This window comes from Devosia sp. LjRoot16 (assembly GCF_964252795.1).
GTDB lineage: Bacteria > Pseudomonadota > Alphaproteobacteria > Rhizobiales > Devosiaceae > Devosia_A.
This window is the reverse complement of sequence record NZ_CAXUPH020000004.1, coordinates 336,048-390,692: the sequence shown is the minus strand read 5'-3', so window position 1 is coordinate 390,692 and position 54,645 is coordinate 336,048. Positions and strand designations below refer to the sequence as shown.

At 65.6% G+C, this 54,645-nt stretch carries 55 protein-coding genes (2 of these 55 running past the window's edge); 18 read left to right on the top strand and 37 right to left on the bottom strand.

The genetic code is table 11. The annotated features are described in order from the left end of the window. Positions 1–1,198 carry the 3' portion of an aminomethyl-transferring glycine dehydrogenase subunit GcvPA gene (gene gcvPA, locus ACSQ23_RS19860; protein WP_436091625.1) on the top strand. 158 nt of this gene lie to the left of the window's left edge, so 1,198 of the gene's 1,356 nt are visible here — the last part of the coding sequence; its start codon lies beyond the left edge, outside the window; its stop codon occupies positions 1,196–1,198. Next, positions 1,195–2,760, top strand: a complete 1,566-nt coding sequence (gene gcvPB, locus ACSQ23_RS19855; RefSeq protein ID WP_055885015.1) for an aminomethyl-transferring glycine dehydrogenase subunit GcvPB — start codon at positions 1,195–1,197, stop codon at positions 2,758–2,760. Before gcvPA ends, gcvPB begins: the two co-directional genes overlap by 4 nt. Here the strand turns inward: gcvPB and ACSQ23_RS19850 are convergent. After that, positions 2,648–3,610: an alpha/beta fold hydrolase gene (locus tag ACSQ23_RS19850; RefSeq protein WP_082528425.1), complete on the bottom strand. Its 963-nt coding sequence runs from the start codon at positions 3,608–3,610 to the stop codon at positions 2,648–2,650. The two genes, gcvPB and ACSQ23_RS19850, sit on opposite strands and share 113 nt — an antisense overlap. Before the next feature lie 203 nt (positions 3,611–3,813). On the opposite strand from ACSQ23_RS19850, the gene ACSQ23_RS19845 reads away from it, so the two are divergent. Further along, positions 3,814–4,377: a methyltransferase family protein gene (locus ACSQ23_RS19845; protein ID WP_055885018.1), complete on the top strand. Its 564-nt coding sequence runs from the start codon at positions 3,814–3,816 to the stop codon at positions 4,375–4,377. A gap of 54 nt (positions 4,378–4,431) precedes the next feature. Here the strand turns inward: ACSQ23_RS19845 and ACSQ23_RS19840 are convergent, their stop codons facing one another. From ACSQ23_RS19840 to ACSQ23_RS19800, 9 genes are all read right to left on the bottom strand, one after another. Continuing rightward, positions 4,432–5,145 carry a TIGR02117 family protein gene (locus tag ACSQ23_RS19840; protein WP_082528426.1) on the bottom strand — a complete coding sequence of 238 codons (714 nt, stop codon included), beginning with the start codon at positions 5,143–5,145 and terminating at the stop codon, positions 4,432–4,434. A gap of 376 nt (positions 5,146–5,521) precedes the next feature. Beyond that, a complete protein-coding gene (locus tag ACSQ23_RS19835; protein ID WP_069910547.1) occupies positions 5,522–6,025 on the bottom strand; it encodes a F0F1 ATP synthase subunit B family protein in 504 nt (167 codons plus the stop codon). A 6-nt stretch (positions 6,026–6,031) separates the two neighbouring features. Further along, a complete protein-coding gene (locus ACSQ23_RS19830) occupies positions 6,032–6,694 on the bottom strand; it encodes a F0F1 ATP synthase subunit B (RefSeq protein WP_436091624.1) in 663 nt (220 codons plus the stop codon). 85 nt (positions 6,695–6,779) lie between these two features. After that, positions 6,780–7,007 carry a F0F1 ATP synthase subunit C gene (locus ACSQ23_RS19825; protein WP_055885023.1) on the bottom strand — a complete coding sequence of 76 codons (228 nt, stop codon included), beginning with the start codon at positions 7,005–7,007 and terminating at the stop codon, positions 6,780–6,782. 68 nt (positions 7,008–7,075) lie between these two features. Next, a complete protein-coding gene (locus ACSQ23_RS19820) occupies positions 7,076–7,831 on the bottom strand; it encodes a F0F1 ATP synthase subunit A (RefSeq protein WP_055885026.1) in 756 nt (251 codons plus the stop codon). Between the two features lie 27 nt (positions 7,832–7,858). Next, the gene (locus tag ACSQ23_RS19815; RefSeq protein ID WP_055885030.1) at positions 7,859–8,248 is read right to left on the bottom strand and encodes an AtpZ/AtpI family protein; all 390 of its coding nucleotides are present in this window, start codon (positions 8,246–8,248) and stop codon (positions 7,859–7,861) included. Between the two features lie 203 nt (positions 8,249–8,451). Next, positions 8,452–11,910 carry a chromosome segregation SMC family protein gene (locus tag ACSQ23_RS19810; RefSeq protein WP_436091623.1) on the bottom strand — a complete coding sequence of 1,153 codons (3,459 nt, stop codon included), beginning with the start codon at positions 11,908–11,910 and terminating at the stop codon, positions 8,452–8,454. Positions 11,911–11,934: 24 nt separating this feature from the next. Next, complete coding sequence (locus ACSQ23_RS19805) at positions 11,935–12,603, bottom strand: DsbA family protein (protein ID WP_055885036.1); 669 nt, start codon at positions 12,601–12,603, stop codon at positions 11,935–11,937. 167 nt (positions 12,604–12,770) lie between these two features. Next, positions 12,771–13,292 carry a DUF721 domain-containing protein gene (locus tag ACSQ23_RS19800; RefSeq protein ID WP_436091622.1) on the bottom strand — a complete coding sequence of 174 codons (522 nt, stop codon included), beginning with the start codon at positions 13,290–13,292 and terminating at the stop codon, positions 12,771–12,773. 63 nt (positions 13,293–13,355) lie between these two features. On the opposite strand from ACSQ23_RS19800, the gene ACSQ23_RS19795 reads away from it, so the two are divergent. Then, a complete protein-coding gene (locus ACSQ23_RS19795) occupies positions 13,356–14,420 on the top strand; it encodes an A/G-specific adenine glycosylase (protein WP_436091621.1) in 1,065 nt (354 codons plus the stop codon). Between the two features lie 216 nt (positions 14,421–14,636). Here the strand turns inward: ACSQ23_RS19795 and ACSQ23_RS19790 are convergent, their stop codons facing one another. The 3 genes from ACSQ23_RS19790 to ACSQ23_RS19780 form a co-directional block, all read right to left on the bottom strand. Next, a complete protein-coding gene (locus tag ACSQ23_RS19790) occupies positions 14,637–15,767 on the bottom strand; it encodes a site-specific DNA-methyltransferase (RefSeq protein WP_055885046.1) in 1,131 nt (376 codons plus the stop codon). 112 nt (positions 15,768–15,879) lie between these two features. Further along, positions 15,880–16,551 (bottom strand): ribonuclease HII, encoded by a 672-nt coding sequence (locus ACSQ23_RS19785; protein WP_436091620.1) that lies wholly within the window; start codon positions 16,549–16,551, stop codon positions 15,880–15,882. 341 nt (positions 16,552–16,892) lie between these two features. After that, complete coding sequence (locus ACSQ23_RS19780) at positions 16,893–18,038, bottom strand: PA0069 family radical SAM protein (RefSeq protein WP_436091619.1); 1,146 nt, start codon at positions 18,036–18,038, stop codon at positions 16,893–16,895. A gap of 276 nt (positions 18,039–18,314) precedes the next feature. Here ACSQ23_RS19780 and ACSQ23_RS19775 point away from each other — a divergent pair, with 276 nt between their 5' ends. Beyond that, entirely contained in the window at positions 18,315–18,737 is a 423-nt protein-coding gene (locus tag ACSQ23_RS19775; protein ID WP_436091618.1) for a VOC family protein, read from the top strand. Positions 18,738–18,803: 66 nt separating this feature from the next. On the opposite strand, the gene ACSQ23_RS19770 is transcribed toward ACSQ23_RS19775, so the two are convergent. Beyond that, positions 18,804–19,193 carry a DoxX family protein gene (locus ACSQ23_RS19770; RefSeq protein ID WP_055885055.1) on the bottom strand — a complete coding sequence of 130 codons (390 nt, stop codon included), beginning with the start codon at positions 19,191–19,193 and terminating at the stop codon, positions 18,804–18,806. Between the two features lie 125 nt (positions 19,194–19,318). On the opposite strand from ACSQ23_RS19770, the gene ACSQ23_RS19765 reads away from it, so the two are divergent. After that, positions 19,319–20,176, top strand: coding sequence for a LysR family transcriptional regulator (locus ACSQ23_RS19765; RefSeq protein WP_436091617.1), 858 nt, complete (start codon positions 19,319–19,321; stop codon positions 20,174–20,176). Between the two features lie 2 nt (positions 20,177–20,178). Here ACSQ23_RS19765 and glyS read toward each other — a convergent pair whose 3' ends face one another. The 8 genes from glyS to ACSQ23_RS19725 all read right to left on the bottom strand — a co-directional run bounded on the left by glyS (position 20,179) and on the right by ACSQ23_RS19725 (position 28,453). Continuing rightward, positions 20,179–22,203, bottom strand: a complete 2,025-nt coding sequence (glyS, locus tag ACSQ23_RS19760; RefSeq protein ID WP_055885060.1) for a glycine--tRNA ligase subunit beta — start codon at positions 22,201–22,203, stop codon at positions 20,179–20,181. Positions 22,204–22,473: 270 nt separating this feature from the next. Beyond that, a complete protein-coding gene (locus ACSQ23_RS19755) occupies positions 22,474–24,438 on the bottom strand; it encodes a DUF2207 domain-containing protein (RefSeq protein WP_055885064.1) in 1,965 nt (654 codons plus the stop codon). Positions 24,439–24,550: 112 nt separating this feature from the next. Next, entirely contained in the window at positions 24,551–25,099 is a 549-nt protein-coding gene (locus tag ACSQ23_RS19750; RefSeq protein ID WP_436091791.1) for a LemA family protein, read from the bottom strand. A gap of 231 nt (positions 25,100–25,330) precedes the next feature. Next, positions 25,331–25,525 (bottom strand): DUF7230 family protein, encoded by a 195-nt coding sequence (locus ACSQ23_RS19745; RefSeq protein WP_436091616.1) that lies wholly within the window; start codon positions 25,523–25,525, stop codon positions 25,331–25,333. Positions 25,526–25,555: 30 nt separating this feature from the next. Further along, positions 25,556–25,705 carry a hypothetical protein gene (locus tag ACSQ23_RS19740; protein WP_156384559.1) on the bottom strand — a complete coding sequence of 50 codons (150 nt, stop codon included), beginning with the start codon at positions 25,703–25,705 and terminating at the stop codon, positions 25,556–25,558. Positions 25,706–25,761: 56 nt separating this feature from the next. Continuing rightward, positions 25,762–26,298, bottom strand: a complete 537-nt coding sequence (gene moaB, locus ACSQ23_RS19735; RefSeq protein WP_055885075.1) for a molybdenum cofactor biosynthesis protein B — start codon at positions 26,296–26,298, stop codon at positions 25,762–25,764. A 5-nt stretch (positions 26,299–26,303) separates the two neighbouring features. Continuing rightward, positions 26,304–27,695 (bottom strand): MFS transporter, encoded by a 1,392-nt coding sequence (locus ACSQ23_RS19730; protein WP_055885078.1) that lies wholly within the window; start codon positions 27,693–27,695, stop codon positions 26,304–26,306. A 164-nt stretch (positions 27,696–27,859) separates the two neighbouring features. Beyond that, positions 27,860–28,453 (bottom strand): hypothetical protein, encoded by a 594-nt coding sequence (locus ACSQ23_RS19725; protein WP_436091615.1) that lies wholly within the window; start codon positions 28,451–28,453, stop codon positions 27,860–27,862. A 90-nt stretch (positions 28,454–28,543) separates the two neighbouring features. On the opposite strand from ACSQ23_RS19725, the gene ACSQ23_RS19720 reads away from it, so the two are divergent. Both ACSQ23_RS19720 and ACSQ23_RS19715 read left to right on the top strand, forming a co-directional pair. Then, positions 28,544–29,125: a YybH family protein gene (locus tag ACSQ23_RS19720; protein ID WP_436091614.1), complete on the top strand. Its 582-nt coding sequence runs from the start codon at positions 28,544–28,546 to the stop codon at positions 29,123–29,125. After that, positions 29,125–29,520, top strand: a complete 396-nt coding sequence (locus tag ACSQ23_RS19715; RefSeq protein ID WP_055885083.1) for a hypothetical protein — start codon at positions 29,125–29,127, stop codon at positions 29,518–29,520. Before ACSQ23_RS19720 ends, ACSQ23_RS19715 begins: the two co-directional genes overlap by 1 nt. A gap of 49 nt (positions 29,521–29,569) precedes the next feature. Here the strand turns inward: ACSQ23_RS19715 and ACSQ23_RS19710 are convergent, their stop codons facing one another. Both ACSQ23_RS19710 and ACSQ23_RS19705 read right to left on the bottom strand, forming a co-directional pair. Then, a complete protein-coding gene (locus ACSQ23_RS19710) occupies positions 29,570–29,836 on the bottom strand; it encodes a hypothetical protein (RefSeq protein WP_055885086.1) in 267 nt (88 codons plus the stop codon). A gap of 159 nt (positions 29,837–29,995) precedes the next feature. Beyond that, complete coding sequence (locus tag ACSQ23_RS19705; protein WP_436091613.1) at positions 29,996–30,805, bottom strand: uracil-DNA glycosylase; 810 nt, start codon at positions 30,803–30,805, stop codon at positions 29,996–29,998. Positions 30,806–30,846: 41 nt separating this feature from the next. Between ACSQ23_RS19705 and ACSQ23_RS19700 the strand changes: the two genes are divergently transcribed. From ACSQ23_RS19700 to ACSQ23_RS19690, 3 genes are all read left to right on the top strand, one after another. Then, entirely contained in the window at positions 30,847–32,511 is a 1,665-nt protein-coding gene (locus ACSQ23_RS19700; protein WP_436091612.1) for a 4Fe-4S dicluster domain-containing protein, read from the top strand. 168 nt (positions 32,512–32,679) lie between these two features. Further along, positions 32,680–34,419: a tetratricopeptide repeat protein gene (locus ACSQ23_RS19695; protein ID WP_055885094.1), complete on the top strand. Its 1,740-nt coding sequence runs from the start codon at positions 32,680–32,682 to the stop codon at positions 34,417–34,419. A gap of 1 nt (position 34,420) precedes the next feature. After that, positions 34,421–35,296 carry a 4-(cytidine 5'-diphospho)-2-C-methyl-D-erythritol kinase gene (locus ACSQ23_RS19690; protein WP_436091611.1) on the top strand — a complete coding sequence of 292 codons (876 nt, stop codon included), beginning with the start codon at positions 34,421–34,423 and terminating at the stop codon, positions 35,294–35,296. Positions 35,297–35,348: 52 nt separating this feature from the next. Here ACSQ23_RS19690 and ACSQ23_RS19685 read toward each other — a convergent pair whose 3' ends face one another. After that, the gene (locus tag ACSQ23_RS19685) at positions 35,349–36,014 is read right to left on the bottom strand and encodes an outer membrane protein (protein ID WP_055997039.1); all 666 of its coding nucleotides are present in this window, start codon (positions 36,012–36,014) and stop codon (positions 35,349–35,351) included. A gap of 146 nt (positions 36,015–36,160) precedes the next feature. After that, the gene (locus ACSQ23_RS19680) at positions 36,161–37,180 is read right to left on the bottom strand and encodes a polyprenyl synthetase family protein (protein WP_436091610.1); all 1,020 of its coding nucleotides are present in this window, start codon (positions 37,178–37,180) and stop codon (positions 36,161–36,163) included. Between the two features lie 70 nt (positions 37,181–37,250). Between ACSQ23_RS19680 and ACSQ23_RS19675 the strand changes: the two genes are divergently transcribed. The 5 genes from ACSQ23_RS19675 to ACSQ23_RS19655 all read left to right on the top strand — a co-directional run bounded on the left by ACSQ23_RS19675 (position 37,251) and on the right by ACSQ23_RS19655 (position 41,380). Next, a complete protein-coding gene (locus ACSQ23_RS19675; RefSeq protein WP_436091609.1) occupies positions 37,251–38,033 on the top strand; it encodes a tRNA1(Val) (adenine(37)-N6)-methyltransferase in 783 nt (260 codons plus the stop codon). Positions 38,034–38,081: 48 nt separating this feature from the next. Next, complete coding sequence (locus ACSQ23_RS19670; RefSeq protein ID WP_436091608.1) at positions 38,082–38,906, top strand: S49 family peptidase; 825 nt, start codon at positions 38,082–38,084, stop codon at positions 38,904–38,906. Positions 38,907–38,909: 3 nt separating this feature from the next. Continuing rightward, a complete protein-coding gene (locus ACSQ23_RS19665; RefSeq protein ID WP_436091607.1) occupies positions 38,910–39,128 on the top strand; it encodes a hypothetical protein in 219 nt (72 codons plus the stop codon). Positions 39,129–39,189: 61 nt separating this feature from the next. Then, the gene (locus ACSQ23_RS19660) at positions 39,190–40,383 is read left to right on the top strand and encodes a low temperature requirement protein A (protein ID WP_436091606.1); all 1,194 of its coding nucleotides are present in this window, start codon (positions 39,190–39,192) and stop codon (positions 40,381–40,383) included. Between the two features lie 70 nt (positions 40,384–40,453). After that, positions 40,454–41,380 carry a glycine--tRNA ligase subunit alpha gene (locus ACSQ23_RS19655; protein WP_055885117.1) on the top strand — a complete coding sequence of 309 codons (927 nt, stop codon included), beginning with the start codon at positions 40,454–40,456 and terminating at the stop codon, positions 41,378–41,380. Positions 41,381–41,619: 239 nt separating this feature from the next. Here the strand turns inward: ACSQ23_RS19655 and ACSQ23_RS19650 are convergent, their stop codons facing one another. From ACSQ23_RS19650 to ispH, 5 genes are all read right to left on the bottom strand, one after another. Further along, positions 41,620–42,396 carry a hypothetical protein gene (locus ACSQ23_RS19650; protein WP_436091605.1) on the bottom strand — a complete coding sequence of 259 codons (777 nt, stop codon included), beginning with the start codon at positions 42,394–42,396 and terminating at the stop codon, positions 41,620–41,622. Between the two features lie 111 nt (positions 42,397–42,507). Next, entirely contained in the window at positions 42,508–42,834 is a 327-nt protein-coding gene (locus tag ACSQ23_RS19645) for a hypothetical protein (RefSeq protein WP_436091604.1), read from the bottom strand. A gap of 149 nt (positions 42,835–42,983) precedes the next feature. After that, the gene (rnhA, locus tag ACSQ23_RS19640) at positions 42,984–43,457 is read right to left on the bottom strand and encodes a ribonuclease HI (protein ID WP_055885123.1); all 474 of its coding nucleotides are present in this window, start codon (positions 43,455–43,457) and stop codon (positions 42,984–42,986) included. Beyond that, on the bottom strand, positions 43,454–43,978 hold the full coding sequence (locus tag ACSQ23_RS19635) for a GNAT family N-acetyltransferase (protein ID WP_436091603.1): 525 nt from the start codon (positions 43,976–43,978) through the stop codon (positions 43,454–43,456). The genes rnhA and ACSQ23_RS19635 overlap by 4 nt, the downstream gene beginning before the upstream one ends. Next, complete coding sequence (gene ispH / locus ACSQ23_RS19630) at positions 43,975–44,937, bottom strand: 4-hydroxy-3-methylbut-2-enyl diphosphate reductase (RefSeq protein WP_436091602.1); 963 nt, start codon at positions 44,935–44,937, stop codon at positions 43,975–43,977. The genes ACSQ23_RS19635 and ispH overlap by 4 nt, the downstream gene beginning before the upstream one ends. A gap of 170 nt (positions 44,938–45,107) precedes the next feature. On the opposite strand from ispH, the gene ACSQ23_RS19625 reads away from it, so the two are divergent. Together ACSQ23_RS19625 and ACSQ23_RS19620 are read left to right on the top strand one after the other, a co-directional pair. Beyond that, complete coding sequence (locus ACSQ23_RS19625; protein WP_055885133.1) at positions 45,108–47,348, top strand: putative PEP-binding protein; 2,241 nt, start codon at positions 45,108–45,110, stop codon at positions 47,346–47,348. Positions 47,349–47,661: 313 nt separating this feature from the next. Beyond that, the gene (locus tag ACSQ23_RS19620; RefSeq protein WP_436091601.1) at positions 47,662–48,606 is read left to right on the top strand and encodes a cell wall hydrolase; all 945 of its coding nucleotides are present in this window, start codon (positions 47,662–47,664) and stop codon (positions 48,604–48,606) included. 211 nt (positions 48,607–48,817) lie between these two features. On the opposite strand, the gene ACSQ23_RS19615 is transcribed toward ACSQ23_RS19620, so the two are convergent. From ACSQ23_RS19615 to ACSQ23_RS19590, 6 genes are all read right to left on the bottom strand, one after another. Then, on the bottom strand, positions 48,818–49,420 hold the full coding sequence (locus tag ACSQ23_RS19615) for an NAD(P)H-dependent oxidoreductase (RefSeq protein ID WP_436091600.1): 603 nt from the start codon (positions 49,418–49,420) through the stop codon (positions 48,818–48,820). Next, positions 49,417–50,829 (bottom strand): FAD-binding oxidoreductase, encoded by a 1,413-nt coding sequence (locus ACSQ23_RS19610; RefSeq protein WP_436091790.1) that lies wholly within the window; start codon positions 50,827–50,829, stop codon positions 49,417–49,419. The genes ACSQ23_RS19615 and ACSQ23_RS19610 overlap by 4 nt, the downstream gene beginning before the upstream one ends. Next, positions 50,830–52,146 (bottom strand): cytosine deaminase, encoded by a 1,317-nt coding sequence (locus ACSQ23_RS19605; protein ID WP_436091599.1) that lies wholly within the window; start codon positions 52,144–52,146, stop codon positions 50,830–50,832. A 2-nt stretch (positions 52,147–52,148) separates the two neighbouring features. Beyond that, complete coding sequence (locus tag ACSQ23_RS19600; protein ID WP_407065063.1) at positions 52,149–53,015, bottom strand: ABC transporter permease; 867 nt, start codon at positions 53,013–53,015, stop codon at positions 52,149–52,151. After that, positions 53,012–53,776: an ABC transporter ATP-binding protein gene (locus ACSQ23_RS19595; protein WP_436091789.1), complete on the bottom strand. Its 765-nt coding sequence runs from the start codon at positions 53,774–53,776 to the stop codon at positions 53,012–53,014. The genes ACSQ23_RS19600 and ACSQ23_RS19595 overlap by 4 nt, the downstream gene beginning before the upstream one ends. Positions 53,777–53,914: 138 nt before the next feature. Beyond that, positions 53,915–54,645 carry the 3' portion of an ABC transporter substrate-binding protein gene (locus ACSQ23_RS19590; RefSeq protein ID WP_055885147.1) on the bottom strand. Its footprint extends 271 nt past the window's final position, so 731 of the gene's 1,002 nt are visible here — the last part of the coding sequence; its start codon lies beyond the right edge, outside the window; its stop codon occupies positions 53,915–53,917.

The window sequence follows — 54,645 nt, the reverse complement described above, 5'->3', positions numbered from 1 at the left end:
CAAGATGAAGGCACTGGCCAGCCGCAACCACGCCGCCGGTGACGGCCCGTTCTTCATCGGCGCCGGCGCCTATCGCCACCACGTACCGGCAAGCGTCGATCACCTGATCCAGCGCTCGGAGTGGCTCACCGCCTATACCCCGTACCAGCCGGAGGTCTCGCAGGGGACGCTCCAGATGCTGTTCGAGTTCCAGACCCAGGTGGCGCACCTCACCGGCATGGAGGTCGCCAACGCCTCGATGTATGACGGCTCGACCGCCACTGCCGAAGCCGTGCTGATGGCGCGTCGCCTCACCCGCCGTAACCGCATCATCCTCTCGGGCGGTCTTCACCCGCACTATCGCGACGTGGTGCGCACCTATCTCGGTGACGGCCCCGATCTGGTCTGCCTGCCGGCCTCGCCGGAAGGGCAGGGCGACATTCTCAACCGCATCGACGGCGACACCGCCGCGATCGTCGTGCAGACCCCCGATTTCTACGGCCACCTGCGCGACCTGCGCGCCGCGGCTGATGCCGCCCACGCTGCCGGCGCCTTGCTGATCGTCGTGGTAACGGAGGTCGTGTCGCTCGGCCTGATCGAAGCTCCGGGCGCCCTTGGCGCCGATATCGTCGTCGCCGAGGGCCAGTCGATCGGCAACAGCCTCAACTTCGGCGGCCCCTATGTCGGCCTGATGGCCACCAGGAAGGAGTTCATCCGCCAGATGCCGGGTCGGCTCTGCGGTGAAACCGTCGACGCCGACGGCAATCGCGGCTTCGTGCTGACCCTCTCCACCCGCGAGCAGCACATCCGCCGCGAGAAGGCGACGAGCAACATCTGCACCAATTCGGGCCTCTGTGCGCTCGCCTTCTCCATCCACATGTCGCTGCTCGGCGAGGCTGGCTTGAAGAAGCTGGCCCGCCTCAACCACCACAATGCGGTGAAGCTCGCGAAGATGCTCGGCACCGTCCCCGGTGTCGAATTACTCAACAAGAGCTTCTTCAACGAGATGACCATCCGCCTGGCCGTACCGGCTGCGCCAGTGGTCGAGATGCTGGCCAGGGCCGACGTGCTCGCCGGTCTACCCGTGAGCCGCCTCGAGCCCGACAACCCGGCCCGCGAGAACCTCATCGTTCTGGCCGCCACCGAGCTCACCACCGACGACGATATCGCGATGCTGGCCGAGTGCCTCCACGCCGCCCTTTCGGAGGACGCCCAATGAGCATGAACAACCAGGGCCGCCCGACTGGCATCGGCACTTCCGTGCCCGTCGGCACGTCCGACTTCACTTCCGTCTCGGGGTCCTCGCTGCTCCCCAACGAGCCGCTGCTGTTCGAGATCGGTGACCGCGAGCATTCCGGCGTCGATCTGCCTGATGTGACGATCGATGGCAGCTTCCTCGGTGGCTTCGAGCGGAAGTCGGAGATCGACCTCGCCGGCCTTACCGAGCCCGAGACGCTGCGCCACTATGTGCGCCTCAGCCGCCTCAACTATTCGATCGACAGTGGGATGTACCCGCTCGGCTCGTGCACCATGAAGCACAACCCGCGCTTGAACGAGAAGATGGCGCGGCTGCCCGGCTTCGCCGACATCCACCCGCTGCAGCCGGTCTCGACCGTGCAGGGCGCCCTCGCCCTGATGGAGGAGCTTGCGCACTGGCTGATGACGCTGACCAATACCGCGGCCGTCTGCCTCACCCCCAAGGCCGGCGCGCATGGCGAGATGGCCGGCATGATGGCGATCAAGGCGGCACAGGAAGCCGCGGGGCAGGGGCACCGCAAGGTTGTGCTGGTCCCCGAGAGCGCCCACGGCACCAACCCCGCCACCGCCGCCTTCCTCGGCTATTCAGTGAGGGCCGTGCCGGCTCGCGATGATGGGACGGTCGATGTCGAGGCGGTGAAGGCAGCCTTGTCGCCCGATGTCGCTGCGATCATGCTCACCAACCCTAATACCTGCGGGCTGTTCGAGCCCGAAGTGATCGAGATCGCCGCGGCGGTGCACGAGGCAGGGGCCTACTTCTACTGCGATGGCGCCAATTTCAACGCCATCATGGGCGTGGTCCGGCCGGGCGATCTCGGCATCGACGCCATGCACATCAACCTGCACAAGACCTTCTCCACCCCACATGGCGGTGGCGGCCCGGGCGCCGGTCCGGTGGTCCTGTCGGCCGCGCTGGCGCCATTCGCACCGGTACCGTTTGTGAAAAAGGGTGAGGGCCCACTGGCCCTCGTTGAGCATGCCGAAGGCCAGCACCTGGGGCGCATCACCGCCTTCAACGGCCAGATGGGCATGTATGTCCGCGCGCTCACCTACATGCTGAGCCATGGTGGCGACGGTCTGGCCCAGGCGGCCAAGGATGCCGTGCTCAACGCCAACTACATCAAGGCGCGGCTCGAGCGGGTCTTCTCGGTGCCGTTCCCAGGGCAGCCTTGCATGCACGAGGCGCTGTTCGATGACAGCTTCCTCGAGGGCACGGGCGTGTCGACGCTCGATTTCGCCAAGGCGCTGATCGATGAGGGCTTCCACCCCATGACCATGTACTTTCCGCTGGTCGTGCATGGCGCCATGCTGGTCGAGCCCACCGAGTCCGAGAGCAAGCAGACGCTGGACCGCTTCTGCGATGTGATGCTGGAACTGGCCAATGACGCCAGGGCCGGCAATGCGGCCCGCTTTACCAGCGCGCCGCTGAACGCACCGCGCCGGCGCCTGGATGAGACCCGCGCCGCGCGCTCGCCGGTGCTGAAGTGGGAGCGGCAGGAGCTGCTGCCGCAGGCGGCGGAGTAACCTCGGAGACCGTAGGTGTGGTGGCGAGAGGCTTTGCCACCACATCGGCCGCGAAAGCGCCGAGCAGCTCGTTGAATTGCGCCGGCTGATCCCAGAACGGTGCATGCCCCGCATCGGGAATGATGTGGCAGACATTGCCCCAGAGGTTCCGGTAGTGCAGCCCCGCCACATAGCTCAGCCGCGCTACCGGCTCGGCGGCGCCATTGACCACGGCCACCGGCACGCTCGATTGCTCGACCGCCAGCTTCTGGTCGGCGACATCGCCGCGCAGCAGGCTCTTCGATACCGCCACGCGAACGCGCCCATCTGCCCGGCGGATCGACTGCAGGAAGGTCGGGTCGCCCGCGCCGTGGTAGCACATCTCGTAGAAGCGCTGCGCGTCGCGTTCGCTGAATTGCTCCTTGGCTGCCAGCAGCAGGTCGAGGTTGGTCTGGAAGCCGCGCAGCATGGCGATCGGGCCGCGGCCGATCGGCGGCGCGCCGACGATCATCAGCCCGCGCACCCCCGGATGCCGCGCCATCAGCTCGATGCCGACATGCCCACCCAGCGACCAGCCCATCACCACCAGGTGCTCGATGCCCTTGTGCTCCAGCACCTCGGCCACCGTGCGCGCCAGCCCGTCGACGCCATAGTCGGCGCCCGACTCTGCGTCGCCCGAGGCGCCGTGCCCCGGCAGGTCGAGCGCGATCAGCCGGTGCCGGTCGGCCAGCTCGCTGTCGAACTGCTTGCCGAACACCTTGCGCGAGGCGCCCGAGCCGTGCAGCAGCAATAGCGGTTCGCCGCGCCCGTCGCTTTCGCTGAGGCGGATAGAGGCGGAGTGGGTCTGCACCGTGCTGTGGTAGATGGTCATTGCGAGGCCGTCATGCTGAGTGCCCCGGACTCTGCCAGACACTCACTACGCCCCGGTCAACCAGCACGGTGAAGCAACGACGAAGCGAAAACCTTGCATTTTATCGAAACGCAGGCCGTCGTTGCGCAACTGCAGCTTGTTTCGTCGGCGATCCCTACGTAGCGTGATCAGGCAGCCCAAGTAGCGCCGCAGGGGGATTACGTATGGACCTTGTTCTCGATCTGCTCGTCAGTGCGGTCAGCATTGCGGTGATCGCCCAGTACAGCTGGTCACTGAAGGCCCATTTCAACTCGCCGAAAATGCCAACGGGCACGGTGGTGATCTCTGTGGTCGTCCTCGCAACTGCGGCGATCTACCTGACCCTGCTTTGGATCGAGACCCAGCCCGTGCTGGCATTGTCCATCGGCCTGGTGATCGAGTGCCTGGCGCTATGGCTGTTCTGGGCGGCGATCAAGGCATCCCGCGCCGCGCGCCTGAAGATGGCCTTCGACGTGCAGAATCCGCACGGCCTTGTCATGACCGGTCCCTACCGCTACCTGCGCCACCCGTTCTACACCTCCTACCTGATTTTCTGGATCGGCTGGGCCATCGCCACCTGGTCGCCCTGGTCGGTCATTCCGCTGGCGGTCATTACGGTGATTTACGTGCTGGCCGCACTCGGCGAGGAAAAGAAGTTCTCCCGCACCCCGATGGCTGCCGATTATGCCAGCTATCGCCAGAAGACCGGCTTCTTCTGGCCACGCCTGCCGGGCGTCGCAAAGGGCTAAGCGGAGCGCTTTCAGGAAAGGTTGCAGACTTTTCCGGTTCGAAAGCGTGACAAGCTAAGAGCCCTGGGGCGCTGCCGTTTCGGGCAGGCGGTTGAACAGCCGCAGTGACCCGGCAAGCGTCGTCGGCAGCGGCACCCACAAGCCAGTCCGCACGCCGGCGCTGCGCAGTATCCGCGCCGTCCAGGCATTGCACCCGACGAAGATGGCGTTGAAGCTCCCTTCCGCCTCGTAGAACCGGTCGCTGCCGGTCAGCGCGTAGCCGTCGATTGGCTGCACCTGGCCATCGATGCGCGAGAAGCTGCCGGCAATCTCCGACAGCATCCGGGCATAGCCGGCCTCCGACAGGTCCAGCGGGGTCACGATCGGGTTCGCCTGGTCGACCTCGCCAAGCACATCGATATGCATCACTGAGCGATCGAGTGTCAGCGCCTTGAACGTCGGTCCCGGCTTCATGTCGGCAAAGCTCGGCGTCTCCAGATAGAAGGCCCGGCCACCCCATCCGATCAGCAGCCACCGGGCGTCCGGCAGATCTACCGGCAGCTCGGTTTCGGCGAGGAACGGCAACGCCGCCCGGCTCTGGGCGTCCAGCGGGATGGCAATGTCGGTGTGGATAGGGTTCGAGACGACCAGGATGCGTCGTGGAAGGGGCGTGCCGTCCGGCTGCTCGAACACTGCAGGATGTGGGATCACCGCGCCCAGCAGCACCGCCAGGACCGGCACCCCGACAAGCAGCAACAACACCAGCGCGATGCGCCTCAGGATCCGCATGCTCCCCCCGAAAGGACTCACGTGGCTGGCTGCGAGCTACGAAGGCTAAGCACAATGGTGGTGCAAAGGCACGCTCCGTACCCTGTTTCCCGGGCGGGTGGGTGGCGAGGAGTGCGGTGTGCTCCAAAAACTCGATGTCATTCCCAGCGAAAGCTGGGACCCAACTCGCCGCCCGCGCCAGCTGACAAATGGGTCCCAGCTTTCGCTGGGATGACAGCCGGAGTGCCCCCGGCAAGACCCTTGCCACGCCCCAGGTTTGGCTAAGGAGCTAGCCCCAGAGTTCCCTTCTCCTCCGCAAGGGAGAAGGAAGTGCATCGCTCCAAAAGAAAATGCCCGCTGGCGCGGGCATTTCGATCTTCAGCTCTGCAACCGAACCTTAGTTCAGGCGGGCTGCGACGTCCTTGATGGCCTGGTCAACCAACACGTCACCCTTGGCAGCAACCTGCTTTTCCAGCAGCACGCGGGCGGCTTCGACGGCGAGGTCGGCCGAGCGGGCGCGGACTTCGGCGACGGCCTGGGCTTCCGCCTGGGCGATCTTGTCGGCCACGGCCTTCTCGCGACGGGCCACCATGGCCTCCAGCGACGACTTGGCCTCGGCGGTCAGCCGGAACGCTTCTTCGCGCGCCGCGGTGACGATGTCCTCGGCTTCCTTCTCGGCTTCCTCGCGACGGCGCGCGTAGTCCTCGAGCAGGGCCTTCGCTTCGGCGCGCAGCGCCTCGGCTTCGGCGAGGTCGGTCTCGATCTTCTTGATGCGCTCATCGAGCATCTTGGTGATCATCTTGGGCACGCCGAAATAGACGACGATACCGATGAAGATCACCAGCGCGATGGTTGCCCAGATGGTGGCGCCGGTGGTGGCGTCAAACCCGAAGGCCCACATGCTGCCTTACTCCTTCGAAACCGCGGCGACCGCGGCGCGGGCTTCAGCCGCGGTGACAGTGCCCGAGATCTTGGCGACCAGCGCCTGGGCGGTCTCGGCTGCGATGCCGCCAACATTGGCGAGCGCCGCGTCCTTGTCGGCCTGGATGCGGGCCTCGGCTTCCGAGACGCGCTTTGCCAGCGTGGCCTCGACGTCGGCACGGCGGCCGTCGATGTCGGCCTTGATCCCGGCGCGGGTTTCCTCGGCGATGCCGTGGGCGTTCTTGCGGGCCTCGGCCAGCGCTGCCTCATAGGCGGCGGCGGCCTTCTCGGTCTCCTGGCGGAGCCGCTCGGCTTCCTTCAGGTCGCCTTCGATACGGGTCCGGCGCGTTTCGAGGATCGAGCCGATGCGGGGCAGGGCCACGCGGCTCATCAGGAAATACAGCGCTGCGAAGGTGATAGCGAGCCAGAGCAGCTGGCCACCGAAGCTCGCCGGATCGAAGGGCGGAAACACCTCCGAATGCGCCTCGGTCGAAGCATGCGTGTCGGTCGCGCCATGGGCGTCGGCCGGTGCTGTATGCTCACCTTCGGCGGCATGCTCCTCGGCGGGTGCGACGACCTCGCCCTGCTGGAGCGCGTCGCCACTTTCGGCCTGCGCCACGATAATGATGTCTTGGGCTGAACCCGCCATCTCGAAACCCTTTTGCGGCCGTTAAAGCCCCGGATCGAAACCCGGAGCCCTTACTCGGTCTGCGCTAGCGCAGCCCGTCGCGAAATCAGACTGCGAACAGCAGCAGGAGCGCGATCAGGAACGAGAAAATGCCCAGAGCTTCGGTCACGGCGAAACCGAAAATCAGGTTACCGAACTGGCCCTGAGCCGCTGCCGGGTTGCGCAGTGCGCCCGACAGGAAGCTACCGAAAATGTTGCCCACGCCGATGGCGGCGCCGGCCATACCCACGGCCGCAATACCCGCGCCGATAAACTTTGCTGCTTCAGCTTCCATTTGTAGTCTGCTCCATTTTGCGACCGATTGGCGACGCTTGCCGTCGCCTCACTGTGAACCGGCCTAGATCAATGCGACGGATGGATCGCATCGTTGATGTACATCGAGGTCAGCACTGCAAAGACGTAGGCCTGCAGGGCCGCCACGAGGAATTCGAGCGCCGTGATCGCCACGGTCATGATCAGCGGCAGCAGCGCACCGAGCCAGCCGAGAAAGCCCAGGCCACCCAGCGTCACGATGAAGCCCGCGAACACCTTGAGGGTGATGTGACCGGCGAGAATGTTGGCGAAGAGACGAACCGAGAGCGAGATCGGGCGCGAGAGGAAGGAAACCACCTCGATCGGCACCACGATGGGGAGCACATAGCCCGGCACACCCGACGGCACGAACAGTTTGAAGAACTTCAGCCCGTTCTTGTAGACGCCGTAGACGATGACCACCACGAACACCAGGAGCGCCAGCGCGAAGGTGATGATGATGTGGCTGGTGAAGGTGAAGAAGAACGGGATCATGCCGAACATGTTGGCGACGAGCACGAACATGAACAGCGAGAACACGAAGGGGAAGAACTTCATGCCAGCCTTGCCGGCCGAGTCCGACACCATTTTGGCGACGAACTCGTAGAGCATCTCGGAGACCAGCTGCACCCGGTTCGGCACCAGGCTGCGCTTCTGCGTCGAGAGCAGGAGGTAAAGGGCGATGACACCAACCGACAGCACCATGAACAGGGCTGAGTTGGTGAAGGAAACGCCGCCTTCACCGAAGGAGACGATATCGGTGATCTGGAACTGGTGGATCGGGTCGACTTTATTCGGATCGGCCAACTGCTGTTCCCTTTAGGCTTGGAGCCTTCACTCGTCTTCTTCGTCGTCCGGCGCGCGCATGGCGACCGTGGGCGGCGGCGCCGCCCGGTTCATTTCCGCTGCAGAACGCACCACGTTGAGCACGCCCGCCGCAAAGCCGACCAGCAACATCACCAGCATCAGCCAGGGACCGGTCCTCAGCCACAGATCGAGCAGGTAACCGATACCCGCGCCGACCAGGATGGCCGCAATAAATTCCGTTCCGAGTCGCATGCCCCGGTTCCAGCCGGACATGTTCCGGTTGGCCGCAGCAATTTCCGCGTCGCCCGGTGCTTGCTCGGAGGCCTGCGCCCGCTTGATGCGAGCTGCAAGATCCGAGGTCAGCGACCCTGATTTCCCATCACTCGGCGAGCGCCCGGTATTGCGTGACTTTGCCATCCCGCTCTCCCATGCGCCTCCGGGCCTTAACAGGAACTGGAGCCCCTCGAAGTCGCGGGCAACATAGTGGCGCCCCCTACCAGTGTCAAGGCTGTGAACAGACTGCTAACGCTTTGATAAATAAGGAAGTTTATCCGACGAAAGGAGGTGTGACATTGAGTCATCGCGACTCTGGCCGCCACTATTGCGGCAAGGATGGGGCGTCAGCTCGCCACCCGCACCGCTGCCTCGGCGCCCTTGAGGTCCACCGAGACCAGTTGGCTGACCCCGCGCTCGGCCATGGTGACGCCGAACAACCGGTCGACCCGGGCCATGGTAATCGGATTGTGGGTGATCACCAGGAAGCGGGTTTCCGTCCGCTCGGTCATCATGTCGAGCAGGTTGCAGAAGCGCTCGACATTGGCGTCGTCGAGCGGCGCGTCGACCTCATCGAGCACGCAGATCGGCGCCGGGTTGGTGAGGAACACCGCAAAGATCAGCGACATCGCCGTGAGCGCCTGCTCGCCGCCCGACAGCAGCGTCATGGTTGTCGGCTTCTTGCCCGGCGGCCGCGCCAGAATCTCGAGCCCGGCTTCCAGCGGATCGTCGCTCTCGACGAACTGCAGCTCGGCGGTACCCCCGCCGAACAGCGAGGTGAACAGCTCCTGGAAATGCGCGTTGACCTTCTCGAACGCCTCGTTGAGCCGCTGCCGGCCCTCGCGGTTGAGGCTCTGGATGCCGCCTCGCAGTTTGGCGATCGCCGCGATCAGGTCGTCGCGATCCTTGACCATCAGGTCGAGCTTTTCACGGACCTCTTCGGATTCCTTTTCGGCGCCGAGGTTCACCCCGCCCAGCCGCTCGCGCTCTGCCTTCAGCCGGTCGACCTGCGATTCGACCTGGGGCTCGGGAGGCAAAGCGTGTTCCGGCCTGATACCGGCGAGCTGCGCCGTCTGCGAGGCCTCGATGTTGAGCGTCTCGTGCACCTGCCGCTCGATCTGGTGGCGCTGCGCGATGAGGCCCTTGATCCGCTCCTCGACCCGCGCCAGCTCGGCCCGGAAACCGGCGAGCGCGTCATGCGCCAACCGCTGCGCCTTGTCCGCCTCGCGGTGCCGGGTATCACCGACACCAAGCGCGTCGGTCGCCGCCTTGTGCGCCTCGCGCGCCACGGCGATCTCGGCATCGAGGGTGCGGCGACGCTCGGAGAGGCTCTCAGGCGACGCCTGCAGCACGGTGATCTGCTCGCGTACTTCGGCGGTACGGGCGTCGAGCGTTGCCAACTGCCCAGCGGCGCCCTCACGACGGCGGGACCATGCGGCGACGTCGGCGGCGATCTGGGTGAGGCGCGCACTGCGCATCCGCGCCGCCGTCTCGAAGCCGCCGAGCTTCAGCCGCGCCTGGTCGGCTTTCTCGCGCAGCCCGCTGAGCAGTGACTGCAGCGATGTCGCCAAAGCCGCAGCTTCGGTTTCATCGCCGGCGTCCCACAGCAACAGCTCCGCCTCGGTGGCCGCAGCGACTGCCTCGGCGAGGTTCGCATCGAGCCGGGTCCGCGTCTCATCGAGCGCCACCTGGCGAGCGGCGAGATCGCTGATGGCGCGCTGCGCCTTATCCAGCTCGCCCTGGGCGACGGCAATCTCGCGCTGCGCGTTCCGCCAGGCGTCGCGCTTCAGCCGCTCGTCGGTGCGGGCCGCGTCCAGCGCTTCGGCCAGCGCCGTGGCATCGGCACGCCGGCTGTTGCGCCGGGCCCGTACGTCCTCCACTTCGGCTTCGAGCTCAGCCAGGCGGTTGCGCTGCGCCAGCCGCTCCGCCGCAGCGGTCGGCGCATCGGCGGCGGCGACGAAACCGTCCCAGCGCCACAGCCCACCGGCCCTGGTGGTCAGCCGCTGTCCGGGCTGCAGCTGCGCCATCAGCCGCGCCGCGTCTGCCGCGTCGACCAGCCCGATCTGGTCGAGCCGGCGTTTCAGCAGCGAGCTGCCTGACACGAACTGCGATAGCGGCGTGGCGCCCGCCGGCAAGGTCGGGTCGGCGCCGGCAGCGGCGCCGGCCCAGTGCAACGGCGCGCCGGCATCGGATGAGGCATCGAGATCGTCGCCGAGCGCCGCGCCGAGCGCCGTTTCATAGCCCGCTGCAACTTTGAGCTGATCGACCACTGCCGGCCACTTGCTGGCGCCGCCATGGTTGAGGATACGGCTCAGCGTCTGCGCCTCGGCTTCCAGCCGGTTCAACGCTGCCTCGATCTGCTGCAGTTCCGGGCGCAGCGCGTCGGCGGCGGCCTGCGCGGCGACAGCGGCAGTCTCGGCGGTGACGGCGGCAGTTTCCGCCGCCTTGGCATGGTTCTGCGCCATGTCGAGCGCTTCGCGCCCGGCGTTCAGCGTCGCGTCGGCGCCGAGGGTGCGTGCCAGTTGCTCGGCTTCGCGCGCCACGTCGGCGATCTGCGTCTCGAGTCGTGTCACCCGCGAGCGCCCCTCGGCAACGCTGCGCTCGGCTGCGCCGCGTCGGGCCCGCAACTGCGCCAGGGCATCGGCGGCGGCGCGGGCCTCACCCTCGGCCTTGGCCACTTCGCTTTGCGCGGCTTCGGTCGCCGCCCGCGCGGCTTCGAGCGCCTGCTGTTCGCCCGCCGCTTCCGCTTCGAGGCGGCTGCGCTCTTCATGCGCCGCCTCGAGGGCGTCGTCGCTCTCGCCGACCAGCGCGCGCTCGCGCACCGCATCCTGTTCGATCTGTTTCAGCCGTTCGCCGAGTTCATTGAGCCGCGCCGCAGCCCGTCTTGCCTCACCCTCGAGCTGCTCGGCGAGAATGGTCAGCCGCTGCAGCACGGCGCCGGCGGCGGCTTCCTTGTCGCGCAATGGCGCCAGCGCCTTGTCGGCGAGGAACACCACTTTCTGGGCTTCGAGCTCGATATGCTGCGCTTCGGCAAGATCACGCACCAGCTTGGCCTGCGCGGCCTCGGCATCCTTCTCGTTGAAGCGCGCGGCGATCCAGCGGATGTGAAACAGCGTTGCTTCGGCCTTGCGGATATCGCCGCTCAGGGCGCGATAGCGCACGGCCAGCCGGGCCTGTCGCTTCAGCGTTTCGAGCTGCTGCTCGACCTGGGCGATGACGTCGTCGACGCGTTCGAGATTCTGTTCCGCCGCGCGCAGCCTGAGCTCGGCCTCATGCCGGCGCGAGTGCAGCCCCGAAATGCCGGCGGCCTCTTCGAGCAACGCCCGGCGTTGCTGCGGCTTGGCGGCGATCAGTTCGCCGATCTGGCCCTGGCGAACGAGGGCAGGGGAGTGGGCGCCGGTCGAGGCATCGGCGAACAGCAATTGCACATCGCGCGCCCGGACTTCCTTGCCGTTGACGCGATAGACCGAGCCTTCTTCGCGCTCGATCCGCCGCGTAACTTCCAGCACGTCGGCGTTGTTGAGCGGGGCCGGGGCAGTGCGGTCGGAATTGTCGAGAACGAGGGTGACTTCGGCGGTGTTGCGGCCGGGCCGGCTGCCCGAGCCGGAAAAGATCACGTCGTCCATGCCCGAAGCCCGCATCGCCTTGTACGAGCTTTCGCCCATCACCCAGCGCAGCGCTTCGACGAGGTTGGATTTGCCGCAGCCGTTGGGTCCCACCACGCCGGACAGACCGGGCTCCAGGTAGAGCTCGGTCTGGTCGCAGAAGGATTTGAAGCCGTGCAGTTTGAGGCGCGTGAATTTCATCGCGCGCCCCTGGGGGGCAGCGCGTTAGGAGAGCAGCGGATCGATTTCGGCCTTGAGAGCCTCAAACGAGTTTTCTCCAGTCAGCATCTTGCCGTTGATGTAGAACGTCGGCGTGCCCTGGAGCTTGAACTCGTCCAGCGCCTGATCCCGCACCGCTTCCAGTCCCTTGAACAGGTCCTGATTCGTCAAGGCAGCGTCGTAGGTTTCCTTGGTAAAACCAAGCTGCTGAGCGATGCCGAAGATGGCGTCATTGGGCGTGTTGGATGCGGCCCACTGGTCCTGCGTCTTGAAGAAGGTGTCGATCACCTCGTGATACTTCTCCGGGCCAGCCGCTTCGGCGAGCATGAACACCACGGCATCCAGCACATTGCGCATGAACGGGCGCGGGATGAACTGGATCTTGTTGGTGTCGATGTACTCGGTCTTGAGCTGCGGATAGACGGTGTTGGTGAACGCAGCGCAGTGCGGGCAGGTCGGCGACAGGTACTCGATCAGCGTCACCTTGGCGTCCGCCGGCCCAAGCGGGTGGTCGGCTACGCCACCGGCCGGCGCCATCAGCTTGGCCTGGTCGAACTGCTGGGCGAGGGCGCCGGTGGCGCCGAACAGGAAGGACACGCTGGTCCCCGCCGCTGCCGCGACGACAGCTGCGCCGGACCCGATGAGAATGTTGCGACGGTTGGCCACGAGTTTCACTCCGTTTTTTCGTTGCTCGCCCTAATATCGGGGCAAACTAGGCCGGGCAAGTTCAACCGGCGATGAACACTTCGCGATGTCCCGCAGGGCAAATCGCTCCAGTGCAGCGATTGAGGCGCGAAGGCCATACGAGCTGCGCTCGAATGGCAACGCGGAATAGGCACTGATCAATCGGGCTTTCTCCGGGCGATCGCCTGTCCGAGTTGTCTGAGGGCGTCACGTACCCCCGGATCGCTGACCCGCTCGACCGTGCGGCTGATCCGCGCCCGGGCGACCTCCGGCAGCGCCGGGACTGTCTCGGGCACTGCATCCTCGATCGCGAACGGTTCGGCACTGAGCCGGACCTGCCCGACGAGGAAATAGCCATAATACCGGTTGATCGAGGCCGCGACCCGCTGACCTTCGTGCGCCAGCGCCAGGGCATGGCCGGGGTGACAGCGGAGGTAAAGCGTCGCCCCCTCGGCGCCTTTTTCGCCGCGCGGCCAGCTCAGCTTGTCCGGCCGAGTCACCTTGTCGTACGGCGCCGGCGCGATGGTCGGCCAGTGCGAGAGGATGTCGCGGCTGGCAAAGCCGCGCTTCTTCAGCGCCGGATCGAGCACCCCGCCAAGCGCCTCGGCCACGCCGACGGCGCGGTTGAGCCGTTTGGGCGGCGCATCGTCCTTGGGTTTCGATTTCGGCTTGTCCGCCACTGGTAACAACTTCCCGCCGCCGCTTGCGCCCGCTGCTGCGGCGCGCCATCTGTGGCCGCTATCATGTCAAATGCCGCGCCCCAGCAAAACCCCGTGCCGCTCGACGCCGCCGCCGTACTCGCCTGGTACGATCGGCACGCGCGCAGCCTGCCATGGCGGGTCGGACCGGCCGACCGCGCCCGCGGTATCCTAGCCGATCCCTATCGCGTCTGGCTCAGCGAAATCATGCTGCAGCAGACCACGGTTGCAGCGGTCGGGCGCTACTACGCGCGCTTCCTCCACCTCTGGCCGACCGTCGCCGATCTCGCCGCATCGCCGCTCGAAGCCGTGCTCGTCGAGTGGGCGGGGCTCGGCTATTACGCCCGGGCCCGCAACCTCCATGCCTGCGCCAAGGCCGTGGTCGAGCGCTTCGGTGGCCGGTTCCCGACCAGCTCGGCGGAACTGCTGACCCTGCCCGGCATCGGGCCTTACACCGCCGCAGCCATTGCCGCGATCACCGGCGACGAGCGGGTGGCGGTGGTCGATGGCAATGTCGACCGGGTGGTGGCGCGCTACCTGGCGCTCGACGTGCCGGTGCGCGACGCCAAGGACCTGGTGCGGGGGACGGTGCAGGCGGTGGTGCCTGAGCGGGCGGGGGATTTCGCGCAGGCGCTGATGGATCTTGGCGCCACCATCTGCGCGCCGCGCAACGCCAGTTGCATGCTCTGCCCGATCCAGCCGGGCTGCCGCGGCGCCAAGCTTGATCCGCTGCTCTATCCGGTGAAGCCTGAGAAGGCGGACCGTCCCACCCGCTACGGCCATGCCTTCGTCATGCGCGATGCCGATGGCGATGTGTACCTGCAGACCCGGGCCGAGAAGGGGCTGCTGGCGCAGATGACCGAGACACCGGTCTCGGACTGGACGCCGGACAAGCGCGCCGTGGTGCATCCAGTGGCTTCCGACTGGCGCTATGATGGACAGGTTGTCCACGTCTTCACCCATTTCCGGCTCGAGCTCGACGTATGGTCGGCTGTGGTGGCCGATCCGGCCGAGCTCAAGGCGGGCTGGTGGGCCGATCCGCGCGAACTCGATGCCGAAGCCCTGCCGAGCGTCTTCCGCAAGGTGCTGGCCGCTGCTGGAGTGGAGTAAGGGGAGCCTCGGCAGTCCAACCCACTCGATGTCATCCCTGCGAAAGCAGGGACCCAACTCTCAGCTGGCGCAGGCGGTGGGATGGGTCCCTGCTTTCGCAGGGATGACACCCTGTGGGTTGGTGAGTTTGGCTCACAAGATCATCCCCACAAACGAAAGCCGCCGGCTCTTTCGAGCCGGCGGCGAGCGCAGCCTGAGTTGAATTGGAGGTCAGATTCAGGCCGAAAGTCGTTCCATCTGGGCGCGCACCTGGCTGCGCAGATCGTCGATAGGGGCAAGCCGGCTGCCCTGCCGCGCATGCCAGAAGGTCCAGCCGTTGCAGGCCTCTGCCCCCTGCACCAGCGCGCCGACCCGGTGGATCGAACCCATATGGCCGCCCGAGACCAGCGAGCCATCGGCGCGCACCAGTGCGCTCCAGCGCTGGCGATCATCGTAGAGCTCGGTGCCCGGGGCGATCAGCCCCATTTCGACCAGCGAACCGAAGGCCACGCGCGGTGCGGCGCGCTTCGATACTGCCGTCTCGATGGTGGCGGCGTTGAGCGGGCGGATCGAGGCGATGCGCTTCAGCGCGCCGGCGATATAGGTGTCCTCGCGTTCGATGCCGATGAAGTGGCGGCCGAGTTTCTTGGCCACCGCGCCGGTGGTGCCGGTGCCGAAGAACGGATCGAGCACCACGTCGCCGGGTTTGGTCGTCGCGCTGATCACCCGGTAGAGCAGGGCTTCCGGCTTCTGCGTCGGGTGCAGCTTTTCGTCGTCGTCGTCCTTCAGGCGCTCGGCCCCGGTGCAGATCGGGAACAGCCAGTCCGAGCGCATCTGCACGTCGTCATTGGCCTGCTTCATCTGCTCGTAGTTGAAGGTGACGCGACTGTCGCGATCCTTGGCGGCCCAGATCAGCGTCTCGTGCGCGTTGGTGAACCGGGTGCCGCGGAAGTTGGGCATCGGGTTGGCCTTGCGCCAGATCACGTCGTTGAGGAGCCAGTAGTCGAGATCCTGCAACGCCGCACCGACGCGGAAGATGTTGTGGTACGAGCCGATCACCCAGATGGCGCCATCCGGTTTCAGGATGCGCCGCGCGGCCTTCAGCCAGGCGCGTGTGAAGATGTCGTAATGGGCGAAGCTGTCGAACTTGTCCCAATCGTCGTCGACGCCGGCAACGCGCGACTGGTCCGGCCGGGTCAGGCCCTGGTCCAGCTGCAGGTTGTAAGGCGGGTCTGCGAATACGAGGTCAACCGAGCCGGCCGGCAAGGCATTCATGTGCTTGATGCAATCGCCCACAAGGATGGTGTCGATGGGGAGCAGGCTCCCCTCCGCATTGGCGGAAGCCGCCATACGCGCGGTACGCAACATAACTCGAACCCTGACGCAGTACTAACGGGATCGGTTGTAAGGCGTTAGGGTTAAAGGGGATTTAAGCTTCGCGGTTAGCGAGAGGTTAAGGCGCGGATACGTGTCGTCCGCCTCAGGCGGCGATCGTCTTCATCCGCTGCGCCTGGATGCAGGGGGCGAAATCCATGCGGTGGTGGCGGCCCGGACCGTGCGCGGTGAGGGCTTCGAGGTGCTGCGGCGCCGCATAGCCCTTGTGGCTCGAGAAGCCGAATTGCGGTTCTTCGAAGTCCATGATCAGGCACATCCGGTCGCGGGTCACCTTGGCGACGATCGACGCCGCGGCGATCGATACCGAGCGCCCGTCGCCGCCGACGATCGCCTCGCCGGGGCAGGGCAGGTCCTTGGGCAGCTTGTTGCCGTCGACCAGGATGTGGTCGGCCTTCACCTGCAGTCCCAGCACCGCCTTGCGCATCGCCCAGAGCGAGGCCTGCAGGATGTTGAGCTGTGCGATGATCGTCGGCGGCGCCACCACGATCGAAACGATGGCCGACGCCATGATCTTCTCGTACAGCGCTTCGCGCTGCGCGGCGGTCAACACCTTGGAGTCGTTGAGACCTTCCGGCACCTTGCGATGGTTGAGGATCACCGCCGAAACCACCACCGGTCCGGCCAGCGGGCCGCGCCCGACCTCATCGACGCCACAGACGAATTTCGCCCCGCGCTTGATGGCGGCACGCTCGAACTTGAGCGTCGGCTTGCTGATGATGACGGGCGAATCGGAGGGCATGTCCTCAAGCATCGCCATGCACGCCTGCGGGGCAAGTGGCATCTGTGTTACCAGCTTCTCGTTCCTCTCGCTCGGCGTCGTACGCCTCGAGATTGGCGAAACCGCGGTGGACGTCGGGCGCATCCTTGCGCGTGCTTCACGTCCCCCTCTCTGGCGAAAACTAAGGACTTAGCTGCGCTAAGCCCAAGTTTTCGCTTTCTCCCCCGCCAAGGGGGAGATGGTCGGTGGCCTCCATCCGCATTGGAGCAGCAGTCGGGACTCTCCCCCTTGGCGGGGGAGAAAGCAAAATCTTAGGTTTAGCCGTTTGGCTAAGCCTTAGATTTTGCCAGAGAGGGGGTCCTGGGAGCCACGGATCCCGCTCAGAACAACGTCATCTGTCCGTCGTCCACCGTCGGCGGCGTGAACAGATCGGTGCGCAGCGGCGCGATCGGCCGGTCGAGCTTGTAGCGTGCCTTGGCGAGGTCGACGCGCTGGCGCAGCAGGGTCGCGTATGGACCCTCGCCGACGAAACGCGTGCCGAAATTCGGGTCGTTGTCCTTGCCGCCACGCGTGTCGCGCACGAGGCTCATCACGTGGCTCACCCGGTCGGGGAAATGCCGCAGCAGCCACTCGCGAAAAATGTCGCGCACTTCCCCCGGCAGCCGCAGCAGGATGGCATTGGCGCCCACCGCGCCCTGCGCCGCCGCGGCGTCGAGGATCCGTTCGAGCTCCATGTCGTTGATCGCCGGGATCATCGGCGCCGCCATCACCGTGGTCGGAATGCCCGCTTCCGACAGCAGCCGCACTGCCTCAAGGCGCTTTTCCGGCGTCGAGGCCCGCGGCTCCATCTTGCGCGACAGGATGTGGTCCATGCTGGTGATCGACAGCGCCACGCGCACCAGGTTCTGCTCGGCGAGCGGCTTCAGGATATCGAGGTCGCGCACCACCAGCGCCGATTTCGTGGTGATGGTCACCGGGTGTTTGGTCTCGAGCAGCAATTCGAGGATGCCGCGGGTCAGCTTATGCTGCCGCTCCGCCGGCTGGTACGGGTCGGTATTGGTGCCCATGGCGATGGGCTTGGGCTTATAGCGCTTGTCGGCCAGCTCGCGCCGCAGCAGCTCGACGGCGTTGGCCTTCACATAGATGTCGCGCTCGAACTCCAGCCCCGCCGAGTGCCCGAGATAGGCGTGGGTCGGGCGGGCGAAGCAATAAGAGCACCCATGCTCGCAGCCGCGATAGGCGTTGATCGAGCGATCAAAGCCGATATCCGGGCTTTCGTTGCGGGTGATGATCGATTTGGCGCGCTCGACATGCTCGATGGTTTCGAACGGCTTCAAATCCTCGACCTGTCCCCAACCGTCGTCGAACTCTTCGCGGCTCTGCCTATCGAAGCGACTGCCCTTGTTGGTCTGCGCGCCACGGCCACGATTGAGCGCCGGGTCGACGTAACGCCGCGCGATCAGGTCCGCATCGCGGGTGCCGTTCAACCGCTCCAGTTGCTCGAAGTTAGGGGCGCTGACCCGCATGTCCGTTCTCCAAACCCTTAAGCGACTCGCCACGGGTAACGTTCCATTAGGAATAGCATCCCAATGAGAACAGAACAAGAACAAACCGGTGGAGAGAGAGCGCCGCGGCATTGACCCGATGGCGCCGGCTGCTAGCTTAGATGGGTCAGAAAAGGAGAGGCAGGTGCGGTTAGCCCTGTCCCGCTTCGGCGGTCCTGGCCTTCGCTTCGGCGACCGAGTCCCATGGCCTTGAACGCTGCTCCATCGGGGAGCGGCGCAGTGAAAGGTCTTGGCCAAATGAAGCCTGCAGTTTCCGTCATTACCCTCGGCACCACCGACCTCGCCCGCTCGCGGCGCTTTTACAGCGAAGGGTTCGGGTGGACGCCAGCCTATGAGAGCGATGTGATCGTCTTCTACCAGCTCAACGGCATGGTGCTCGGTACCTTCCTGACCGCTGAGCTGGAGGCGGACATGAACCGCACCGGGCTGCGGACGCCGGGTGCCTTCGCCTTAGCCCACAACGTCGCCACTGCGGGCGAAGTGGCGCCGCTGATCGCGCAATTGGCGGCGGCCGGTGGCAGGGTCATCCGTCCGGCCGACGCCCCGCCGCATGGCGGGCTACGCGGCTATGTCACCGACCCCGACGACCATGCCTGGGAAGTCGCATGGAATCCGGGTTTTTCCATGGATGACGCGGGCAACGTGACGTTCGGGTTGTAACCCCGCCACCCCCGGGAGAAATCTGCAGAGGGCCGCGCCGTATCGCGGCCCTTGAGCGGGTGCGGCTCAGCCCCCGAACAGGCCCCAGCGGCCCCAGGCGATGAACACCGCGAGCGCCAGCAGAACCAGGTTCATCGGCAGCGATTTGGCGGTCTCGCCGCGCCGGGCGTGAAAGCCGATCGCCAGGATCTGCACCAGCACCAGCGCGACGGCAGCAAGCGTCGTGAGCCAGGGCAGGATGCCGGTCAGCATCGGCAGGATCAGGCCGATGGCGCCGAGCACCTCGGCCCAGCCGACGAAGCGCGTGAGCCGCGGGTACTCGGCGGGCCAAGCCATCATCTTGGTGAGGTCGGCGATTGGGCGGATCGCCTTCATGCCTCCCGCCATCAGGTAGAGCAGTGCGAGAACAACCTGAGCAGTCCACAGCCAGAAATTGAGGGAAGTGAGGAAATCCATGCGCCGAGCCCAACCTTCGTGGATGGCCCCATGCCATCGCAAGACCCGGAACGTAGTGAGCGACGATTTATCCCACAATCACAGTTCAGCTGGAAACATCGTGCAGGAATCTGCATAATGCGCCGATGGTACTCGAAGGAATCGATGTCTTCGTCCGCGTGGTGCAGGCCGGCAGCTTTGCTGCAGCGGCCCGGCTCCTCGGCATGCCCACGACCACGGTTTCGGCGCGCATCGCCCGGCTCGAGGAGCGCTTGGGTGTCACGCTGATCCAGCGCTCGACCCGGCGTATGCATGTGACCGAGGCGGGCGCAGCCTATTTTGGCCACTGCATCGAAGCGCTCAACGCGCTGGAGGCGGGAGAGAGCCAACTGGCGGCGGCCGGCACCGAGCCCACCGGGCTGCTGCGGATCACCGCGTCCGCCGACGTCGCCAACACAGTGCTCCCTTCCCTCTGCGCTGAGTTTCTGGCCGCCTACCCGAAGGCCGATATCGAGCTTATCGTCACCAGTCGTATCGTCGATCTTATCGCCGAAGGTGTTGACCTCGCGCTCCGCGTCGGCCCGATGCAGGACTCGACACTGGTGAGCCGCCGCCTCGCATCGGCGGTCCTCGGCCTGTGGGCCAGCCCCGCCTATCTTGATCGTCGCGGCCGCCCCGCTTCGCCCGACGAGCTCGCCGGCCACGACATCATCCGATTTTCGCGCATCACGCAGGGCTTTCGGCTGATCGCCGGCAACCACAGTTTTGCGCTTCCCGAGGGTCGGCTCAAAGCCGACGACATGCAGACCGTTCGCAGCCTGGTGCTGCGAGGCTTGGGGATCGGGCCGTTGCCCGACTTCACCCGGCTGACGCCGGAGCTATCGCTCGAGCGCGTTCTGCCCGAGTACAGCACCGAGCCCGGCAACGTGTACTTCGTCTACCCGGCGCAACGCTTTGTCACCGCGAACGTCCGCGCCTTCATGGACCTGGCGAAGGACTGCTAACCCTAGCCCGCGACCTTCGAGAAATCCGCCACCTGCCGCATGGTGTCACGCAGCTTGCTGAGGAGGCTCAGCCGGTTGGTCCGGATCGCCGCATCCGGATCGTTGACCAGCACCGCTTCGAAGAACTTGTCGACCGGCTGGCGCAGCGTGCCGAGTGCGGTGATGGCGCCCTGGTAGTCATTGGCGGCGACCTTGGCAGCGACGGCCACATCGACAGAGGCGATGGCCTCGGCCAGCGCCGCTTCCTCACTGAGCGACAGCAGCGCCGGGTCGACCGGCGCGGCAAAACCCTTGCCGTCCTTTTTCTCCTCGGCGGCGAGGATGTTGGCGGCGCGCTTGTAGCCGGCGAGGAGGTTCTTGCCATCCTCGGAACCGAGCAGCTTCGACAGCGCCTCGACCCGCTCGGTGATCTCCAGCATGTCGTTGCTGTCCTTGCCGATCACCGCATCGACCAGGTCGTGGCGGGCGCCGGCATCGCGCAGCGTCACCTTCAGCCGGTCGTGGAAGAAGCTCAGCAGGTCCTGCTCGACCTCGAGCGGGAAGCGCAGGTTGTTGTCGGTGACGATGCGGATGACGCCCAGCGCCGCGCGCCGCAGCGCAAACGGGTCGCGCGAGCCGGTGGGTTTCTCATCGATCGACCAGAAACCCTTCAGCGTATCGAGCTTGTCGGCCAGCGCCACGGCGATGGCGACCGGTTCGCCCGGCACCAGGTCGGTGGGGCCGAGCGGCTTGTAGTGGTCGGCGATCGCATTGGCGATGGCCATCGGCTCGCCCTGCGCCAGCGCATAATAGCGGCCCATGATGCCCTGCAGCTCGGGGAACTCGCCGACCATGCCGGTGGTGAGGTCGGCCTTCGCCAGCATGGCGGCGCGCTTCGCCAGGTCGGGGTTGGCCCCGACCTTGGGCGCGATCTCGCCGCTGAGCTTCACCAGCCGTTCGACGCGCTGGAACTGCGTCCCGAGCTTGGCGTGGAACACGCTCTCCTCGAGCTTGGGCAGGCCATGCTCGAGCGGCAGCGCCAGGTCGGTCTGGTAGAAGAACCGCGCGTCCGACAGGCGGGCGCGGATGACCCGCTCGTTGCCGGCGACGATGGTCTTGCCGCCGTCGGCCGCGACCTGGTTCGAGGTGATGATGAAGAACGGCGCCAGCTTGCCCGAGCTGTCGCGCAGGCAGAAGCACTTCTGGTTGGCGCGGATGGTGGCGATGATCACTTCCTCGGGCACTTCGAGGAAGGCCGGATCGAACGACCCCATCATCACCACCGGCCATTCGACGAGGCCGGCGACTTCTTCGAGCAGGCCTTCGTCATGGATGACGTTGAGCCCCTGCGCGAAGGCGAGGTTGTCCGCGTCGGCCTTGATGATTTCCTTGCGCCGGTCGATGTCGAGAACGACCTTGGCCTTTTCCAGCGCCTGCACGTAATCGTCGAAGCGCTTCACCCGGATCGCGTCGGGCGCGAGAAAGCGGTGGCCGAAGGTGGTCTGGCCGGAAGCAACAGTGTTCGACTTGAACGGGATGACCACCGGCTCGTCATTGTCGGTGCCGAACGTCGCGGTGATAGCGCGCAGCGGCCGCACCCAGGTCAGCCCGCCATTGCCCCACTGCATGGATTTCGGCCAGTCGAAGCCGGTGATCACCTTGGGTAAGAGGGTCGCGAGAATGTCGGTCGCCTCGGCGCCTTTCTTCTCGATATGCGCGACGTAGAACTCGCCCTTCTTGGGGTCGGCCTCGATCTTGGCCTCTTCGATCGAGCCCAGTCCCGCCGCCTTGAGGAAGCCGTCGATCGCCTGCTGCGGCGAGCCGACCCGCGGGCCCTTGCGTTCTTCGCGGGTGTCGGGGGAACGGGCCGGGAGCCCGGTAACTGTCAGCGCCAGCCGGCGTGGCGTGACGAACGCCTTGGCGCCCTCGTAGACGAGGCCGGCATCGACCAGCGCATTGGTCACGGCCTTCTTCAGGTCCTCGGCGGCCTTGCGCTGCATGCGCGCAGGGATTTCTTCCGAGAACAGTTCAACGAGGAGTTCGGGCATCTCTTAACCGGGCGTTTGAAAGCGCGGTTTGCCTAGCAAGGGCAGGGGAGATTGTCCATTGCGGGGTTGGCGACGTGACTGACGTCGCCGGTCTGGTGGCCGATGGCCGGCGCGATAGTCCTTTACTCAGCGATGTCATTCTCGCGTAGGCGGGAACCCAGTGCGGACTATCGGCGCTCGCTAACGCTGAGGCATCCCACTGGGTCCCGGCCTTCGCAGGGATGACGCCGGTGGGTAGGCGATATGAAGCGGCTTAGGGGAGGTTTGGTCCTACCACCCGCCGCCGCCACCACCGCCACCGCCACCCCCGGAGCCGCCGCCTCCTCCTCCGCCGCCGCTGGAAAAGCCCGAGCCCGACGATGAGCTCGGCTGTGCCGCGACCATGGCGGCGCTCATGCCTGATGCTACCGACGACACCGAGTTGGCGAAGCCCCCCGAGCTGTTCGACCAGTTACGACCGGTATAGAAGCCCGGCGCGTAGCTGCTGCCCTCTGCGTCGGCGACGGCGTTGCGGGCGAGTTCGGCTTCGAAGTGCTCGGACCACGGTTTTTCGACACCGAGCGCAATGGCATAGGGCAGGATGCGCTCGAAGCGCTCCACGGTCATCGGCGGCTCGTTGGTCATGTTCAGCCGGTTCTTTTCGGCGGTGTTCATGTACATCTTGAAGCCGTCGAGCTGGTCCATGACCTGACGGCCTTGCACCGTCGGCGCCCGCATCAGCACGGCGAACAGCACATTGACGAAGATGATCGATGCGGCGCCGATCAGCGCCGCATCGGGGCGGAACTCGCCGATCCGGAAGTCACCGAGAAAGCTCGCGCCGGCGCCGATCAGGTTGCCTCCAAAGATCACCGCCCACACTGCGAAGATGATCTTGGACAGGATCGGGCTGCGCCACAGCCCCCTGAGCACACCGCCCAGAATGCCGAGGAACAGCGCGCCGGCCCCGGCGAAGACCAGCGTGATCGGGTCGATCAGGTCGAACACCACCATGCCGAGGAGGATCAATAGCGAAAACCCGACCCCCACCAGGATGTAGCCGGTATTGTTCCTGAAATAGACCAGCCGGTTCTCGGTTTCGATGGCCGAGACGAACTGGCCGCGCGTCTCGTTCAGCTTGGGACCGGTGGTGGTGTTGACCGTCACCTTGCCCTGCGACTTGAAATAGTCGAACAGCAGCCGCTCGGCTGCCCCGAGATCGTCCGGCGGCGCCTTGCCGGTTACCGTGACGCTAAGCGTCTTCCCCGGATTGTCGATCTTCACCAGCCCTTTGACCCCGAGGTCGAAGATCGAGGCGGTGAAGGCGGTCCAGCCGCTCTTCTCCCAGCCCATGCCGTCGACATATTCGGCGAGCCCCGGCGAGAACCCCTTGGGCGGGTGAAACAGCGGGATGATCGTGCCTTTCTTCGGGTCACGGCCAACCGCGCTCCAGGCGAGGAGGTTGTAAAGCAGCACCAGGCCGACCGCGATACCGGGCACCACGATGTCGCGATGGTCGCTCAGCCAGTAGAGCAGCCGGTCTAGTCCCTGCGGCTCGGCGAGAATGCCCTTTTGAAACGACGCCGCCACGCTGACGCCTTCGCCCGAGCCCAGCGGCCGGTTCACCCGGAAGATCGCCGTGTTGTCGGACGTGCGGGTGATGGTGACGGCCTGCTCCATCGAGCCGGGCGCACCGGTATAGCCGACCAGCCGGTCGATCACGGCGCCCTTGGGCAGGGTGATCGAGGCGACGGCCTGGTCGATCGGAAAATTCCAGTAGTTGCCGGTGGCGTTCCAGAACAGCTCGTCGTGGTCGGCAAAGCTGCGACCCATCCGCGTCATGCTGTAGTGGATGGTGTACTTGTGCCGGCCATAGCTCAGCAGCACGTCGGCATCGCCGATGCGGATGCGCTTGAAGCCGGCGCCGATATTGTCGAGCGAATAGGGTTCCGCCCGGCCATCGCGGAGCACAGTCTTCACCGTGAGGTCGGAGCGGAGCCGCGAGTTGTCCGGATTGATCAGGATCAGCGGGATGTCGCGATAGATGCCGCGGCGGATTTCATAGCCCTCGGCATTGACCTCGATGGTCTCGATGACGTCGACCGAGCCATCGGTGTTGAGGGTGACGGCGGATGAGAACGAGGTGATGGCTTCGCGGGCAGCCGCAGGGAGGGCGAAGAGCAGGGTGAGTAGTGCCAGCAGAATTGCTGCAATTGCGGTGGCTAGCTGCCCCCCACCCCTGTCCCCTCCCCGCAAGGGGGAGGGAGACCAGAACACTGGCGTCGCAGTATGCGTCTCCCTCCCCCTTGCGGGGAGGGGACAGGGGTGGGGGTCCACAGCCACCGGGTTCTCCACCTGACGCTCGACGTCAGAACTTCACCGAAGGCACAGCCCGGTCGGCTTCGTTCTCCAGCTCGAAATACTCGGCCTTCTCGAACTTGAAGGCGTTGGCGACGACGTTGGAGGGGAAGCTCTCGACCGCGGTGTTCAGGTTGCGCGCCGAGCCATTGTAGTAGCGGCGCGCCAGCTGGATTTCGTCTTCGACGTTCTGCAGCGCGCTCTGGAACTCGAGGAAGGTGGTGTTGGCCTTGAGGTCCGGGTAGGCCTCGGCAATGGCGAGGAGCTTGCCCAGCGCACCCGACAGCGCGCCTTCCAGCGCACTGCGCTCGGCCGGACCGGCATTGGCCCCGGCGGTGGCGGCGGCGCGGGCCTGGGTAACGGCCTCGAGCGTTTCGCGCTCGTGGCCCATATAGCCCTTCACCGTCTCCATCAGGTTAGGGATCAAGTCGGTGCGGCGCTTCAGCTGCACGTCGATGCCCGACCAGCCTTCTTCCTTGAGCTGACGCTTAGACACCAGATCGTTGTAGACGAAGATCGCGTAGCCGATGGCGACGACGACGATCGCCAGAATGATCAACCCAGTCATGGAGCCCTCCGCATGTGATGCTCAAACGCGCTCTCAGGTTCGAAAAACGCGGCAAACCAAAGACCCTCAAGTGCCGCAAAGTGGCACCGGACCGTGGGCATCGCAATTGAATTGCGCCGGCTGAATGGGAAATGAACGTGTTTTTGGAAGGGCTTCGCGGCGCGGCCTGAATCTCAAGGTGAACTTGAAGCCGGCAAATTCATGAGGTGAACCAGATTCAGGTTACTCGACTTCGTCGTCCTGCTTCTCGGCTTCCAACACCGGATCAGCCTTGTGCTTGTTCTTGCGCTTGTAGGCCTTGGGATCCGCCTCGACCTTGGGCTGGAACTGCCCCTCGCGCAACGACTTGGCGGCGGCGTTGCGCGGCGCGGTCTGCTTGCGCGTCAGGGCGACGGTGATTTTCTGATCCTTGGCCATAGCTGAGATTAGCGCCGCGGGGCCGGCTTGTCAGTGCCGCTTGAAGTACTGCACTTCGCGCTCGTGCTTTTCGGCGGCCTCGCGACTGTCGAAGGTGCCGAGGTTGCGGCGCTTGCCGGTCTTGGGATCGGTCTTTTTGGAATAGAGCCGGTACTCGCCGGACCTGAGTTTGCGGATCATCGGATATCTCCTTTGGCGGGAGAACGTCGATGTTCGACAGCCGTTCCTGAAGCGCGTCAGCGCTCGGCGAGGCGCGGCATCAGTTCGACGAAGTTGCAGGGCTTGTGCCGGTTGTCGAGCTGGGCCCGCAGGATCCCTTCCCAGGCGTCGCGGCAGGCGCCGCGCGAACCGGGGAGGACGAAGACGAAGGTCTCGCCGATCAGCCCGCCGGTGGCGCGCGACTGCAAAGTGGACGTGCCCACCGTGGTCGAGGAATACTGGTGGAACAGCACCGAAAACCCATCCATCCGCTTCTGGAACAGCGGCTCCAGCGCCTCCGGTGTCACGTCGCGGCCCGAAAAGCCGGTGCCGCCGGTGGTGATGATCGCGTCGACGCCATCGTTCACCACCCACTCCATCACCTTGGCGCGGATCTGGTGGATGTCGTCGCGCACTACGGCGCGCTCGAAGCAACTGTGCCCGTCGGCTTCCATCAGCGATTTCAGCAGGGCGCCCGCGGTATCGGTCTCCAGCGTCCGGGTGTCGGACACCGCGAGCACGGCGATCGACAGCGGTATGAACGGCTTGCTCTGGTCGAGCTCCGATTTGAACATGTGGGCTACTCCGGCTTCGGCTTGTCCGACTTGTCGGTATCACCGGGCGCATCGTTTTTCACGTGCCGTTCGACGATCACCGTCGGCTCGATCGGATCGGGCACCAGCAGTTCGGTTTCCTCGGGCTGGGGGGCCGCCGCCGGCGTGGCCGGGCGGGGCGTCGGCTTTTCCTCGCCGCGCGGATCGAGCGTCACGGTGCCGGGCGATACGCCCTTCTCGGCGCTCATGGCGCGGAAACGGACGCGGCCCGAGGCGTCGCGCACCGGGCGGATCTTCATGCGCAGGAACGCCGTAACCGCAAGCGCTCCATGGAAGGTGGCGGTGACGATGAACAGGCCGACCGGCGCGATGGCGTTCATCACCCAGCTGGCGATGATCGGCCCGATGGCGAGCCCGATGCCGAGGATCAGCAGCATGCCGCCGGCGACGCGGCCGAACTCGCCTTCCTTGGCGAAGTCGTTCGCATGCGCCACGGCGATGGCATAAAGCGGGTAGGCGCCGAAGCCGTAGAGCCCGAACAGGATGAACATCAGCACGCCGCTGCTCGGGTTCAGCAGCACGGTGACGAGGCCGATCACTGCCGCAAAACCGCTGAGCCCGACGATCACCAGCCGGCGGTCGATCTTGTCGGAGAGCCGCCCGAACGGCGTCTGCGCCACGGCGCCCACCACTGCGGTGACGGCGAACAGGTAGGCGATGGTCGAGGCATCGAGTTTCTGCTCGAAGCCGTAGACCGGCGCCAGCGTGCCGAAGGTGCCGTTGGCCATGCCGCAGGCAAAGGCCGCGATCACCGCCAGCGGCGAGGTCTTGTAGAGCAGCACCACATCGAGCCGCGCCGACGAGATCGGCCGCGGCTGCGGCGTCGAGGTCAGGGCGCTCGGCAAAAGCGCACAGATGAAGGCAATGGCGCCGACCACGAACGGGATATGGCCGAAAGTGCCGGTCACCGCCATGGCCAGCTGACCGACGGTCGAAGCGGCCATGTTGATGGTGGTATAGACCGAAAAGATCGTGCCGCGGCTGCGATTGTCCGCCACCTCGTTGAGCCAGCTCTCGACGATCATCGCCGCGCCGGCGAAGCAGAAGCCGGAAAAGGCGCGCAGCACGATCCAGCCGATATCCTGAACCCAAAGCAGGTTAAGCAGGATCGTCACGGTGCCGATGGCCGCCATGATCGAGTAGGCACGAATATGCCCCACTCGCTTGACCAGCAGCGGTACGGTGATCGAACCGGCAACGAACCCCACCGACCAGCCGGTACCGATGAGGCCGAGCGCCGTCAGCGAAAACCCTTCTTCGGCGCCGCGCACCGAGAGCAAGAGGCCCTGCAGGCCGCCTCCGAACATCAGGAGTGCCGAGCCGATGAACAGGGCATAAATCTTGAGGGCGGAGGACATGGCGCTTTCTGCGGGTTCAGGGTCCTGAGGCGCTTGCCTATCAAGTCGGACCAAATTCGGGCAGCACAATCAAGCGCCATCAATATTCTTGGTTGGATAGTCTTAAGTAGGGGTCAAGACCGGGACCGGTCCCCCCGCCTAATCGCGACGCGTTCAGCCGCCATTCACTGCTTTTCGGCGTATCGGTGTGGCCACATCACCTGGTTTAGGAAGGCCGGGGCGTAATGAGAGACGACGAGATGATAACCGCACGACTGCGGCTGGTGCCGCTCACAGCTGAACACCGGCAGGCCTTTCAGCAATCGCGCGAGGCGTTTGCGGCGCTGCTCGGCGTCACTTTGCCGGCGGCCTGGCCGGAGTTTCCCTAAGCGTTCGGTCCCGGCTTCCCCGAGGCGCCGGCGCCGTGGTCGCCGTACCTGTTTCTCCACCGCGACGGGCCGAGGCTGATCGGCAATGGTGGATATGTCGGCGCTCCCGACGCCGACGGTGTCGTCGAGATTGGCTACGAGATCGGCCCCGAGCACCAGGGACGCGGCTATGCCACCGAGGCCGCCGGCGCGATGGTCGCCACGGCCTTCGAAGCCGGCGCCCGAGCCGTCATTGCCCACTCCCTGGCCGAGACCAACGCCTCGAACGCCGTGCTGCAGAAGCTCGGCATGCGCTTTGACGGGGCGCTCGAGCAGGAGAGGATGCAAATCTGGCGCTGGCGTATCGACCGGCAGGATTGACAGCCACCGCTGATCAATCGTGTGCAGCATATCGCTGAAATCATGTCACTGGCTTCATCGCGCCGACCGGTTGAGAAGGCGGCCCAGACGGCGGGGCGCCACAGACATGAGTTTTCTCCGATGTTCCAGTCCAAAGATAACGACCGCTCCTCGGCTTCCATGCCTGGCGCTTTCTCGAGGCGGCTCGCCATCGCAGCCGGTGTGATCGCGCCGTTTCTGCTAAAGGCGGCAAAGGCCGAAGCGCCGCACGACGCGGTGGTTGCGAGCCTTGTCGACCGATCCGAGCGCCAAGCCCAGCTGTTCAATGCCGGGCGGATGGAGGAGTGGGTCAAGCACGTCCGTCTCGGCGACGATTTCACCCTGATGCAACCCTTTGGCGGCCCGGCCAGCCACGGCTTCGACGCTTCGCCGCAGCACCTGGCCGAGCTTGCGGCCCGCTTCCAGAATGGTGACGCCAGTCTCGAGCTGGTGCAGGCCGTGGCGACCGATGATCTGGTCGTGCTCGCCTATGTCGAACGCCAGGATGGCGAGGTTTCCGGCCTGCCCAAACAGGATTGGTCGCTGCGCGTCACTCAGGTGTTCCGGCGCCAGGGCGCCGACTGGCATCTGGTACATCGCCATGCCGATCCACTGGTGCGCTCGATCTCGCTCGCCACCACTGCGGCGCTTGCTGCCGGCCGCGACTTGGCGGTCGAGGGCTGATGATGCGGATCTGGCACTTCTGCTTCATCATAGCCGCCGCGGCGGCGCTGGTCGGCATGAGTCTGGGCATCTTCATGGGGGCCAACGAGGATTTCACCCTCGCCCCCGTGCATGCCCACCTCAACCTGCTCGGCTGGGTTTCGATGTTCCTCTACGGCCTTTACTACCGTGGGGGGCAGCATGCGCCCGGTCGCCTGGCCCGGCTGCAGGTCGGGATTGCGGCACTGGGTTTCCCGGGCATGACGGGAGGTCTCGCGATCCTGCTCACCGGCGGCGGCTCGGTCGCCCACGCGCTGGTGATGGCCGGCTCGATCCTGACCATCAGCTCGATGCTGCTGTTCATGGCCGTGCTGCTGCGCGATGCGTATCGCACCCGCCACGCCACTGGCGCCTGACGGCGAATTGCTGACACATGGATGGCCGGTCCACGGGCCGGCTACGTCGTCAATTGACGACATCCTTGTATTTGCAGCCTTTCTTCCGGAAGTCCGACATAGCCCGTTGGGCTGAGGTATAGGCCTCCTGACGCTGCTTGTTGGTTTTGTTCTTGGAGTAGTACGCCTCCATGTTGAGGTCGTAGATCTCGTAGATCGCTTTGCACAGGGTGGTATTGTCCGTCGTCGATCCCGTATCCGATTTCTGCTCGGAGATCGCTGGCGCCACAAAAGCGAAGCTTGCTACCGCAACGGCAAATAGTACCGTTCTGGTCATGGCGTGATGTCCTTTGCTGCTCTGGGGGACTCCCGCGTACGTCTAGCCCGTGACGGCTGCCGCGAGGCCGGGGCGAGCAATCCTTTAGAATTATCAGTGCAGTCGTCGGGAATACAGCAGTGACATTGGCGTTTCGTTCCGGCAGCGCCAGCAGCGGACCTAGCTGTCGATCGCCTGCTTCAAACTCAGCATGTCGCGCCAGGCCAGCGCCTTGCTGGCGGGGGTGCGCAGCAGATAGGCGGGGTGGAGCGTCGCCAGCGCCCGGGTCTGGTGGCTGTTGATCGTCAGGTCACGCCACTGGCCGCGCATCCGAGTGATGCCGTTCTGGGTCTGGAACAGCGACTTGGTGGGCACGTTGCCGAGCGTCACCAGGAATTTTGGCGCCACCAGTTCAACCTGCCGCAGCAGGAACGGCGTGCAGAGCGCCATTTCTTCGGGCGAGGGGTCGCGGTTCCCCGGCGGGCGCCAGGGAACCATGTTGGCGATGTAGACCTTGCTGCGGTCGAGCCCGATCGCAGCCAGCATGCGGTCGAGCAACTGCCCGGCCCGACCGACGAAGGGCTTGCCCTGCAGGTCCTCCTGCTCGCCAGGGCCTTCGCCCACCAGCATGATCTCCGCTTCCGGGTTGCCGTCGGCGAACACCAGCTGCGTGGCGCGCTTCTTGAGGAGGCACCCCTCATAGGCGTTCATCACGGCGCGCAGTTCGTCGAGCGACTGCGCAGTTGCGGCCAGCGCCGTGGTTTCGGTCGGATCGGAGGTCAGCGAGATGGCGATCGGCGCCGCGGCCGGAGCGGCAGTCGCCGCGACCGGTGCTTCCGGCGCCGGGATCGGCCGGGCGCGGGAGGGAGCGGCGGACGCCGCAAAGCGGTCGACCGGCTCTTCACCGACGGCGAAATCGACCCCGACGGCGCGATACCAGTCGAGCGCCGCCCGGGCTTCGGCGTCATTTAGCGGTCGATTTTCGGACATGGGTTCTGGTATCACAGCCCGCTTTCTCCCGCCATCCGTGAATGGACCTGACCTTGGCCGACGCCGGCAATCGCGAGATCCTCGAGACCGATGTGCTGATCGTCGGGGCCGGTCCTGCGGGCCTCAGCGCCGCCATCCGGCTGAAGCAGGTGGCGCCGCAGCTTGCCGTCACAGTGGTGGAAAAGTCCGCCGAGCTGGGTGGGCACATCATCTCCGGCGCCGTGATGAATCCGGTGGGGCTCGATGCGCTGCTGCCCAGCTGGCGCGGCATGGGAGCGCCGGTTGGCCCGGCGATGACGCGCGACACCTTCCACTTCCTCACCGCCACGGCCGATATCGCCCTGCCGCAACTGATGATCCCGCCACAGATGCAGACGCCTGGCGCGGTGATCGTCAGCCTCGGCGATCTGGTGAAGTGGCTGGGCGAGCAGGCACAGGGGCTCGGCGTCGATATCTTCCCGATGACGGCGGCGGTTGATGTACTGACCGGCGAAGGCGGCCGGATCGAGGGCATCATCACCGGCGATCTCGGCGTCGATCACGCCGGCAACCCGAAATCCACCTACGCCGCCGGCATCGGCCTCAAGGCCAAGTACACCCTGATCGGCGAAGGGGCGCGCGGTTCGCTCGCCAAACACCTGATCGGCCATTTCGGCCTCGCCGACGGGCATGATCCGCAGCTCTACGGGCTAGGCATCAAGGAAGTATGGGAGATCGCACCGGATCGGCATGAGGCCGGGCGGGTCGATCACTATCTCGGCTTCCCGCTCGACAACGCCACCTCAGGCGGCGGCTTCGCTTACCATGCTGCCGGCAACAAGCTCTACCTCGGTATCGCGGTGCATCTGAGCTACAGCGACCCGACACTCTCGCCCTTCGGCGAGTTCCAGCGCTTCAAGACCCATCCGGCGATTGCCCGGCTGCTCGAAGGCGGCCGTCGCCTGAGCTACGGCGCGCGGGCGATGACCTCGGGTGGGCTGCAATCCGTCCCCGATCTGGCGTTTCCGGGTGGCGCGCTGATCGGTTGCGCCGCCGGGTTCATGAACGTGCCGGCACTGAAGGCCATCCACAATGCTATCCGCTCGGGCATGGCGACTGCGGATCGGGTCGCTGCGGCGATCGGCGAGGGCAGGGCGTACGATACGCTCGAGGGCTTGAACGAGAGCGTCCTGGCCACCGGCATTGGCGACGAGTTGAAGCGGGTCCGAAACGTCAAACCGTTCTGGTCGCGCTTCGGCACCTATCTCGGTGTGCTGCTGGGTGGCTTCGACATGTGGTGCGAGGCGCTGTTCCGCGTCTCGCCGTTCGGCACGCTGCGTCACGACAAGGCGGATTTTGCCAAGCTGCGGCCGCTCGCCGAGGTGACGCCGCGGCTCTATGCGCGGCCGGACGGTGCAACCACCTATGATCGCGCCGCCTCGGTCTATCTCGCCAATCTCAGCCACGACGAAGACCAGCCCGTGCATCTGAAGCTCACCGATCCGGACCTGCCGGTGCGCGAGAACCTGCCGCGCTACGGCGAGCCGGCGCCGCTTTATTGCCCGGCGGGGGTCTACGAGCTGGCCGAGGAGGGCGGCGCGCCGGTGTTCCGCATCCACGCCGCCAACTGCGTCCACTGCAAGACCTGCGACATCAAGGATCCCGCCCAGAACATCACCTGGGTGCCGCCCGAGGGCGGCTCGGGGCCGAATTACTCGGGCATGTGAGGACAGTCTCATAGGCTGGCGCGGGCCACAGCCGCCGGCGTTCTGGGCATCCAACTGACCTTGGAATCCTCACTTCATTGTGCCTGCCTCTTGCGGCGCAGTCGCAAAATCGCCCATGTTTCTTGGGCTAGTCAGCCGCTTCCTGCCTTCTCGGAGATATCGAGCCTCGTGACCCACAAAGCCCGTCTCGCTTCCGGCGTCCTTCTCGCCGTCGCGCTCACCATCGGCGGCGCCGCGGCGCTCGAATCGAGTGCGGCCTTCCCGCTGATGGATCAGAGTGTGACCGGCAGCTATCTGGCCGGCCGGCAAGCGCTTTCCGACCTCAGGACCGAAGACGCCGCGCGCTATTTCCGCGCTGCCGCGGAAGGCGACTGGGACAACCCGATCATCGTCGAGCGGAGCTTCATCGCCTATGCTGCGAACGGGCAGGTGTCGGATGCCTCGCGCGTCGCCAAGCACCTGCTCGAGCTCAGTGCTCCCAACGACCTTGCGAGCCTCGTCATCGGCACCGAGGCGATGAAGCAGCGCCGCTACGCCGCGGCGGCCAAGGAACTCGAGAATGTCGGTGGCGACACTTTCGCCGGCATCACCGGCGGGCTGCTGCGCGCCTGGGCGCTGCTCGGCGACGGCAAAAAGACTGAAGCCAACAAGGTGCTCGACGAGATCGGGCAGGGCGGGCTCGAGGACTTTCTGGTCTTCCACCGGGCGCTGATGGCCGATGTCGAGGGGGACAGCAAGGCGGCGCTGGAGTTCGCCGCCAAGGCCTATGAAGCCGACCCGTTCGTCGCGCGCATCGTCGAGGCCTATTCGCGCATGCTGGGCAATGCCGGCCGCTTCGATGAAGCCGAGAAGGTGATCGCCAAGTTCGAGTCCGAAGGGCTGGATCATCCGCTGATCGCTGCCGTAAAGGCCAAGATCGATAACAAGCAGCGGCCGGGCGTGTTCGCCGCCGATGTGCAGGCGGGCGCCGCCGAGATGTTCCACTCAGTGGGCGTGGCGCTGGCGCGTGAGGGGAGCCCGGATGTGTCCGCGGTGTTCCTGCAGCTGGGCATGTATCTCGACCCCAAGTCCGACGTCATCGACCTGGTCTATGGCCAGTTGCTGGACGGCGCCGGCCAGCACGATGCGGCCAACGCCATCTACGACAAGCTGCCGGCGGATTCGCCGATGAAGCCGATGGCAGTGGTGCGCGTCGCCGAGAACCTCAGCGCCACTGGCAACCGCGACGAAGCGCTGCGCCGGCTGGGCAATATCGTCGCGACGAACCCCAATGATCTCGAGGCCCTGTCGGTGCTCGGCGACATGCAGCGCGCCGCGCAGAAATATGCCGAGGCCGCCGACACCTATACCAAGGCGCTTGATGTCGCCGGCGGCGATGCCCCGGGCGATTGGCGCTTCTACTACGTGCGCGGCATCGCCTTCGAGCGCGCCAAGCAGTGGGACAAGGCCGAGGTCGATTTCAAGCGCGCGCTCGAGCTGAACCCCGACCAGCCGCAGGTGTTGAACTATCTCGGCTATAGCTGGGTCGATCAGGGGGTGAACCTGATGCCGGCGCTCGACATGATCGAGAAGGCCGTCGCCGCCGCGCCGAACGATGGCTACATCATCGATAGCCTGGGCTGGGCCTTCTTTCGCCTCGGCCGCTTCGACGATGCGGTCAAGCAACTCGAAATGGCGGTGCAGCTGCGCTCGACCGACCCCGAAATCAACGACCATCTCGGCGATGCCTATTGGCGCGCCGGCCGCAAGCTCGAGGCGAAGTTCCAGTGGAACATCGCCGCTGCCGTCGACCAGGAAGGGGCGGTGAAGGAGCGGGTGGCGAAGAAACTCGCCGGCGGCCTCGATGCCGTGGCGCCGGCCCCCGATGCCGGCCCGGTAGCGGAAGGTCAGGCTGCGCCCGCCCAGTAGCATGCTGCAAGGCACTGTCTCCGAGGCGGCTCCCGCCAAGGTCAACCTGGCCTTGCATGTGACCGGCCGGCGCGCCGACGGTTACCACGAGCTCGAGAGCCTGGTGGTGTTCGTCGATGTCGCCGACGAGGTGTCGGCGCATCCGGCCAAGGCCGACCGGCTGCGCGTCACCGGCCCGTTTGCGGCGGCAGCGGGCGGTGGTGATTCCAACCTTGTGATGCGCGCCGTGAAGGCGTTCCGCACCCGCTGGCCGGGCCGCCTGCCGGATGGTCTCGATATCGCGCTCACCAAGAACCTGCCGGTCGCGGCGGGGATCGGCGGCGGCTCGGCCGATGCCGCCGCGATGCTCCGCCTGCTGGCCGGCATGGCAGGCGGCGACCTCGAACTCGTCGAGCTCAGTGCGCTGGCGCTGACGCTTGGCGCGGACGTGCCCGTATGCCTCTTGTCGCAACCCTCAGAGGTGCGCGGCGTCGGCGAGATCATCCACCCGCTGCGCAGCTTTCCGGCGACCCACCTGGTGCTGGTCAATCCACTGGTGCCGGTGGTGACCGCCGACGTGTTTCGCCGGCTCGAACAGCGCAGCAACCCGCCGATGCCCGCCTTGCCGCAGCCGCTGACCCGGCCGGCGCAGCTCGGGCTGTGGCTGGCCGAGACCCGCAACGACCTCGAGCCGGCCGCCATCGGCCTGGTGCCGGCGATCGGCGAACTGCTGCGCCAGATGCGGGTGCTCGATGGTTGCGCGCTGGCCCGCATGTCGGGCTCGGGCGGCACCGTGTTCGGCCTGTTCGGCTCGGCCGCCCAGGCGCACCAGGCCGCGCACGACATGCGGGCAAGATACCCTCAGTTCTGGGTGGCCGCGGCGCCGGTAATCAGCTGAAACGACAACGGCCCCCAAAGGGGCCGCTGCGACACTTGCTGATCGGAACGGATCAGAAGTGGAAGTTCACGCCAGCCTTTACGGTGTGGGTCGTGAAACCCGTATCCACCGGCAAGGCGCCAAGGAAGTAGTCATAGGTCACGGCGCCGTAGTCAGCGTAGTTGTATTCGAGCTTGGCGGAGACGTTCTCGCTGACCATTGCTTCGGCGCCAACGCCAACAGTCCAGCCAACATGAGTCTCAGTGACATCGTCGATCAGGAACACCTCGCCGGTGCTATTGGCAACGGCCACGCCAGCCGTGGCGTAGAGCAAGACCGCGTCCCACGCATAGCCGAGGCGGCCACGCAGCGAGGCAGTCCAATTGATGGTGCGATTGGCCGGGATGCTCAGATCTTCACCGTAGATGCTGGCCAGTGCCACGTCGCCCTCAATACCGAAGACGACGTTGTCCATCTGCCAGTTGTAACCGCCCTGAACACCGACAGAGAAGCCGTCGAGGTCATACGAGCCGTCCGGCGGGCCGCCACCAGCGATCTCCCAATTGACAGTGCCGGCGCTCCAGCCAATGTTGCCGCCGACATAAGCGCCGGTCCAGTCACCAAGCGCTGCAATCTCCGCCACCGGGGCATCTTCAACGATCAGGTCTGCTGCGTTCGCGACGCCCGCCGCGCTCAACAGTAATACGCTTGAGAATACAATCTTCGTCTTGGTCCACATAGTCGTCTCCCCATTCCGATGTCCCCTGATACGAGGGCAGAATGGCGGAGTCTAATCACGTGTGGCGGGACTCAGTGCAAAACGGGGCGATATGTTGCACGGCGGCCACAATGTTGGCCGCGGTGCCGCAGTGCTGGCGATAAGTACTAGTACGCGCGGGCGACGGTGAACTCGGCGATGTCGCCGAGCAGGGCCTTCATCTCGCCGTGCGGCAGCGGCTTGAGCGCTTCGCGGGCGCGGTGGGCGTGGGTAAACGCCTGCTCGATGGTGCGGCCTAGTGTGTCGTAGCGCTCGAAGATCGCCACCACCTGCTTGAGCTGTGCTTCGCCGGCATCGACAGAGCCCAGCGTCTTGGCGATGATCTCGCGCTCGGCCGGTGTCGCCTGCTGCAGGGCGAGGATCACCGGCAGGGTCATCTTGCCCTCGCGCAGGTCATCGCCGGTATTCTTGCCGAGCGTGCCGGCCTCGCCGCGATAGTCGAGCACGTCGTCGACCAGCTGGAAGGCGAAACCGAGCTCGCGGCCGTAGCGGTGGAGCGCCTCGCGGCCCACGGCGTCGGCGCCACCGGCCATGGCACCCACTTCGGTCGCCGCTTCAAACAGCTTGGCGGTCTTGGCGCCGATCACTTCGTCATAGTCGGCGGCGCTGGCGCTGAGATCGCGGGTCTTGGCGAGCTGCAGCACTTCGCCCTCGGCGATGATGGTCGCGGCCTCGGCGATCACCTTGAGCGCGGCGATGTTGCCGGTATCGACCATCATCATGAAGGCCTGCCCGAGCAGGAAGTCGCCGACCAGGACGCTTGCCTGGTTGCCCCACTTCATGCGTGCGGCGGCGCGACCGCGGCGCATGTCGCTCTCATCGACCACGTCATCGTGGAGCAGCGTGGCATTGTGCATGAACTCGACAGCGGCGGCGAAGTTGACCTCGCTGCCATTGGCCTTGCCGAACAGCATGGCCGCCGCGATCGTCAGCATCGGCCTCAGGCGCTTTCCGCCGGAATCGATCAGGTAACGCGCCACCTCGGGCACCAGCTCGACATGCGAACTGGCCCTTTCGAGGATCATCGCATTGACCCGATCCATGCCCGGCCGGGTCGCGTCGAGCAGCCGGTCGAGCGCGCCGGCGCTGGTCATCGCCTCGTTTGCCGCTGCAGCCGATAGAGCCATGAAATCCCCGGTTTGAGCTACGCATCCGGCACCCTATAGTCGGGCGCCTGCGAACTGTCGCGATGGTGCGATGTCCCTAGACGAAGCCACTGATCTTGTAAAACAACAAACGCTGACGCGCGACGCCTTTTTGGGTGGCCGCCTCACCGTGTCGCAGCCGGAAAAAGGGTTTCGAGCCGGGTTGGACTCGGTGCTGCTCGGGGCCGCCGTACGTGCCAATGCGCATAGCCTGCTCGACCTTGGGGCCGGGGCTGGTACTGCGTCACTGGTGGCCATGGCCGACCTGCCGCAGCTCCACGCGACGCTGCTGGAAGCCGATCCGGGGATGGCCGCGCTGGCCGGCCTCAATGCTCACGGCAACGGCATGGCCGAGCGCGCCAGGGTGCTGACGCTCGACCTGACGGCGCCCGGCCGGCTGCGGGCCGCTGCGGGGCTTGCCGCCGACCATTTCAGCACCGTCATCGCCAACCCGCCCTTCTTCGATCCAGCGCGAGGCTCCGCGCCGACCCGCGCCCGGGCTGGCGCGCGGCACATGGATGATGCTGCGCTCGACAAATGGGTGAAGACCGCGGCGACCCACGCCGCGCCGGGCGGCGAGGTAATCTTCATCCACGTCGCCGAGGCGCTGCCGCTGCTTTTGGCGGCGTTCACCCAGCGCTTCGGCGCCGTCGCTGTGTTGCCCCTGCTGCCGCGCGAGGGCGAGGCGGCCAGCCGGGTGCTGATCCGTGGCATCAAGGGCTCGCGCGCGCCGTTCGCCTTGCTGGCGGCGCGGGCGATGCACGAAGCCGGGGGGCGTGGCTTCCGCCCCGAGTTCGACGCCATCTTCCGCGGCACCGCGCGCCTCATCTGGTAATCCCGGCGCGGGGCACATACATGTGCCCGGTCAAAAGCGAGGCGTCACATGGGTTTGCGGTCCTGGATCAAGCGCAAGATGGGGCAGGCCGGTCCGGTCGTCCCGGTGGTGCGCCTGCATGGCGTGATCGCTGCGGACCAGCGCCCGGGTCGGCTGAACATTGAGACGGTGGCGCCGCTGCTGAAGCGCGCCTTCGCCGTGAAATCCGCCCCTGCGGTTGCCATCATCATCAACTCGCCGGGTGGCTCGGCCGTGCAGTCGCGGCTGATCTCCAAGCGCATCCGCGACCTCGCCGACGAGCACCACAAGCCCGTGCTGGTGTTCGTCGAGGACGCGGCGGCATCGGGCGGTTATTTCATTGCCACCGCCGGTGACGAGATCATCGCCGACCCCTCCTCGATCGTCGGCTCGATCGGGGTGATCTTCGCCAGTTTCGGTTTCGTCGAAACCCTGAAGAAGGTGGGCGTCGACCGCCGCGTTCACACTGCCGGCCGCAACAAGTCGACGCTCGATCCGTTCCTGCCCGAGAAACCGGAGGACGTGGAACGGATCAAGCAGATGGAAAGCGAGATCCACCAGGTCTTCATCGACTGGGTGAAGCAGCGCCGCGGCGAGCGCCTGAAGGCCTCGGACGATCAGCTGTTCACCGGTGAGTTCTGGAGCGGCGTGAAGGGGCTCGAGTTCGGCCTGGTCGATGGCCTCGGCGACCTGCATGAGGTGCTACAGAGCCGCTTCGGCGACAAGGTCGAGCTGTTGCCGATTGCGCCCAAGCGCGGACTGCTGACGCTGCCGCGGGTGGGCCTCGCGGCGCTGACCGGCGACATCGCCGCCAGCATCGAGGATCGCTCTGTCTGGGCTCGGCTGGGTCTCTAGGCGATGACAGGCACGCTGCTCCGCATCCTGATCTTTGGCGCGATCATCCTGTTGATCCTCTGGGGGGTCAGGAAGATCTGGCGGGATTGGACCGGCCAGTTCAAGCAGCTCGATAAGGAGCGCCACGCGCGCGACCTGCGCGAACGCCAGCAACCTGATGTCATCACTTTGAAGCGCGACAAGGACGGCAAGTTCCGACCGCCCGAGGACGACGGCCGCTAGATTACCGACGACAAGCCCACTGCCGGCCGCTAGCCTTCTCGCGGATTTTGGAGTCGCGAGCATGGTCGGCACATTACTGCGCAGTCGGCGCTCGGAGCATCATGCGCAGGTGACCTCGGTCGAGCTGTTCTTCGACCTCGTCTTTGTCATCGCCGTCACCCAGATTTCCCACGCGCTGGTCGAGCACCTGACCTGGCTCGGTGCGCTCGAAGCGGCGCTCCTGCTGTTGGCGATCTGGTGGGCGTGGATCGACACCGCCTGGATCACCAACTGGCTCGATCCCGAAAAGCCGCTGGTCCGGCTGATGCTGTTCGTGCTGATGGGCATTGGGCTGGTGATGTCGAGCTCGCTGCCCGAGGCGTTCGGCGATCGGGGCCTCGCCTTCGCCATCGCCTTCGCCGTATTCCAGCTCGGCCGCACCGCTTTCATGCTCTGGGCGGTGCGAGCCCGGCCGACGCTCTATCGCAACTTCATCCGCATCATCATCTGGTACGCCGCCTCCGCTGCCTTGTGGGTAGTCGGTGGACTGGCTGGCGGCGAAGCCCGGCTCATCTGCTGGCTGATCGCCGTGGCACTCGACAGCGTCTCGCCGGCGCTCGGTTTCTGGGTTCCAGGCCTCGGGCGCGCCGATACCCGGGATTGGGACGTCGATGGCGGCCACATGGCGGAGCGCAGCGGGCTGTTCGTGATGATCGCGCTCGGCGAGTCGGTCCTCGTCACCGGCGTTGGCTTCACCCAGCTCGCCTGGACGCCGGACGTCGTACTCGCCATGACCGTGTCGCTGCTGCAGTCGATTGCCATGTGGTGGATATTCTTCGGCCAGCATGCGGAAGCCGCGAGTGCGGCTATCTCCAACTCGTCCGATCCCGGCCGCGTGGCGCGGCAGGCCTACACCTATGTGCCGATCCTGCTGGTTGCCGGTATCGTCGTCTCGGCCGTCGGCGACGAAATCGTGCTGGCGCACCCGATGGGGCACCTGGAGCCGGCGACCATCCTGGTGCTCATCGGCGGGCCGGCCTTGTTCCTGCTCGGCGCGGCATTGTTCAAGCTCGCCGTGTTCGGGCACTGGTCGCTGCCGCGTTTCGGTGGGTTGCTGGCGGTCCTCGCGCTCTACCCGTTCGCCACAGGCCTCTCGTCGCTGCTGCTCTCCTCGCTGACCACTGGTATCGTCGTGCTGGTCGCGGTGTGGGAGGCGGTGGAGCTGGCGCGCCATCCCGAGCGCTATCCCGTGGCGACGCGACATCACCTCGAATGAACTGCGGAATTGACCCACTGCGCTGGCCCAACTAGGTTCCGCCCGCCATTCGCACCCCGGAATATAGCCGATGCCCGACGCTTTGCCCGCCCACATGGACCCCAGGAACTCGTTCCAGGGTCTGATCCTGACGCTGCAGCGCTTCTGGGCGGAGCAGGGTTGCGTGATCCTGCAGCCATACGACATGCAGATGGGCGCCGGCACGTTCCACACCGCGACGACGCTCAGGGCCCTGGGGCCAAAGCCCTGGAAGGCCGCCTATGTGCAGCCCTCGCGCCGCCCCAAGGATGGACGCTACGGTGAGAACCCCAACCGGCTGCAGCACTATTATCAGTTCCAGGTGATCCTGAAGCCGTCGCCGGACAATATCCAGGAGCTCTATCTGCAGTCGCTGGCCGAGATCGGTCTCGATTCCAGCCTGCACGATATCCGCTTCGTCGAAGACGATTGGGAGAGCCCGACGCTGGGCGCCTGGGGCCTCGGCTGGGAATGCTGGTGCGACGGCATGGAAGTCAGCCAGTTCACCTATTTCCAGCAGGTCGCCGGCTTCGAGACCAAGCCCGTGCCGGGCGAGATCACCTACGGCCTCGAGCGCCTCGCCATGTATGTGCAGGGTGTCGAGAACGTCTACGACCTCAACTTCAATGGCCGCGAAGGCGAGGACAAGGTCACCTACGGCGATATCTTCCTGCAGAACGAGCAGGAGTTCTCGAAATACAACTTCGAGGCCGCCGATACCGAGATGCTGTTCCGGCACTTCAGGGATGCCGAGGAAGAGTGCCGCGCCATCCTGAAGAAGGGCGCCGACGGCAATCGCCAGACCATGGCGGTCCCCGCCTATGAGCAGGTCATCAAGGCCAGCCACAACTTCAACCTGCTGGACGCGCGCGGCGTGATCTCGGTGCAGGAGCGCCAGAGCTACATCCTCAGGATCCGCGAGCTGGCCAAGGAATGCGGCGCCGCCTGGCTGCAGACGGCGGGCGGCGGGGCGGAGTAACGCCACGAACTGTCCGGTCCCGGTGCTTTGGTAATGTCTGATCAGCTAGGGGCACCGAGCTTTCCTCACACCCCCAGTGTCACCCCGGTGAAGGCCGGGTGACACCGTGGTTGGGGGAAGGGCAGAGCCCACTCGGATAGCGGCCAGACGTGTCTGATCCGCTTTCAAGGTGAAAGTCTGCGATCTGCCTGCGCGAGGACAGGCGCTTTCCCAAGAATGCGTTAGGCCCGTCGTCTGGCTCAGGCCTGTGCTGTCGCCGCCGGGATCGCGCGGCCTTCGATATAATGGCCGTAAAGCGTGGTCAGGATGCTGACGCCGACGATCATTTTCACCCAGCCGGTGGCCAGCGTCCACAGCACGGCGAGGAAGCCGCCGATCGGGCCGGCCATGGCGAAGATGAAGGCCGGGATGTCGATGACCAGCGCCGCAACCGCCGAGAGCACCGCCAGGACAATGATCGGTACGTTGGCGCTGTTGGTTGCCTCCCAGGCCTGCCGCAGGGTGATCGGTTTGCCGATGGCGATCGAGGGCAGGATCGGCGCGAGCCGGTAGCCGATGATCAGCACCGCCGCGAGAGCGAGCAGGCCGGTGAGGACGACGCCGACCACGTTCAGCAGCGGGATCGCGATGATCCCCACCACAGCCGAGACGATGAACGACAGCACGAAGCCGATCAGGCCGATCAGCAGCGAATAGCCGCCATAGGACAGCAGCCGGCTGCTGTTGAACTCCGGAAACTGGCCGGCAGGCATCTCGTCGAGCAGCACGTAGCGGTGCCAGGCCACTGCCACCCAGACGAACGCCACGATGGCGAGGATGGCTGTGATGAGGCCCAGGAAACCGCCGCTGCCCAGCGCCGCCATGGCCTGCTCGGGTTGCACCGGTGTCGGAAACAGCAGGGCAAAGACCAGCGCCGGGACGGCGTAGATCAGGTAGAGCAGCCCCGTGATCTTCAGGGCATTGCGCCAATCGCCCAGCACCAGGCGGACCGAATGTACAAACAGACTAACGCCCATGAAATGCCCCAATATCTCAATGTTGAATGCCGACCCGGGCGTGAGGCTAGCGCAACAGCAAGAGTCGCGGAAGCTGCGCCCGCGAATAGCTGGGGACTGAGGCTGGCGACGCTACTGGCAGGTCACTTCGAGTCCATCGGCGCCGGTGAAGCGGAACGTGGTCTTGCCGGTGTCGTCGGTGCCGAACACACCGATAAGCTGCATGTCCTTGAGTGGGCCAGAGAGCGGGTTCACGTCGGTCCCGGCGGAGGCAACCTGGCCGCTCGCACTGTTGCCATCGACATTCTTGAACGAATAGTCGCCTGCCACGAACAGCGTGAGTTCCCCGAGATTGGCGCCATTCTCGCTGACGCACTCATACACGCCCGGCGGTGGAAACTGCGCCAGGGCAGGAGTAGCGAGAAGCACAAGGGCGGCGGCAGCAAGGAGCGGGCGCATGGCGCGGATTATCGGCGCGGCGGGCCGTGGAGGCAAGTGCGCAGCCTCGGTCATCTCACGGGCGAACGGCACGACCGCGGAGTCATCTCCGGTGGGTGGGGTCAGAGTCGGACCCACTACCGTTTCGGCACAGCGCGATGGGCGAAAGCCTAGACCGGCGGCATCAGGCCTTCGGGCTTGCGACGCTTACCCTTGAACGGCTCCATGCCCTCGTTGGCGAGCTGGTCGGCACGTTCGTTCATTTCGTCGCCGTTATGGCCTTTGACCCAGTGCCAGTTGATCTTGTGGCGCTGCGTGGCGGCGTCGAGGGCCTGCCACAGTTCGACATTCTTGACCGGCTTCTTGTCTGCGGTGCGCCAGCCATTCTTCTTCCAGCCGTGGATCCACTTGGTCAACCCGTCCTTGACGTAGTTGCTGTCGGTGTGGAGCTCGATCTCACACGGGCGTTTCAGCGCCGTCAGCGCCTCGATGGCAGCGGTCAGTTCCATCTGGTTGTTGGTGGTGAGCGGCGCGCCGCCCTTCAGCTCCTTGACCGTATCGCCGTATTGCAGCACGGCGCCCCAGCCCCCCGGGCCGGGATTACCAGAGCACGCGCCGTCAGTGTGGATGATGACCGAGTTCATGCGGCCGGCCGGTCGTAGCGATAGAACTCGACATCGGGGTGGCCGTAGCTGTCGCCGGTGTGGGTGTAGACGCCGCCGAGCTTGCGCAGCACCTTCAGCGAGGCCTCGTTGCGCGCGTCCGCCATGCCGAGGAAATGGTCGCGGTCGGTCTCGCGCCAGTACCAATCCCTGAGCCCGCTGGCCGCCTCGAGGACGTAGCCATTGCCCCAGAACTCCGGATAGAGCGAGTAACCGATCTCCGGGATTTCCTCGACCCCGTAGATACCGAAGCCGCAACGCCCCACCAGCACCCCGTCAGCTTTTCGCGTCACCCGGAGCTTCCCCATCTTCTGCCGCTCGAACAGGGCGATCCAGTGGGCGAGCGCCTGGTCCATCTCCTCGGCCGTCCATGGCCGACCATGTCCGGTGAGATAGCGCGCCACGGTCGGATCGCCATGCAGGCGGTAGAGATCGTCGATCTGGTCGGCGCGCCAGCCGGAGAGCACCAGCCGGTCGGTTTCGAGAAGCGTCAGGTCGGTCATGCTGCAGGCTGGGCTCGGAGTTCGCGGGGGAGGTTGAAGACGATGCGCTCGCGCTGTTCGCCACTGGCGCTGACCGCGATATCGAAGCGCTGCGCGAAGGCCTCGATCACTTCATCGACCAGGGTCTCGGGCGCTGAGGCGCCAGCGGTGATGCCGAGCGTCTTTATCCCTGCGAAGCGGTTCCAGTCGATCTTGTCGGCGCGCTCGACCAGCGAGGCATTGGCGCAGCCGACGCGCTGCGCCACTTCGACCAGCCGGACCGAGTTGGACGATTCGGGCGCACCCACCACGATCATCGCGTCGACATGCGGCGCCACCTGCTTCACGGCTTCCTGGCGGTTGGTGGTGGCGTAGCAGATGTCTTCCTTGTGCGGCAGCGCGATCGCCGGGAAGCGGCGGCGCAGCACGTCGACGATCGCCGAGGTGTCGTCGACGCTGAGCGTCGTCTGCGTCACATAGGCGAGCTTTTCCGGATCGCGCGGCACAAAGGCCTCGGCTTCCTCGACCGTCTGGATCAGCGTGATGGCGCCATCGACCAGCTGGCCCATAGTGCCGATCACTTCGACATGCCCGGCATGGCCGATCAGCACGATCTCGCGGCCCTCATTGTGATGTCGGTTGGCCTCGATATGCACCTTCGACACCAGCGGACACGTCGCATCGAGGAAGAACATATTGCGCGCCTTGGCGCCGGCCGGCACCGACTTCGGCACGCCATGCGCCGAAAACACCACCGGAGCGCCGGTATCGGGGATCTCGTCGAGCTCTTCGACGAACACCGCGCCCTTCTGCTTCAGCCCGTCGACCACGTATTTGTTGTGCACGATCGCATGGCGCACATAGACCGGCGCGCCGTAGCGCTCTAGCGCCAGCTCGACGATCTGAATGGCGCGATCGACGCCGGCGCAGAATCCGCGCGGCGCACACAGCGTAATGTCCAAGTGCGGCCTTGTTTGCATAGGAGAGCAGATGCGTTCAATGACCGGGCAAGTCAAGCTGTGAGCGCCGCGACCAAAGCGTACGGCACGCGATCCCAGGCGGGGTCTGAAGTGTGCAGTTGCGGCGCAACGGCCTGAACGGCAATATGTTTCGCTAAAGTTGGTCGGAAGGTGTCCAGGTGACCCTCGCAATGGAAATGTTCGCGATCGCGCCCGCCACGGGCAAGGCGAACCTTTCCGCCATCCAGGATGGGTTGTTGGTCGGCAAGGCGCTGTGGCTGAGCCGCGCCGCCAATGCCGGGCTACCCGTCGCCCCAACCATTGTGATCAGCCGCGCCGCCTGGAATGCGCTGCAGGAAGAGCGCAAGGCGCATGATGACCGGCTGCGGGTCCACTGGGTGGCGACGCTGTTCCGGCTGGTTGGTCGCAACGGGCGCCCGCCGGCCCTGGTGGTGCGCACCTCGAGCGCCGCGCATAGCGCTGGGCTGATGCCGGCCCGGCCCGGGCTGAGCCCGCCTGCCAACGAGGCTGAGTCGGTCGATCCGGCTCGGCCGCTGGCGCGGGCGATCTCCGACGCGTTTGCCTCCTACGCCAGCTTCGATCCGCGGCCGGAGCGCCAGATCGTCATCATCCAGGCGATGGCAGATGGCGATGTCCGGCAGTTCCTGACCCGCGACGCCCAGACTGGCGCGCTGGGTCCGGCGCCGGTGAACGGCACGCCATTCGGCCCGCTGCCGGCTTCGGCCACCGCCTTCGTCGATCTGCTCGATGCGGCGGCCGGCCAGCATCTGAGCTGTCTCGTCTCCGTCGAGGGTGACACTATCCGTCTGCTCTCGGCCCGCGCCGCGCCGGCTTCGGCGGCTGCCGAACTGGAGGCCGCCGTCGATCGCGTGGCGCGCGGACGCTGGACGCAGCGCGAGGCGGTGACCCATATCGATCCGGCCCGCCTGCAGCAGATGCTGCACCCGCGGCTGCGCTCGCCGGAAAGCGCCACCGTGCTCGCCAATGGCCTCGGCGTCTCGCCGGGCGCGGCGAGCGGCGTCATCGTCTTCAACTCCGAGGATGCGGCGCGCATGAAGGCGCGCGGGCGCCACTGCATCCTTGTCGTCACCGAAACCGGCCCCACCGACATCGAGGGGATGAAGGCGGCAACCGGCATCCTGACGGCGCGTGGTGGCATGACCAGCCATGCCGGCGTCGTGGCTCGCATCACCGGCAAGCCCTGTGTCGCCGGGGTGCGGACGCTCAGCGTCAACCTCGCCGAGCTGACCTGCCGGATCGGCTCGCGGGAGTTCCGGCAGGGCGATCGCATCACCATCGATGGTACCGACGGCTCGGTCTATCTCGGTGCGCTGCCGCTGGCCCAGCCGCATATCGGCGGCGCCATGGGCAAGCTCCTCGGCTGGTCGGACGCCTCGCGCCGGATCAAGGTGAGGGCCAACGCCGAGACCGTCGAGGCGGTGAACACCGCGCTGAGTTTTGGGGCAGAGGGTATCGGCCTCGCGCGTTCCGAGCACATGTTCTTCTCGCGCGAGCGCCTCGTGGCGCTGCGCCGGCTGATCCTCTCGGAGGATGCCGACGATCGCGCCAAAGCGCTGACCGGGCTCGTCGACTTCCAGACCGAGGACTATTCGGCGATCTTCATGGCGATGCAGGGCCGGCCGGTGACGGTGCGGCTGTTCGATCCGCCGCTGCACGAGTTCCTGCCGCGCACCGACGAGGACATCGACGAGACGGCTCAGTCGCTCGGTCTCGAGGTCCGGGCGCTGAAGCTGCGGCTCGACCGCATCGCCGAGATCAATCCGATGCTGGGCCATCGCGGCGTGCGGCTCGCCATCACCTATCCCGAAATCCTCAAGATGCAGATCGAGGCGCTGTGCGCCGGGGTGCGGGCGGCATCCGCCCGGCAATCGGAACCGGTGACGCTCGAAGTGATGGTGCCGTTCGTCTCGACCGTCTCAGAGGTGGTGGAGGTCAAGCGCCAGACCTATGCCATCGTCGAGCAGGCCGGCCTGCCGCCGGCAGCGCGGGAACGCTTCGCTTTCGGCACCATGATCGAGTTGCCCCGCGCCGCCCTCAGGGCCGGGGACATCGCCGAGCATGTCGACTTCTTCTCGTTCGGCACCAACGACCTGACTCAGACCACCTATGGCATCAGCCGCGACGATGCCCCGGCCTTCCTCTCGGCCTACCAGCGCAAGGGGCTTTACGACCTCGATCCGTTCGTGACGCTGGACCAGAAGGGCGTCGGCGAAATGATCACCATCGCCATCGAGCGCGGCAAGCGGGCCAACCCGAACTTGAAGATCGGCATCTGCGGCGAGCATGCCGGCGACCCGGCCTCGCTGTGGTTTTTCTCAAGGCTCGACGTGGATTACGTCAGCTGCTCGCCCTATCGGGTGCCGGTGGCGCGGCTGACTTTGGCGCAGTGACGGGCGGCATTTAAGTCAACCTGGCTGCCCCATTTCGCCTGCATATGGCCCAGCCTAGGCCATCTCAGGCCCGTCCTGACGCCAAATTTCCCCTGTTTACGGTCGGCTAACCCTAAACCCGCATTATCGCGAAAGCCGGCATTTGCGTCACAGTTTATCTAGATTGCCGGCGCGTCGTTTGTTGCGTTCGCGTGGATAGTAAAGCGTTCTGATGGCCCAGTACCGGACCACCCCGACGCGTCGGGCTCGCAATGAGCTCGCCGTGCTCAAGACATGCGCAGGTTTCGCGCTCGCAGTTTTCGCAGTCGCCGGCTTGACCGGCGCTGCACACGCCCCCGATGGCGGGTCGCTTTCGGCATACGAGGCCAGCTTAACGCGGCCGACCCTCAGTCGTTCCGGCACCGATGTGATCATCACCGGTTCGATCGACAACATTTTCCTGTCGCAAAGCTTCGTCGGCGCCAACCGCGCCATCAAGCAGGATCGCGCCCGCCCCACCGTGGAGCTGGCCGAACTAACCGCCAGCTTTGCCGATATCCGCGCCAAAATCGCCGCCGCCCGCAACCCCAAGGGGGTTACGCCGGAGACAGTTGAGACAGCGAAGGCGGACCTCTCGGACCTGACCAAGAGCGACACCAAGCTGCCCAAGGATATGCCGGTCGCCGTCGCCGCCCTGAACCCCGCCTGGACCTCGCCGGCGCTCGACGCCATCGAGGGGCTTGCCGGTACCGGCAGCGATGTGCCGATGCCGCACACCATGTCGCAGAAGCTCGCCTATGCGCGCGCCGACTTGCCGGCAACGGTGTTCGACGGTTCGGTGTTGAACAAGTCGGGCAAGAAGGTTTCCGACAAGGAAGTCTGGTGCATGGCCACGGCCATCTACTTCGAATCCCGCGGCGAGAGCTATCGCGGCCAGGTGGCAGTGGGGCAGGTGGTGATGAACCGCGTTGCCCATAAACTCTACCCCGACACCATCTGCGGCGTGGTGTTCCAGAACCAGAGTAAGCGCAACGCCTGCCAGTTCTCCTTCGCCTGCGACGGCATCCCGGAAAAGATCAACGACGACAAGTCGTGGAAGCAGGCCATGGCGATCGCCAAGGACGTGATCTCGGGCAAGGAATACCTGACCGAAGTCGGCTACTCGACCCACTACCACGCCACCTACGTCTACCCGCACTGGGCGCCGCGCATGAAGAAGAACGTGAAGATCGGCATGCACGTCTTCTACCAGTTCAAGCGCGGCTGGAAGTTCGGCTGATAAGTAGTTGTAGCAGGTAAGGTCCTTCGGTTTTGGACCACCTGGAAAGCCCCCAAACTCGATGTCATCCCAGCGAAAGCTGGGACCCAAGCATCCGCTTGCGCTGTGGCGAGTTGGGTCCCAGCTTTCGCTGGGACGACACCCGGTGGATGGGGTGACATCGGGGCCAGGCAGGCTGGCTACCCAACCACGCGGCTGGGTGCGGCGTCCCTCAGAACGTCGCCATCTTCCGCTTCACCTTGTCGATGAACCCCTTCAACCCAGCCTCGGTCTGGTTGTTCATGTCGTAGAGCGCCAGGTAGGTCGGCGGCATCAGGGTGCCGAAGGTGGCCCAGGCCCAGCGCCTGGCGAGGCGGCGCGGCGGGTCGCCCATGATCATGGTGCGGAAGCGATCGCCGCCATAGGTGGTGACGTAAGCGACCTTCCTGATGTTCTTCATCCCCGGGATCAGCTTGCCCTTGTCCGGCGCATCGCCGCCTTCGAGGACGAAGGCGACGCCCGGCAGGAAGATCCGGTCGAAAAAGCCCTTGAGAATAGCCGGATAGCCATAGTTCCACACCGGGTGGACGAAGACGATCTTCTCACAGGCGCGCAGCCGATCGACATAGGGCTTGATGATCGGCGTGAGGTTCCCCGGCACGTCGTGATACTCGAGCCGTTCGGCGCGGCTCATCGCGGCCTGGAAATCCTCTTCGTAGAGGTTGAGCGCATCGACCTCGTCGCCCTTGGCCCGCAACGCTTCGCACACCGCGTGGAACAGCGCGCGGTTGTAGCTGGTTTCGACCGGGTGAGCGTGGACGACGAGGACCTTCATTCGGCCGCGCCGCCGAGCGTGTAGAGGCCGGTGAACAGCCAGGTGCGGCCGGATTCGAAATCGAAATCCGGATCGTCCCAGGCGATCATCTTGCCGGGGTTGAGGATGCCTTTGGGGTCGGCTTCCTTCTTGAACTGCAGCTGCGCCCGGTCGGTTCGCTTCATGCCGCCTTCCTCGAGGGTGTAGCGGTGCGGGTTGAAGACGAGGCAGCCATTCTCCTCGTGCAGCCGGATGATCTCCTCGAGCCGTTCTTCCGAAGTGTAGCGGACGATCGGCAGGCCCGAGAACACCACGCGGCCGTCGAAGCGGGTCATCTCGATATGCATCGGCAGCTCGTCGCCGAACGTGTCGACCGCCCACTTCACATGTGCGAGGTCGGGGTACTGGGTCTGGAGGTAGGTGATGGTCGGATCGATCTTCAGCCCGCGCAGCGTGGTGTGGTTCCAGGCGAGCTCGTAGATCGGTGGCAGCTTGGCCTTTTCCTCGGGCGTCAGCGTATCGGCGCGATAGAGCAGATCACCCTCGTGGAAGGCGACGAAATCAACCAGCGCCGGGACCGCCGCCGGGGCTGCCATCAGCAGCACCACGGACTGCTCGCGGTTGCGGATATAGGGGCGGTGCCGGTTGAAATAGTCGTGCGCCACCGGCGCTGCGACCGGTGAGATTTCCTTGCAGAGCAGGCCATCCTGCAGCGCCACCTGCTCGGCGAAGGCGCAGGCATCGATGATCGAATCGAAGCCGACCATCATGTCGACCCAGTCGTAATGCGCGGTCAGCGGCATCTCGGCCTCGACGATGATGCCGTTAGTGCCGTAGGCGTGCGCCACCTTGAGAATGTCGGGACCGCGCAGGTCGAGGACGCGCGGCTCGGCCTCGCAGGTGACGACCTTCAGCCCCAGGATGTTGCCGAAATTGCGCAAGCCGCCCCAGCGGATCGAGCCGACGCCGCCCGAACCACCGGCGATGAAGCCGCCGAGCGAGGCCATGCGATAGGTCGAAGGATGGAAGCGCAGCTCGCCGTTGACCGCGTGGATGGTTTGCTCGTCGAGCTGCTCGAGGATGACGCCAGCTTCGGCGCGCACCCGGTCCTGCTCGATCTTGATCACCTTGTTGAGGTTCATCAGGTTGAGCATGGCGCCACCCGAGAGCGGCATCGCCTGGCCGTAATTGCCGGTGCCGGCGCCACGCGGGGTCACCGGCACGTCGTATTTGAAGGCCTCGCGCAGCACGGTGACCACTTCGTCGACTGACCGCGGCGAGACCACGATCTCGGCGGTGACCCCTTCGAGCTGCTGCTTCAGGCGCGGCGAATACCAGTAATGGTCGCGGCTCTTCTGCTGCACGATGCGCGGGTTGTCTTCGACCGGAATGTCGCCGAGAGCGGCGCGAAATTGAGAGATGTCCATCAGTTACTCCATCAGGTCGTCGAGTTCGCGATAATCGGGAAGGCTAGGATCGATCGCCTTGCCGGCGCGCAGCACGATGCGGTCATGTTGTGGGCGGGCATTGAGCTCGGTCCAGCTGCGCGCCCGGAACAGCACCAGATCGGCCGGCGCGCCGACTTCGATCACCGCTTTGTAGGTAAAGCCGGCATGCGTCGCCGGGGCCGAACCGACGGCGCGCACCCAGTCCCAGGCCTGGTCCTGCGGGTGGTCGAACTGCAGGATCCGCGCGCCCTCGCGCAGCACCTCGACGCCGTCGAGGTCGCCATAGGCATAGAAGGGGTCGCGGGTATTGTCCGAGGCGATGGCGACGACCGCGCCGGCCGCCTTGAATTCGTTGAGCAGCGTGGCGCCGCGGCGGATCGGGGTGCGCACGGTACCGTTTCCGTTGACCCGGTCCTGCAGGTAAATGTTGCACATCGGCAGCGAGACGATGGCGATGCCGGCTTCGACCGCCTTGTCGATGGTCAGCCGCTGGGTGCGCTCATCCTGCACGGTGAGGACGCAGCAATGGCCGGCCATCACCTTGCCGGTAAAGCCAGTTTCCAGCACCGCCTCGGCGAGATGCAGCAGGGCGTGCGCCGTCGGGTCGCCTGTTTCATCGGTATGGAGATCGAGATCGAGGCCAAGCTCGCCGGCCTTCTCGACCACCCGCAGCATGGCTTCCCTCGAACGCGCATATTCGGCGACCGAGCCGCCAAGGATGCCGCCCGAGGCTTTGACCTGCTGCGCCACGGCATCGAGCTCGCCGGGGTTGACCAGCGTGTCCGGCCCGACAATGGAGACGGCCTGCAACTCGATACGGCCAGCCCAGCGCCTGCGCATCTCTTCGAACAGCGCCCAGCTGATCTCGTGCTGCGGCGGCGCGCTGTCGAGATGCGTGCGGATCGCCGCAGTGCCGTGTGCATAGGCGCAGCGCAGTGCGAAATCGAAGCGGCGCTCGACATCGGCGGCGGCCCAGTTGCGCTCGCGATCGGCCCCGACGGCGAGCAACGCGCCGAGCCAGGTCCCGTCCGGGTTAGGTTTGCGCGGCCAGATATGGCCTTTGTCGAGATGGGTGTGGATATCGACAAAGGCCGGCAGGATCAGCCCGGCATCGAGATCGTGGCTCGGGCCGTCGATGGGCGCCGAGCCGGCCGGACGAATGGAGACGATGCGGCCATCGGCGATCTCGATGTCGACACTCTCCACCTCGCCGCTACCGACCTTGCCGCGCGCCGCGCTCGGGATCCGGGCGTTGCGTAGCGTTACAGTACCGGTCGATAGGGCAGGGGTGCCGTGCAAGCTCAATTCTCCCGCTTCAACGCGCTCTCGTGCCAGCGGTGGAGCAGCAGCCAGGAGATCAGGCTGGTGAGGGCGAAGATGGCGACGCCGGTGATCATCAACAGCACCAGCGCGGCGTAGAGGCGCGGGTAGTTGAGGCGATAGCCCGATTCCAGCAGGCGGAAGGCAAGGCCCGAACCGCGACCAGCCGAGCCTACTGCGAACTCGGCGACCACCGCCGCAATCAATGACAGCCCGCCGCCGATGCGCAGGGCTGCCGCGAAATAGGGCAGGGACGAGGGGAGCTTGAGGTAGATAAGCGTCTGCCAGCGGCTGGCGCCGTTGAGCTCGAACAGGTTGAGCAGGTTGTGATCGACGCTCTTCAGCCCCGCCACCATGTTGGAGAGGATCGGGAAGAACGCGACGATGAACGCGCAGGTCAAAAGAACCGTCTGCGGGTCCTTGATGTAGATGATCAGCAGCGGCGCGATGGCGATCATCGGCGTCACCTGCAGGATCACTGCGAACGGGAAGATCGCCAGTTCGATCCATTTGGACTGGACAAGGATGATCGCGAGCCCAACCCCGCCGATGAGCGCCAGAGCGAGCGCCAGCAGCGTAACTCTCAGCGTGACCAGCAGCGACGGATAGAGCGTCGGCCAGTCGGTAAAGAGCGTGGTCACGACGGTGAGCGGCGCCGGCATGATGTAATGCGGCACGTTGTTGACGGTGATGTGGAGCTGCCAGAGCCCGATCGCCAGCGCCACCATGGCAACTGGGATGACGACGCGCAGGATGCGCTCGGTCATGCTGGTCCGGCTGGCAACGATGGCGACGGCACTGTCGGTGCCGGCTTCGGAGGATTTGATTGCGGTTGCAGCGTCGCTCATTTGCCGGCCGCTCCGATCTCGATGGCTTCCTGCAGGGCGCGCGACACCGTGTCGGTGGTGGCGCGATACTCCTCTGAGGTGCGGTAGTGGGAGTCGCGCGTCAGCGAGGTCTTGATCGGCAGGTCGGAATAGACCTGACCGGGGCGGGCGCGCATGACGACGATGCGGTTGGAGAGGAAGGCGCTTTCGAACACCGAGTGGGTGACGAAGATCACGGTGATGCCGCTGTCGCGCCAGAGGCGCAGCACGTCGTCGTTGAGCTTCTGCCGGGTGATTTCGTCGAGCGCAGCGAAGGGCTCGTCCATCAGCAGGAGCTTGGGTTTGGTGACCAGGGCGCGGGCGATCGAGACGCGCATCTTCATGCCGCCGGACAGTTCGCGCGGATAGGCTTTGTGGAAATCGGCGAGGCCGACCGAAGCCAGCACGTCCATGATGCGCGGGCGCGCCTCTGATTTCGATACGCCGTTGAGGCGCAGCGGCAGGTAGACGTTGCTGAACACCGTAGCCCACGGCATCAGCGTCGGTTCCTGGAACACAAAGCCGATATCGCCCTTGGGCTTGCCGCGGCTGTCGAGCTGGCTCGATGGCCAGTCGATGCTGCCGGTGGAGGGCTCGCCGAGGCCGGCGATGATGCGGAGCGCCGTCGATTTGCCGCAGCCCGAGGGGCCTAGCAGCGACAGGAACTCGCCGCGCTGTACATTCAGCGTCATGTCCTTGAGGGCAAGAGTGCCATTCGAGAACAGTTTCGAGACATTGCGCATCGAGACCAGGACGCGGCCCGGAGCGGTGTCGGTGGCCGGCGCAGCGGCGAGAGTGGTATCAGTCAATGAAAGCACGCCCAGGTTAGGGTCGGAACGGCGCCGGCGGAATCGCCGACGCCGATGGCTCGAATAGCCGTGTTATTTCACGAGGTCTACGCCGAGGCCCTGGCAAACCAGCTCGGTCGTGAAAGCTTGTGTATAGTCGATGCCGGCTTCGTAGAGGCCAACCTTCACGCCCTCGTCGTAGTAGGCCTTCCAGCGGGCGTCGGTCATGCAGCCGATGCCCTTGGTCTCAGCGTCGCCCGAGATCAGGATCCCGTATTCCTTCATCTTGGCGATGGAATAGGCGATCTGCTCGTCGGTCATCTCAGGATTGTCGGCCTTGATCAGGGCGTTGCCGGCAGCGTTGTCACCGTAGAGGTAATTGTACCAGCCGATGATCGAGGCCTCGACGAAGCGCTTGGCGACGTCCTTGTTGGCGTCGAACCAGGGCTTCATGGTCTCAATCGTGGTCGAATAGGGAGCATAGCCCTGGTCGGCCAGCAGCCAGACGTCCGGCGCGAAACCGGCTTCCTTCTCGATCGAGTAGGGCTCCGAGGTCAGGTAGCCCTGCTGGATAGCGCCTTCGTCGGCAAGGAACGAGGCCGGGTTGAACTGGTACGGCTCATACTTTTCCTCGACGAACTCCGGCCAGGTCGCCTTCATCCACAGGAAGTAGGATGACAGCGCGTCGGCCGCGAGGATGTACTTGCTGGCGCCGGCCAGCTCCGGGAACGTCTTGTACTTGCCCGGGTGCGAAATCAGGATCTGCGGATCCTTCTGGAAGATCGCGGCCAGCGTGACCGTCGGGATGCCTTCCTTGACGCTGT

What these genes read in the sequence shown, in the direction of transcription:
- gcvPB (WP_055885015.1), top strand. Translation starts at nt 1,195, where the DNA reads ATGAGCATGAACAACCAGGGCCGCCCGACTGGCATCGGCACTTCCGTG.
- ACSQ23_RS19850 (WP_082528425.1), bottom strand. Translation starts at nt 3,610, where the DNA reads ATGACCATCTACCACAGCACGGTGCAGACCCACTCCGCCTCTATCCGC.
- ACSQ23_RS19845 (WP_055885018.1), top strand. Translation starts at nt 3,814, where the DNA reads ATGGACCTTGTTCTCGATCTGCTCGTCAGTGCGGTCAGCATTGCGGTG.
- ACSQ23_RS19840 (WP_082528426.1), bottom strand. Translation starts at nt 5,145, where the DNA reads ATGCGGATCCTGAGGCGCATCGCGCTGGTGTTGTTGCTGCTTGTCGGG.
- ACSQ23_RS19835 (WP_069910547.1), bottom strand. Translation starts at nt 6,025, where the DNA reads ATGTGGGCCTTCGGGTTTGACGCCACCACCGGCGCCACCATCTGGGCA.
- ACSQ23_RS19830 (WP_436091624.1), bottom strand. Translation starts at nt 6,694, where the DNA reads ATGGCGGGTTCAGCCCAAGACATCATTATCGTGGCGCAGGCCGAAAGT.
- ACSQ23_RS19825 (WP_055885023.1), bottom strand. Translation starts at nt 7,007, where the DNA reads ATGGAAGCTGAAGCAGCAAAGTTTATCGGCGCGGGTATTGCGGCCGTG.
- ACSQ23_RS19815 (WP_055885030.1), bottom strand. Translation starts at nt 8,248, where the DNA reads ATGGCAAAGTCACGCAATACCGGGCGCTCGCCGAGTGATGGGAAATCA.
- ACSQ23_RS19810 (WP_436091623.1), bottom strand. Translation starts at nt 11,910, where the DNA reads ATGAAATTCACGCGCCTCAAACTGCACGGCTTCAAATCCTTCTGCGAC.
- ACSQ23_RS19795 (WP_436091621.1), top strand. Translation starts at nt 13,356, where the DNA reads ATGTCAAATGCCGCGCCCCAGCAAAACCCCGTGCCGCTCGACGCCGCC.
- ACSQ23_RS19790 (WP_055885046.1), bottom strand. Translation starts at nt 15,767, where the DNA reads ATGTTGCGTACCGCGCGTATGGCGGCTTCCGCCAATGCGGAGGGGAGC.
- ACSQ23_RS19785 (WP_436091620.1), bottom strand. Translation starts at nt 16,551, where the DNA reads ATGGCGATGCTTGAGGACATGCCCTCCGATTCGCCCGTCATCATCAGC.
- ACSQ23_RS19780 (WP_436091619.1), bottom strand. Translation starts at nt 18,038, where the DNA reads ATGCGGGTCAGCGCCCCTAACTTCGAGCAACTGGAGCGGTTGAACGGC.
- ACSQ23_RS19775 (WP_436091618.1), top strand. Translation starts at nt 18,315, where the DNA reads ATGAAGCCTGCAGTTTCCGTCATTACCCTCGGCACCACCGACCTCGCC.
- ACSQ23_RS19770 (WP_055885055.1), bottom strand. Translation starts at nt 19,193, where the DNA reads ATGGATTTCCTCACTTCCCTCAATTTCTGGCTGTGGACTGCTCAGGTT.
- ACSQ23_RS19765 (WP_436091617.1), top strand. Translation starts at nt 19,319, where the DNA reads ATGGTACTCGAAGGAATCGATGTCTTCGTCCGCGTGGTGCAGGCCGGC.
- glyS (WP_055885060.1), bottom strand. Translation starts at nt 22,203, where the DNA reads ATGCCCGAACTCCTCGTTGAACTGTTCTCGGAAGAAATCCCTGCGCGC.
- ACSQ23_RS19745 (WP_436091616.1), bottom strand. Translation starts at nt 25,525, where the DNA reads ATGGCCAAGGATCAGAAAATCACCGTCGCCCTGACGCGCAAGCAGACC.
- ACSQ23_RS19740 (WP_156384559.1), bottom strand. Translation starts at nt 25,705, where the DNA reads ATGATCCGCAAACTCAGGTCCGGCGAGTACCGGCTCTATTCCAAAAAG.
- moaB (WP_055885075.1), bottom strand. Translation starts at nt 26,298, where the DNA reads ATGTTCAAATCGGAGCTCGACCAGAGCAAGCCGTTCATACCGCTGTCG.
- ACSQ23_RS19730 (WP_055885078.1), bottom strand. Translation starts at nt 27,695, where the DNA reads ATGTCCTCCGCCCTCAAGATTTATGCCCTGTTCATCGGCTCGGCACTC.
- ACSQ23_RS19725 (WP_436091615.1), bottom strand. Translation starts at nt 28,453, where the DNA reads ATGCTGCACACGATTGATCAGCGGTGGCTGTCAATCCTGCCGGTCGAT.
- ACSQ23_RS19720 (WP_436091614.1), top strand. Translation starts at nt 28,544, where the DNA reads ATGTTCCAGTCCAAAGATAACGACCGCTCCTCGGCTTCCATGCCTGGC.
- ACSQ23_RS19715 (WP_055885083.1), top strand. Translation starts at nt 29,125, where the DNA reads ATGATGCGGATCTGGCACTTCTGCTTCATCATAGCCGCCGCGGCGGCG.
- ACSQ23_RS19710 (WP_055885086.1), bottom strand. Translation starts at nt 29,836, where the DNA reads ATGACCAGAACGGTACTATTTGCCGTTGCGGTAGCAAGCTTCGCTTTT.
- ACSQ23_RS19705 (WP_436091613.1), bottom strand. Translation starts at nt 30,805, where the DNA reads ATGTCCGAAAATCGACCGCTAAATGACGCCGAAGCCCGGGCGGCGCTC.
- ACSQ23_RS19700 (WP_436091612.1), top strand. Translation starts at nt 30,847, where the DNA reads ATGGACCTGACCTTGGCCGACGCCGGCAATCGCGAGATCCTCGAGACC.
- ACSQ23_RS19690 (WP_436091611.1), top strand. Translation starts at nt 34,421, where the DNA reads ATGCTGCAAGGCACTGTCTCCGAGGCGGCTCCCGCCAAGGTCAACCTG.
- ACSQ23_RS19685 (WP_055997039.1), bottom strand. Translation starts at nt 36,014, where the DNA reads ATGTGGACCAAGACGAAGATTGTATTCTCAAGCGTATTACTGTTGAGC.
- ACSQ23_RS19680 (WP_436091610.1), bottom strand. Translation starts at nt 37,180, where the DNA reads ATGGCTCTATCGGCTGCAGCGGCAAACGAGGCGATGACCAGCGCCGGC.
- ACSQ23_RS19675 (WP_436091609.1), top strand. Translation starts at nt 37,251, where the DNA reads ATGTCCCTAGACGAAGCCACTGATCTTGTAAAACAACAAACGCTGACG.
- ACSQ23_RS19670 (WP_436091608.1), top strand. Translation starts at nt 38,082, where the DNA reads ATGGGTTTGCGGTCCTGGATCAAGCGCAAGATGGGGCAGGCCGGTCCG.
- ACSQ23_RS19665 (WP_436091607.1), top strand. Translation starts at nt 38,910, where the DNA reads ATGACAGGCACGCTGCTCCGCATCCTGATCTTTGGCGCGATCATCCTG.
- ACSQ23_RS19660 (WP_436091606.1), top strand. Translation starts at nt 39,190, where the DNA reads ATGGTCGGCACATTACTGCGCAGTCGGCGCTCGGAGCATCATGCGCAG.
- ACSQ23_RS19655 (WP_055885117.1), top strand. Translation starts at nt 40,454, where the DNA reads ATGCCCGACGCTTTGCCCGCCCACATGGACCCCAGGAACTCGTTCCAG.
- ACSQ23_RS19650 (WP_436091605.1), bottom strand. Translation starts at nt 42,396, where the DNA reads ATGGGCGTTAGTCTGTTTGTACATTCGGTCCGCCTGGTGCTGGGCGAT.
- ACSQ23_RS19645 (WP_436091604.1), bottom strand. Translation starts at nt 42,834, where the DNA reads ATGCGCCCGCTCCTTGCTGCCGCCGCCCTTGTGCTTCTCGCTACTCCT.
- rnhA (WP_055885123.1), bottom strand. Translation starts at nt 43,457, where the DNA reads ATGAACTCGGTCATCATCCACACTGACGGCGCGTGCTCTGGTAATCCC.
- ACSQ23_RS19635 (WP_436091603.1), bottom strand. Translation starts at nt 43,978, where the DNA reads ATGACCGACCTGACGCTTCTCGAAACCGACCGGCTGGTGCTCTCCGGC.
- ispH (WP_436091602.1), bottom strand. Translation starts at nt 44,937, where the DNA reads ATGCAAACAAGGCCGCACTTGGACATTACGCTGTGTGCGCCGCGCGGA.
- ACSQ23_RS19625 (WP_055885133.1), top strand. Translation starts at nt 45,108, where the DNA reads ATGGAAATGTTCGCGATCGCGCCCGCCACGGGCAAGGCGAACCTTTCC.
- ACSQ23_RS19615 (WP_436091600.1), bottom strand. Translation starts at nt 49,420, where the DNA reads ATGAAGGTCCTCGTCGTCCACGCTCACCCGGTCGAAACCAGCTACAAC.
- ACSQ23_RS19600 (WP_407065063.1), bottom strand. Translation starts at nt 53,015, where the DNA reads ATGAGCGACGCTGCAACCGCAATCAAATCCTCCGAAGCCGGCACCGAC.
- ACSQ23_RS19595 (WP_436091789.1), bottom strand. Translation starts at nt 53,776, where the DNA reads ATGCGCAATGTCTCGAAACTGTTCTCGAATGGCACTCTTGCCCTCAAG.